Origin of the sequence: Muricoccus harenae, from assembly GCF_009848505.1 — a bacterium.
Taxonomy (GTDB): Bacteria; Pseudomonadota; Alphaproteobacteria; order Acetobacterales; family Acetobacteraceae; genus Roseomonas; species Roseomonas harenae.
In genome coordinates this window covers 55765-109893 of record NZ_WWDL01000017.1, presented here as the reverse complement: position 1 = coordinate 109893, position 54129 = coordinate 55765, and the positions used below count along the sequence as shown (strand labels likewise).

The 54129-nt window shown below is 69.8% G+C and carries 52 protein-coding genes and 4 tRNA genes (1 of these 56 only partly in view); 17 read left to right on the top strand and 39 right to left on the bottom strand.

Annotation, left to right across the window (positions count from 1 at the left end; all coding sequences use genetic code 11):
* The first annotated feature begins 189 nt into the window (after positions 1-189).
* Together GSE44_RS13825 and GSE44_RS13820 are read left to right on the top strand one after the other, a co-directional pair.
* Positions 190-480 (top strand): DUF3253 domain-containing protein, encoded by a 291-nt coding sequence (locus GSE44_RS13825; RefSeq protein WP_159349415.1) that lies wholly within the window; start codon positions 190-192, stop codon positions 478-480.
* Between the two features lie 78 nt (positions 481-558).
* Positions 559-2289 carry an ABC transporter ATP-binding protein/permease gene (locus GSE44_RS13820; protein ID WP_159349414.1) on the top strand — a complete coding sequence of 577 codons (1731 nt, stop codon included), beginning with the start codon at positions 559-561 and terminating at the stop codon, positions 2287-2289.
* 40 nt (positions 2290-2329) lie between these two features.
* Here the strand turns inward: GSE44_RS13820 and bfr are convergent, their stop codons facing one another.
* From bfr to GSE44_RS13785, 7 genes are all read right to left on the bottom strand, one after another.
* Positions 2330-2818 (bottom strand): bacterioferritin, encoded by a 489-nt coding sequence (gene bfr, locus GSE44_RS13815; protein WP_159349413.1) that lies wholly within the window; start codon positions 2816-2818, stop codon positions 2330-2332.
* Positions 2819-2902: 84 nt separating this feature from the next.
* Positions 2903-3106: a (2Fe-2S)-binding protein gene (locus GSE44_RS13810; RefSeq protein WP_159349412.1), complete on the bottom strand. Its 204-nt coding sequence runs from the start codon at positions 3104-3106 to the stop codon at positions 2903-2905.
* Positions 3107-3232: 126 nt separating this feature from the next.
* Positions 3233-3679, bottom strand: coding sequence for a carboxymuconolactone decarboxylase family protein (locus tag GSE44_RS13805; protein WP_159349411.1), 447 nt, complete (start codon positions 3677-3679; stop codon positions 3233-3235).
* Between the two features lie 166 nt (positions 3680-3845).
* Positions 3846-5696 carry a DNA helicase RecQ gene (recQ, locus tag GSE44_RS13800; RefSeq protein ID WP_159349410.1) on the bottom strand — a complete coding sequence of 617 codons (1851 nt, stop codon included), beginning with the start codon at positions 5694-5696 and terminating at the stop codon, positions 3846-3848.
* Between the two features lie 115 nt (positions 5697-5811).
* Positions 5812-7464 carry a thiol reductant ABC exporter subunit CydC gene (gene cydC, locus GSE44_RS13795; RefSeq protein ID WP_159349409.1) on the bottom strand — a complete coding sequence of 551 codons (1653 nt, stop codon included), beginning with the start codon at positions 7462-7464 and terminating at the stop codon, positions 5812-5814.
* Positions 7461-9131, bottom strand: a complete 1671-nt coding sequence (gene cydD, locus GSE44_RS13790) for a thiol reductant ABC exporter subunit CydD (RefSeq protein WP_159349408.1) — start codon at positions 9129-9131, stop codon at positions 7461-7463. The genes cydC and cydD overlap by 4 nt, the downstream gene beginning before the upstream one ends.
* Before the next feature lie 262 nt (positions 9132-9393).
* Positions 9394-10527: an S-(hydroxymethyl)glutathione dehydrogenase/class III alcohol dehydrogenase gene (locus GSE44_RS13785; RefSeq protein WP_159349407.1), complete on the bottom strand. Its 1134-nt coding sequence runs from the start codon at positions 10525-10527 to the stop codon at positions 9394-9396.
* 76 nt (positions 10528-10603) lie between these two features.
* Between GSE44_RS13785 and GSE44_RS13780 the strand changes: the two genes are divergently transcribed.
* Positions 10604-11044, top strand: a complete 441-nt coding sequence (locus GSE44_RS13780) for a PaaI family thioesterase (RefSeq protein ID WP_159349406.1) — start codon at positions 10604-10606, stop codon at positions 11042-11044.
* 226 nt (positions 11045-11270) lie between these two features.
* Positions 11271-11777 carry a YciE/YciF ferroxidase family protein gene (locus GSE44_RS13775; RefSeq protein WP_159349405.1) on the top strand — a complete coding sequence of 169 codons (507 nt, stop codon included), beginning with the start codon at positions 11271-11273 and terminating at the stop codon, positions 11775-11777.
* 62 nt (positions 11778-11839) lie between these two features.
* Here GSE44_RS13775 and GSE44_RS13770 read toward each other — a convergent pair.
* From GSE44_RS13770 to GSE44_RS13710, 13 genes are all read right to left on the bottom strand, one after another.
* Positions 11840-11916, bottom strand: a tRNA-Arg gene (locus GSE44_RS13770).
* Between the two features lie 21 nt (positions 11917-11937).
* Positions 11938-12249, bottom strand: a complete 312-nt coding sequence (locus tag GSE44_RS13765) for an NADH dehydrogenase ubiquinone Fe-S protein 4 (protein WP_159349404.1) — start codon at positions 12247-12249, stop codon at positions 11938-11940.
* 31 nt (positions 12250-12280) lie between these two features.
* Positions 12281-12354 (bottom strand) — tRNA-Pro (locus GSE44_RS13760).
* Between the two features lie 55 nt (positions 12355-12409).
* Positions 12410-13684, bottom strand: coding sequence for a serine--tRNA ligase (gene serS / locus GSE44_RS13755; protein ID WP_159349403.1), 1275 nt, complete (start codon positions 13682-13684; stop codon positions 12410-12412).
* A 10-nt stretch (positions 13685-13694) separates the two neighbouring features.
* Positions 13695-14444 (bottom strand): twin-arginine translocase subunit TatC, encoded by a 750-nt coding sequence (gene tatC, locus GSE44_RS13750; protein WP_408015110.1) that lies wholly within the window; start codon positions 14442-14444, stop codon positions 13695-13697.
* A gap of 58 nt (positions 14445-14502) precedes the next feature.
* A complete protein-coding gene (gene tatB / locus GSE44_RS13745; protein ID WP_159349401.1) occupies positions 14503-15102 on the bottom strand; it encodes a Sec-independent protein translocase protein TatB in 600 nt (199 codons plus the stop codon).
* A 169-nt stretch (positions 15103-15271) separates the two neighbouring features.
* Entirely contained in the window at positions 15272-16084 is an 813-nt protein-coding gene (scpB, locus tag GSE44_RS13740; RefSeq protein WP_159349400.1) for an SMC-Scp complex subunit ScpB, read from the bottom strand.
* Positions 16068-16829 carry a segregation and condensation protein A gene (locus GSE44_RS13735; RefSeq protein WP_159349399.1) on the bottom strand — a complete coding sequence of 254 codons (762 nt, stop codon included), beginning with the start codon at positions 16827-16829 and terminating at the stop codon, positions 16068-16070. The genes scpB and GSE44_RS13735 overlap by 17 nt, the downstream gene beginning before the upstream one ends.
* On the bottom strand, positions 16826-17515 hold the full coding sequence (locus tag GSE44_RS13730) for a site-2 protease family protein (protein WP_159349398.1): 690 nt from the start codon (positions 17513-17515) through the stop codon (positions 16826-16828). The genes GSE44_RS13735 and GSE44_RS13730 overlap by 4 nt, the downstream gene beginning before the upstream one ends.
* A gap of 6 nt (positions 17516-17521) precedes the next feature.
* Positions 17522-18532: a beta-N-acetylhexosaminidase gene (nagZ, locus tag GSE44_RS13725; protein ID WP_159349397.1), complete on the bottom strand. Its 1011-nt coding sequence runs from the start codon at positions 18530-18532 to the stop codon at positions 17522-17524.
* Positions 18529-19359, bottom strand: a complete 831-nt coding sequence (locus GSE44_RS13720; RefSeq protein ID WP_159349396.1) for an SPOR domain-containing protein — start codon at positions 19357-19359, stop codon at positions 18529-18531. The genes nagZ and GSE44_RS13720 overlap by 4 nt, the downstream gene beginning before the upstream one ends.
* Complete coding sequence (gene argS / locus GSE44_RS13715; protein WP_159349395.1) at positions 19356-21125, bottom strand: arginine--tRNA ligase; 1770 nt, start codon at positions 21123-21125, stop codon at positions 19356-19358. The genes GSE44_RS13720 and argS overlap by 4 nt, the downstream gene beginning before the upstream one ends.
* A gap of 7 nt (positions 21126-21132) precedes the next feature.
* Positions 21133-22311: a deoxyguanosinetriphosphate triphosphohydrolase gene (locus tag GSE44_RS13710; RefSeq protein WP_408015108.1), complete on the bottom strand. Its 1179-nt coding sequence runs from the start codon at positions 22309-22311 to the stop codon at positions 21133-21135.
* Between the two features lie 163 nt (positions 22312-22474).
* Here GSE44_RS13710 and GSE44_RS13705 point away from each other — a divergent pair, with 163 nt between their 5' ends.
* Both GSE44_RS13705 and GSE44_RS13700 read left to right on the top strand, forming a co-directional pair.
* Positions 22475-22819, top strand: a complete 345-nt coding sequence (locus GSE44_RS13705) for a HesB/IscA family protein (protein WP_159349394.1) — start codon at positions 22475-22477, stop codon at positions 22817-22819.
* An 8-nt stretch (positions 22820-22827) separates the two neighbouring features.
* Positions 22828-23598, top strand: a complete 771-nt coding sequence (locus GSE44_RS13700; RefSeq protein WP_159349393.1) for an exodeoxyribonuclease III — start codon at positions 22828-22830, stop codon at positions 23596-23598.
* Positions 23599-23604: 6 nt separating this feature from the next.
* Here GSE44_RS13700 and GSE44_RS13695 read toward each other — a convergent pair whose 3' ends face one another.
* The 4 genes from GSE44_RS13695 to ilvD all read right to left on the bottom strand — a co-directional run bounded on the left by GSE44_RS13695 (position 23605) and on the right by ilvD (position 27862).
* Positions 23605-24315 (bottom strand): 2OG-Fe dioxygenase family protein, encoded by a 711-nt coding sequence (locus tag GSE44_RS13695; protein WP_159349392.1) that lies wholly within the window; start codon positions 24313-24315, stop codon positions 23605-23607.
* Complete coding sequence (locus GSE44_RS13690) at positions 24312-25043, bottom strand: pyridoxine 5'-phosphate synthase (protein WP_159349391.1); 732 nt, start codon at positions 25041-25043, stop codon at positions 24312-24314. The genes GSE44_RS13695 and GSE44_RS13690 overlap by 4 nt, the downstream gene beginning before the upstream one ends.
* Positions 25040-26068 (bottom strand): 4-hydroxythreonine-4-phosphate dehydrogenase PdxA, encoded by a 1029-nt coding sequence (gene pdxA / locus GSE44_RS13685; protein WP_159349390.1) that lies wholly within the window; start codon positions 26066-26068, stop codon positions 25040-25042. The genes GSE44_RS13690 and pdxA overlap by 4 nt, the downstream gene beginning before the upstream one ends.
* A gap of 69 nt (positions 26069-26137) precedes the next feature.
* On the bottom strand, positions 26138-27862 hold the full coding sequence (gene ilvD, locus GSE44_RS13680; RefSeq protein WP_159349389.1) for a dihydroxy-acid dehydratase: 1725 nt from the start codon (positions 27860-27862) through the stop codon (positions 26138-26140).
* A 98-nt stretch (positions 27863-27960) separates the two neighbouring features.
* Here ilvD and GSE44_RS13675 point away from each other — a divergent pair, with 98 nt between their 5' ends.
* A complete protein-coding gene (locus tag GSE44_RS13675) occupies positions 27961-28746 on the top strand; it encodes a histidine phosphatase family protein (RefSeq protein WP_159349388.1) in 786 nt (261 codons plus the stop codon).
* Between the two features lie 24 nt (positions 28747-28770).
* On the opposite strand, the gene GSE44_RS13670 is transcribed toward GSE44_RS13675, so the two are convergent.
* The 7 genes from GSE44_RS13670 to GSE44_RS13640 form a co-directional block, all read right to left on the bottom strand.
* On the bottom strand, positions 28771-29328 hold the full coding sequence (locus GSE44_RS13670; RefSeq protein ID WP_159349387.1) for a 3'-5' exonuclease: 558 nt from the start codon (positions 29326-29328) through the stop codon (positions 28771-28773).
* Positions 29329-29332: 4 nt separating this feature from the next.
* Positions 29333-29695 (bottom strand): hypothetical protein, encoded by a 363-nt coding sequence (locus GSE44_RS13665; RefSeq protein WP_328799078.1) that lies wholly within the window; start codon positions 29693-29695, stop codon positions 29333-29335.
* A 104-nt stretch (positions 29696-29799) separates the two neighbouring features.
* Positions 29800-29985: a hypothetical protein gene (locus GSE44_RS13660; RefSeq protein ID WP_159349386.1), complete on the bottom strand. Its 186-nt coding sequence runs from the start codon at positions 29983-29985 to the stop codon at positions 29800-29802.
* A complete protein-coding gene (locus GSE44_RS13655; RefSeq protein ID WP_159349385.1) occupies positions 29982-32678 on the bottom strand; it encodes a valine--tRNA ligase in 2697 nt (898 codons plus the stop codon). The genes GSE44_RS13660 and GSE44_RS13655 overlap by 4 nt, the downstream gene beginning before the upstream one ends.
* Before the next feature lie 85 nt (positions 32679-32763).
* A complete protein-coding gene (locus tag GSE44_RS13650; RefSeq protein WP_159349384.1) occupies positions 32764-33408 on the bottom strand; it encodes a DUF2497 domain-containing protein in 645 nt (214 codons plus the stop codon).
* A gap of 64 nt (positions 33409-33472) precedes the next feature.
* The gene (locus GSE44_RS13645; protein WP_159349383.1) at positions 33473-34897 is read right to left on the bottom strand and encodes a TolC family outer membrane protein; all 1425 of its coding nucleotides are present in this window, start codon (positions 34895-34897) and stop codon (positions 33473-33475) included.
* A 175-nt stretch (positions 34898-35072) separates the two neighbouring features.
* Positions 35073-35735, bottom strand: a complete 663-nt coding sequence (locus tag GSE44_RS13640) for a protein-L-isoaspartate O-methyltransferase family protein (RefSeq protein ID WP_159349382.1) — start codon at positions 35733-35735, stop codon at positions 35073-35075.
* A gap of 120 nt (positions 35736-35855) precedes the next feature.
* Here GSE44_RS13640 and GSE44_RS13635 point away from each other — a divergent pair.
* Positions 35856-35929, top strand: a tRNA-Cys gene (locus GSE44_RS13635).
* A gap of 85 nt (positions 35930-36014) precedes the next feature.
* Positions 36015-36090, top strand: a tRNA-Asn gene (locus GSE44_RS13630).
* 58 nt (positions 36091-36148) lie between these two features.
* On the opposite strand, the gene phnF is transcribed toward GSE44_RS13630, so the two are convergent.
* Positions 36149-36898, bottom strand: a complete 750-nt coding sequence (phnF, locus tag GSE44_RS13625; protein ID WP_159349381.1) for a phosphonate metabolism transcriptional regulator PhnF — start codon at positions 36896-36898, stop codon at positions 36149-36151.
* Between the two features lie 135 nt (positions 36899-37033).
* On the opposite strand from phnF, the gene GSE44_RS13620 reads away from it, so the two are divergent.
* The 5 genes from GSE44_RS13620 to GSE44_RS13600 all read left to right on the top strand — a co-directional run bounded on the left by GSE44_RS13620 (position 37034) and on the right by GSE44_RS13600 (position 42080).
* On the top strand, positions 37034-38173 hold the full coding sequence (locus tag GSE44_RS13620) for an alpha-D-ribose 1-methylphosphonate 5-triphosphate diphosphatase (protein WP_159349380.1): 1140 nt from the start codon (positions 37034-37036) through the stop codon (positions 38171-38173).
* Positions 38170-38862: a DUF1045 domain-containing protein gene (locus GSE44_RS13615; protein WP_159349379.1), complete on the top strand. Its 693-nt coding sequence runs from the start codon at positions 38170-38172 to the stop codon at positions 38860-38862. The genes GSE44_RS13620 and GSE44_RS13615 overlap by 4 nt, the downstream gene beginning before the upstream one ends.
* A 128-nt stretch (positions 38863-38990) precedes the next feature.
* Positions 38991-40151: an acyl-CoA dehydrogenase family protein gene (locus GSE44_RS13610; protein ID WP_159349378.1), complete on the top strand. Its 1161-nt coding sequence runs from the start codon at positions 38991-38993 to the stop codon at positions 40149-40151.
* 13 nt (positions 40152-40164) lie between these two features.
* Positions 40165-41295, top strand: coding sequence for a CaiB/BaiF CoA transferase family protein (locus tag GSE44_RS13605; RefSeq protein WP_159349377.1), 1131 nt, complete (start codon positions 40165-40167; stop codon positions 41293-41295).
* On the top strand, positions 41292-42080 hold the full coding sequence (locus GSE44_RS13600) for an HpcH/HpaI aldolase/citrate lyase family protein (RefSeq protein WP_159349376.1): 789 nt from the start codon (positions 41292-41294) through the stop codon (positions 42078-42080). The genes GSE44_RS13605 and GSE44_RS13600 overlap by 4 nt, the downstream gene beginning before the upstream one ends.
* Positions 42081-42101: 21 nt before the next feature.
* On the opposite strand, the gene GSE44_RS13595 is transcribed toward GSE44_RS13600, so the two are convergent.
* From GSE44_RS13595 to GSE44_RS13585, 3 genes are read right to left on the bottom strand one after another with little or no spacing between them, the layout of a single operon-like run.
* Positions 42102-43796 carry a thiamine pyrophosphate-dependent enzyme gene (locus GSE44_RS13595; RefSeq protein ID WP_159349375.1) on the bottom strand — a complete coding sequence of 565 codons (1695 nt, stop codon included), beginning with the start codon at positions 43794-43796 and terminating at the stop codon, positions 42102-42104.
* 58 nt (positions 43797-43854) lie between these two features.
* Positions 43855-46992: an efflux RND transporter permease subunit gene (locus GSE44_RS13590; RefSeq protein WP_159349374.1), complete on the bottom strand. Its 3138-nt coding sequence runs from the start codon at positions 46990-46992 to the stop codon at positions 43855-43857.
* 12 nt (positions 46993-47004) lie between these two features.
* The gene (locus GSE44_RS13585) at positions 47005-48111 is read right to left on the bottom strand and encodes an efflux RND transporter periplasmic adaptor subunit (protein WP_159349373.1); all 1107 of its coding nucleotides are present in this window, start codon (positions 48109-48111) and stop codon (positions 47005-47007) included.
* Between the two features lie 200 nt (positions 48112-48311).
* Between GSE44_RS13585 and GSE44_RS13580 the strand changes: the two genes are divergently transcribed.
* The 3 genes from GSE44_RS13580 (at position 48312) to GSE44_RS13570 (ending at position 49237) form a co-directional block, all read left to right on the top strand.
* Complete coding sequence (locus GSE44_RS13580) at positions 48312-48566, top strand: Lrp/AsnC ligand binding domain-containing protein (protein ID WP_159349372.1); 255 nt, start codon at positions 48312-48314, stop codon at positions 48564-48566.
* 135 nt (positions 48567-48701) lie between these two features.
* Positions 48702-48968, top strand: a complete 267-nt coding sequence (locus GSE44_RS13575) for a hypothetical protein (protein ID WP_159349371.1) — start codon at positions 48702-48704, stop codon at positions 48966-48968.
* On the top strand, positions 48965-49237 hold the full coding sequence (locus tag GSE44_RS13570; RefSeq protein WP_159349370.1) for a hypothetical protein: 273 nt from the start codon (positions 48965-48967) through the stop codon (positions 49235-49237). Before GSE44_RS13575 ends, GSE44_RS13570 begins: the two co-directional genes overlap by 4 nt.
* 42 nt (positions 49238-49279) lie before the next feature.
* On the opposite strand, the gene GSE44_RS13565 is transcribed toward GSE44_RS13570, so the two are convergent.
* From GSE44_RS13565 to ggt, 4 genes are all read right to left on the bottom strand, one after another.
* Complete coding sequence (locus GSE44_RS13565) at positions 49280-50176, bottom strand: alpha/beta hydrolase family protein (protein WP_159349369.1); 897 nt, start codon at positions 50174-50176, stop codon at positions 49280-49282.
* 119 nt (positions 50177-50295) lie between these two features.
* A complete protein-coding gene (locus tag GSE44_RS13560) occupies positions 50296-51918 on the bottom strand; it encodes an ABC transporter substrate-binding protein (protein WP_159349368.1) in 1623 nt (540 codons plus the stop codon).
* 10 nt (positions 51919-51928) lie between these two features.
* Positions 51929-53428 carry an amidase gene (locus GSE44_RS13555; protein ID WP_159349367.1) on the bottom strand — a complete coding sequence of 500 codons (1500 nt, stop codon included), beginning with the start codon at positions 53426-53428 and terminating at the stop codon, positions 51929-51931.
* Between the two features lie 79 nt (positions 53429-53507).
* Positions 53508-54129: the 3' end of a gamma-glutamyltransferase gene (ggt, locus tag GSE44_RS13550; protein WP_159349366.1), read on the bottom strand. 989 nt of this gene lie beyond the right edge of the window; 622 of the gene's 1611 nt are visible here — the last part of the coding sequence; its start codon lies off the right edge, out of view; its stop codon occupies positions 53508-53510.

Here is a 54129-nt window from a genome sequence, read left to right as displayed (position 1 = left end):
GTCCGCTGGTCCCGACCGCCGATGGCGTGCGTGAGCCGCAGAACCGCCGCGTCGAGATCGTGCTGCGCTAAGCAGCACGACCCTCTCGCGGGGAAAGTTGGGGGCGGGACCGCAAGGTCCCGCCCCTTTTCGTCTTGTGGTCCGAAAGGAAAGGTTTCCCCCGGGCCGCAACTGTCCTACCCCGCCTCCATGACCGCCCGCCCCGACCGCCCGACCATCCAGGCCGAGATCCTCCGCCAGCTCGCCACCCGTGATGCCGGCAAGAGCATCTGCCCCAGCGAGGTGGCCCGCGCCCTGCTGCCGGAGAACTGGCAGCCCTTGATGGGCCCTGTCCGGCAGGCCGCCGTCGCCCTTGCCAGGGAGGGTCAGGTGGAGGTGCTGCGCAAGGGCAAGCCCGCAGATCTGGACGACCTGCGTGGCGTCATCCGACTGCGCGCTCCGCTCACCGGCGCAGCCGCAGACCAGGGACCGACGGAGTAGGCCGACCTCCATGGATTGACCGGCGCGGCCGGGAGGCGACACTCACCTGCCTGAACCAGTGCCGGACCAGCCTTCACCATGCGCTTCTCGACTGCCGCCATCCGCGAAGCATGGGCGCTGTCCCGCCCTTTCTGGACAGGTGAGACGCGCTGGGCTGCGCGCGGGCTGTTGGCGGTCGTGGTGATCCTGAACCTCGCCCTCGTGGCGATGAACGTGATCCTCACTTACTGGCAGCGGGGCTTCTACAACGCGCTCGAGGCGAAGGACTGGAACGGCTTCATCAACCTGCTCCTGCTCGGCGGGCCGACCGATGACTTCGCCTTCATGCCCGGCTTCACCCTCGTCGCGGCGCTCTACATCGTGGTTGCCGTCTATGCGCTTTACCTGAAGCAGGCGCTGCAGATCCGCTGGCGCAGTTGGCTGACCGATTCCCTCACTCGCCGCTGGCTCGGCAACCGCGCCTACTACCGCCTCGCCGTCCAGGACCGGAACACCGACAACCCTGACCAGCGCATCTCCGAGGACGCGCGCGCCTTCGTCGACGGCACCCTCAACCTGGGACTTGGCTTGCTGCGTGCGGTGGTCACGCTGCTCTCCTTCATCCTCGTCCTCTGGAGCCTCTCCGGCGAGGTGACGGTCTTCGGCGTGGCGATCCCCGGCTATCTTGTCTGGGTGGCCCTGGCCTATTCGGCGCTCGGCACATGGCTGACGCATCGGATCGGCCGCAAGCTGATCGGCCTGAACTTCCTGCAGGAGAAGGTGGAGGCGGACTTCCGCTATTCGCTAGTGCGCGTGCGCGACAATGTCGAGGGCATCGCGCTCCATCGCGGGGAGCCGGAGGAAAAAGCCGCGCTGGACACGCGGTTCCGGGCGCTGATCGGCAACTGGTGGGCCATCATGCGCGCAACGAAGCAGCTCACCTTCTTCACCGCGGGCTTCTCGCAGGTTGCGACGATCTTTCCCTTCGTCGTGGTGGCGCCGAACTACTTCGCCGGACGGATTCCGCTGGGCGGCCTGATCCAGACCTCATCGGCTTTCGGATCGGTCCAGGAATCCTTCTCCTGGTTCGTGAACAACTATTCCGAACTCGCCTCCTGGCGCGCGACGGTGCAGCGGCTGACCGGCTTCGACACGGCGGTTGCCAACGCTGAAACGCGAGTGGGCGATGGGCCGGGCGTGGTCAGTGAGAAGCGGGACGGTCTGGAGGTGCAAGGGCTCGACCTCACCCTCCCCGATGGACGGCAGTTGCTGGATGATGCGGCGCTGTCGGTAGGACCGGGCGAAGCGGTTCTGGTCACGGGTGCCTCGGGCAGCGGAAAGTCCACGCTGTTCCGGGCGCTGGCCGGCATCTGGCCCTTTGGCTCCGGCCGCGTTTCGGTGCCGGTGGACAAGCAGGCGCTCTTCTTACCGCAGCGGCCCTATTTGCCGCTTGGGACGCTGCGCCGCAGCCTCGCCTATCCCAGCGCCGAGGGCGTCTTCGATGATGCGGCGCTGCAGGCGGCGCTCTCCGATGTGGGCCTCGCCCATCTCGTGCCGCGGATGGACGAGGCCGATGCCTGGGAGCGCGTGCTCTCCGGCGGCGAGCAGCAGCGGCTGGCCATCGCCCGCGCCTTGTTGCACCGCCCGGCCTGGCTCTTTCTCGATGAGGCGACCGCGAGCCTCGATCCTGCCTCGGAAGGGCAGCTCTACAGCCTGCTGCGCGAAAGGCTTCCCGGCACCTCGATCATCTCCATCGCGCACAGGCCGGCCGTGGCGGCCTTCCATGACCGCACGCTCCGGCTGGCCGACAAGCGGCTGAGCCCCGCCTGACCCGAGACGGTTTCCAGGAGGCGGTGCCTCCCGGGGCCGGCTAGTGCTCCTGGTCCGGTGCCGGATCGGAGTTGAGCAGCGTGTAGCGCTCCTCCCCGATCTTCTCGATCAGGGTGAACTGCGCATGCAGGAAGTCCTCGTGCTTCTCTTCATCCGCGAGGATCTTCAGGAGGAGGTCACGCGAGACGTAGTCACGCACCGTCTCGCAATGGGCAATGCCGTCCTTAAGGTCCTGGATGGCCTTTTGCTCAATGCGCGAGTCGCATTCCAGCACCTCCTTCACGGTTTGCCCGATCAGGATCTGATTCAGCCGCTGCACATTGGGCAGCCCGTCGAGGAAGAGGATGCGCTTGATCAGCCAGTCAGCGTGGCGCATCTCCTCGATCGATTCCTCGTATTCATGCTTGCCCAGCCGGGTCACGCCCCAGTGGTTGAGGGTGCGGGCATGCAGGAAATACTGGTTGATCGCGGTCAGCTCATTGGTGAGCTGAATGTTCAGATATTCAATGACCTTCGGATCGCCAGCCATGGCTCGGGCCCCTCTGTGCTTCAGGGATCGAGATGGAACCTTGCAGCCTGGGGGTCAAGTCTCTGTTTTTTATGGACTTTGCGACTAATTCGCGATTGACGCCGTCTGCGGCGCGCTCGCCTGGCGCGACGGCCGGCTGCGCAGCATGCACAAGATGCTCGCGGTGCAGGACCCGCATTGGGCGCGGCAGTTGCAGGCGGAATAGACGTCGTGGGTGCGATCAGCGCCGGAGGCTATGGCGGACTGGATCTGAGTGTCGGTCAGGCCGTTGCAGATACAAACATACATGCAGTGCTGAACTCCCCTGTGCCGCCTCACGGCCCCAGGGGGTTCTAGCAGTTGCGAAGGATGATGCAAGTCATTCGCACCCGAATCGTCACGGCGTGTGCATCGGCCCCGCCCGCCGTAATGCGGTCAGCGCGCCGCCGCGCGCTCCACGAAGAGTGGGGCCAGGGTCTGAGCAGCTGAAATCGCACGCGGGAACCCGGCATGCACGGACGTCAGATAGACGATCTGCTTCAGTTCCTCCTCCGTCACGCCAACATTTAGCGCGTATTCCGCGTGGATCCTCAGGAATGGCTGGTGACCGAGGGCCGCGAAGGCGGAGACCGCCGCCAGTTGGCGCGTGCGATGGTCCAGCGTCGTCTGAGCCCAGACCTCGCCCAGCGCATAGCCGGCGATGCCATCCGCCAGCGTCGGGAAGTCCCGGCGCAAGGCCTCCAGAGTTGGCTGCGGCCGCCCATTGTTGAGTTCGAGGATGAGGGCCTCGCCGCGAGCCTGCCGCTCGTCGGCCGCCGCGGGCGGAGGGGCGGAGGTGAGGCAACGGGCGAGCAGTGCGGCGGTATAGGCGGGGTAGGTCATCGGCCATCCTCTCTGGCGGTTCTCGCGACCGGGCTTCCCGGTGCGGGGCAGCCCGGCCAGCGGCCTGCCATGAGGCTAGGCCCGCGCCATCGGCGGCTGGTAGAATGATGCTCCTCGGTTGTTGCCCGGTCCTCCCGGGGGCGCGCGAATCCGCCCAGGTGCCTGTTCAGGCGTGCGAATGGCTCTCCGCGCCGCGCAGAACCCGCAAAACCTCCTCGCCGTAGCGCTCCAGCTTGGAGGCGCCGACGCCATGCACCGAGGCGAGCTGGTCAAGGTTCCGCGGCTTCTCGGCGGCGATATCGGCCAGGGTCCGATCGGGAAAGATGACATAGGCCGGCACGGCCTGCCGGGTGGCCTCCTCCTTCCGCCAGGTGCGGAGTGCCTCGAACACCCCGGCCTCCACCGGCTGGTCGGTGAAGCCCACGGCCGCGACCGAGGCGGCCCGGCCTGCCCGCGGCCGGCGGGTAGCGCGGGCGGCCTCGCGCAGCGCCGCCTCCTGGAGCATCACCGGCTGCTCGCCGCGCAGGATCGGGCGGGCGGTTTCAGTGGCCTGGTAGATCGGCAGGTTGGTGTCGCTGGCCATCTCCAGCGCCCCACGGGCGAGCAGGTGGCGGGCTATGTTGCGCCAAGCACCCTCCGCCACGTCCCGGCCGATGCCGAAGACGGTCAGCTTGTCATGGCCGAAGGAGGCGACCTTCTCGGTTGCCTTGCCCCGCAGCACGTCCACCACATGGCCGAGGCCAAAGCGGCCGCCGGTGCGGTGGACGGCGGAGAGGAGCTTGCGCGCCGCCTCGGTGGCATCCACCAGCCGCGGGGGGCGGAGGCACGCATCGCAATTGCCGCAATCCTGCTCAAGGTCGTCCCCGAAGCAGCGCAGCAGCAGGCGGCGGCGGCAGGTGGCGCTCTCCACAATGGCCACGAGACGATCCAGCCGTTCATGGTCAAGCCGCTTCTGCACGTCGGCGGCCGGGCTCTCGGCGATGCGGCGGCGGGCGACGGCAATGTCCTCGGCGCCATACAGCAACAATGCGCGGGCGGGGGCGCCGTCGCGGCCGGCGCGGCCGATTTCCTGGTACCAGGACTCCGGGCCGCCCGGCAGGGCGAGATGGGCCACCCAGCGCACATCGGGGCGGTCAATTCCCATGCCGAAGGCGATCGTCGCGGCCATCACCACCGGATCTCCCGAGGAGAAGCGGCGCTCCGCTGCGCGGCGATCGGCCGGGTCCATGCCCGCGTGGTAATGCAGCGCGTCGTAGCCGTCCCTCTTCAGCCGGGCGGCGGTGCGCTCGGTCTCGGCACGGCTTGGGCAGTAGATGATGCCGGCGCCACGCCCGTCATCGGCCTCGTCCATGAAAACGGCGATCTGGGCGATGGCATTGTCACGCGGGGCGACCTCGACGCGGATGTTCGGGCGGTCGAAGCTGCCGCGGAAGACGGGGGCGTCCGTCAGCGACAGGCGCTCACGGATATCATCCACGGTGCGGGCATCAGCGGTGGCCGTCAGCGCCACGCGCGGCACCTCGGGGAAGCGCTCCGCCAGCATGGTCAGCATGCGGTATTCGGGGCGGAAGTTGTGGCCCCAGGCCGAGATGCAATGCGCCTCGTCCACCGCGAATAACGCCAGGTCGCGGCGCGCGAGGCGTTCCGCCGTACCCTCCAGCGCCAGCCGCTCGGGCGAGACATAGAGGAGCTTCAGCTTGCCGTTCGCGAGGTCGCGCGAGACGCGGCTGCGCTCCTCCTCGTCCAGCCCGGAATGAAGGGCGGCGGCGGCCACGCCCTGCTGGCGCAGCGCGGCGACCTGATCCTCCATCAGCGCGATCAGGGGCGAGATGACGACGCCGAGGCCTGGGCGGCACAGCGCCGGCACCTGGTAGCAGAGCGACTTGCCGCCGCCCGTCGGCATGAGGACAAGGCCTGAGCCGCCGGCCGTCACATGCTCGACGATCTCAGCCTGGCGGCCGCGGAAATCGGGGAAGCCGAAGACATCGTGCAGAACGGCGCGGGGGTCGGCGTTCATGGGCGGCTGCCCGGCGCGGGGAGCACGGTGTTTCGCGGCTGGACTGGCATGGTACCGGCTTCAGATGGGGCGGCGCGCACCGGCAGGACAGGGCACGCAGGCGGAATGACGCGAATCAGGACATAGCCGGCAGCGCCCGCCCGCCCGCAAGGCGGAGGATTCGCGTGGGCCGCTCCACGCCGATCAGGCGGTGGGTGATGAGGACGGCGCTGCGCCCGCCCAATGCGGTGTCCAGTGTCTCGAGGAAGGCGCGCTCAGTCGCGGCGTCGAGCCCCGCCGTCGGCTCATCAAGGATGATGATGCTGGCGGGGGAAAGCAGCGCGCGCGCGAGCGCGATCCGCCGTGCCTGGCCGCCGGAGAAGCGTGCCCCGGCCTCGCCGCAGCGCGTTTCCAGCCCATCCGGAAGGGCGCGGATGAGGTCGGCGATCCGGGCGCGCTCCAGCGCCTCCCACAGCGCCGCCTCGGGCGCCTCCGGCGCGGCGATGCGGAGGTTGGCGGCGATACTGTCGTCGAAGAGCGTGGCGTCCTGGGTGAGGCAGGCGACGCGCGCGCGGACGGCATCGGCCGAAAGCGTGGCGTAATCGGCGCCGCCGAGGGTGATCCGCCCCTCCTGCGGTGCGGCGAGCTTCAGCAGCAGCGCCGCAAGGGTGGACTTGCCGATGCCGGAGGGGCCGAGCAGCGCGATCCGCGCGCCCTCCGGCAGGTCCAGCGACAGATCCTCGAAGACGGGCCCACGCTCCTCGTTCCAGGCGAAGCGGATGCCGCGCATGGAGAGCGCATGGCCCGCTGGAACGGCGGAGGCGGGCGGGTCCGGCACCGGGATGGGCTGGTCGGCGGCTTCCAGCAGGCGCCGCGCGCCGGCAGCGGCCAAGGCGAGCGCGGCGCCGGCACGCGGCAGCGCGCCGAGCGCATCCATCGCCGCCAGGACGAGGAAGAGCGCGACGACCACGGCGCCGGCCTCGGCGGTTCCCCCGGCAATCCCCCAGGCCAGGGCACCGAGCAGCGCCGCCTGGGTCAGCACCGTCCCGGAGGCAGCGCCGAGCGAGCCGGCGCGCGTCAGGCGCCGCCGTTCCCGGTCCATCCGCCAGGCTGCTTCCTCCACCCTGGCCACCGCACGCGGCTCGGCATTGGCGGCCAGGATGTCCTCCATGGCGATCAGCGGCTCCACCGCCTCTGCCCGAAGCGCGCCAGTGGCATCGGCTGCGCGGGCCGCCGCGCGGGCTGCGAAGGGCGCGACGATCACCGGCAGGAACAGCGCGAGAGCCAAAGGCAGCACGACGAGCGTGGCCAGCCCCGGCGAGAGGGCGCCGAGGATCACCGAGACGGCCAGCACCACCGACGCCGCGGCGGTCATTGGCACCAGGGCGCGGAGGTAGAATCCGTCCAGCGCCTCCACATCCGTCACCAGCCGGCCGAGCAGGTCACCGGAGCGGGTCAGGCCAGGCCCGGCGGAAAGGCGCTCCGAGAGGCGCCGGAAGAACCATGTGCGGGTGTCCGCCAGGGCGCGGAAGGTTGCCTCATGCGTCGCCATCCGCTCGCCCCAGCGCAGCAGCGGCCGGAGGATGATCAGCGGGCGCAGCAGGATGAGGGAGGCGGCGCCAGCCAGCGTACCCGTCGCCAGTCCCTGGGCCACCCCCTGCCCTGCCAAGGCCATCAGCGCGAGGCCGGCCAGGGCCGAGGCGGCGGCCACCAGCGCGCCGAAGGCCAGCCATCCGCCGCCCTGGCGCCATAGGCCGAGAATCCGGAGCAGGTCGCGCACCGGGGTCATGTGTTCACCGCCCGGCGCTGCGGCACCACGCGGCCGTCGCGCAGCTCCAGCACCTTGGGAAAGCGGGCGCGCAGGGCGGCCGAATGGCTGGCGATGATGGCAGTGCGGCCAGTGCAGAGGCGGCGCAGGCTGTCCAGCACAAGCGCTTCGGTCGCAGGGTCGAGATGGGCGGTGGGCTCGTCCAGCAGCACGATCGGAGCGTCGCGCAGGAAGGCGCGGGCCAGGGCGACGCGAAGGCGCTGCCCGCCTGAGAGGCCATGCCCCCCCTCGCCCACCATGGTGCCGAGGCCTTCCGGGAGATCCTGGGCGAAGGCAGTGACCTGGGCGGCACGGGCGGCGGCCTCAACCGCGTCGTCATCGGCCTCGGGGCGGGCCAACCGGATGTTCTCCCGGATCGAGGCGCGAAGCAGCACGGGACGCTGCGGCAGGTAAGCGATCATCCGGCGCAACTCGGCAGGGGCAAGGCCGAGGGCGTCGCGCCCGTTCAGTGCGATGCGCCCGGCATCGGGGCGCGAGAAGCCCATCAGCAACTTCAGAATCGTGGACTTGCCGGAACCGCTGGGTCCGGACAGGACCAGCGCCTCGCCCGGCAGGACCCGGAAGGAAACATCGTCGATCGCCAGGGGCCGCGCCGGGTCGGGCCGGTGGGACAGGTGGTCCACGACCAGCGTGACGCTGGGCGGCACCTCCTCCAGCCGCAGCCCGCCAGGCGGCTCGGCCGCCAGGATGGGCGCGAGGGCGGCGGCCGCGCCCTGGGCCGACATCCGCTCGTGATAGGCCACCGAGAAAGCGCGGAAGGGTGCGAAGAAGGCAGGCACAAGCAGCAGGCAGAACAGCGCCGAAACAGGCGCCGGATGGCCGGCCGCCGCCAGGTTCCCGTGGCGCCAGGCAAGGCAGCCCAGCACCGCCGCCGCGATCAGCTCCAGCGCACCGGTGGACAGGAAAGCGAGGCGCAGCACGCGCATGGTCCGCCGGCGAAGCTCCTGTGCCGCGGCGTCCAGCGCGCGCGCCTCGTCCTCCTGCCGGCGGAACAGAACCAGCGTGGGCAGGCCGCGCATCCGGTTCAGGAAGCGGCCCGAGAGCTGCTGCAGGGCATCGAACTGGCGCCGGCTGGCCATGGCCGCGCCGACGCCCGAGGCCGCCATGCCGACGGGCACCAGCAGCCCGGCGGCAAAGAGGATGACGCCGCTGAGCGGGTCCGCCGCGGCCGCCGCGAAGGCGATGGCCAGGGGCGCCATTACGGCCAGCGCCGCCGCCGGCACCCAGCGCGCGAAATAGCCTTCCATCGCCTCCACCCGGTCCACCACGAGGGCGGCGCCCTCCCCAGCCGGGCGGCTGGAGGGCGTCTCGCCCAGCAGCCGGGTGAAGATGCGCCGGCGCAGCGTCGATCGCGCGGTCTCCCCGGCGCGGGCGGCGGCGGTCTCCTGTGCGACGGTCAGCGCCACCTGCAGCACGGCCAGCGCGGCGGCAGCGCTAAGGCTGCTCCAGCCCGCCGTCCCGAAACCGAGCAGCGCGGCAAGCAGGGTCGCCACCAGCCAAGCCTGCGCGATGCCGCTGGCGGTCGCGGCAAGGCCGAGCAGGATGGGTGGCATCAGAACCGAACGCCCTTCCCGCGCGGCGGCGGAGAGGAGGGCGCGGGCGGGGTCTCGGCCGGCACGTTGGGGCATGGCCGGGCAGTTCTAGGCCAAACCGCTCCGCGTAGGAATGCACCAGAGGACGCGGCGATGAACGGGAACGACAAGTGCGCGACGGGGTGGCGCAGGTGATGGGGATCGCCCTGCATCACCGGCTAGCCTTATCGCATTCGGGCGCTGCGACGGGCGCTCGCCCTTATTACGGCACGGCGCGAGGCGGCGTGGACCACCACGGCCGGCGGCGTGTTCGACCACGCCGCCGGCCTGCCGCCGGGAAGCATCCCCGGCGGGTGGTTCAGAAGGTCACGACGGAACGGATCGACTTGCCCTCATGCATCAGGTCGAAGGCGTGGTTGATCTGGTCGATCGGCATCGTGTGAGTGATCAAGCTGTCGATGTCGATCTTCCCGTCCATGTACCAGTCGACGATCTTCGGCACATCGGTGCGCCCGCGCGCACCGCCGAAGGCCGAGCCCTTCCAGACACGGCCGGTGACGAGCTGGAACGGACGCGTGCTGATCTCGGCGCCGCTAGGAGCCACGCCGATGATGATGCTCTCGCCCCAGCCGCGATGGCAGCATTCCAGCGCCTGGCGCATGGTATGGACATTGCCGACGCATTCGAAGGAGTAGTCGGCGCCGCCATCGGTCAGGTCCTGGATGGCCTGCACCACCTTGTCGCGGCCGACCTCGTCCGGATTGACGAAATGCGTCATGCCGAACTTCTTCGCCATCTCGACCTTACTCGGGTTGAGATCGACGCCGATAATCCTGTCCGCACCCACCATGCGTGCGGCCTGGATGACGTTGAGCCCGATGCCGCCAAGGCCGAACACCACGACATTGGAGCCGGGCCGCACCTTCGCCGTGTAGATCACGGCGCCGATGCCGGTCGTCACGCCGCAGCCGATGTAGCAGATCTTGTCGAAGGGCGCGTCCTCGCGGACCTTCGCAACCGCGATCTCGGGCAGCACAGTGAAGTTCGAGAAGGTGCTGCAGCCCATATAGTGCCAGACGGGCTCGCTGGGCCCCTTCTTTGGCAAAGCTTCGCAGGAGAAACGGCTGGTGCCATCGGGCATCAGCCCCTGGCCCTGGGTCGAGCGGATCGCCGTGCAGAGATTGCTGCGCTGGGAGAGGCAGGTTTTGCACTGACGGCATTCGGGCGTGTAGAGCGGGATCACATGGTCGCCGGGCTTCACGGCGGTCACGCCCGCGCCGACCTCGCGCACGATGCCGGCGCCCTCATGGCCGAGGATGCAGGGAAACTTGCCTTCGGAGTCCAGGCCCGAGAGGGTGTAGGCGTCGGTATGGCAGACACCGGTGGCCATGATCTCCACCAGCACCTCGCCTGGCTTCGGGCCTTCCAGATCCACGGTTTCGATGGTCAGGGGCTTGTTCGCCTCCCAGGCGACGGCGGCACGGGTCTTCATGGCGAGGCGGCTCCCTTTCCCTCTGGCGCAGGGGTTCTATCCAACGGTGCGGTCAGGGGCCAGGGGAGGCATTCGCGTGACGACGGAGGAACTGACGGCCCGGGTGCGGGAGGGCGTGCCGCTGGCCGGGGCCCTGGGGGTCGAGGTGCTGGCAGCCGGGCCGGATTCGGCGCTGCTCCGCCTGCCGCCCTCCCCGCTTTCGCTGCGGCTGGGCGGAACGGCCTCGGGTCCCGCGCTGATGACGCTCGCCGACGTGGCGATCTGGGTGCCTCTGCTGGTTGCTACCGGCGGCGCGGACGGGACGCGCACCGCCCAACTCCAGATGAGCTTCCTCCGCCCGGCGGGAAGTGACGGCGTGCTGGCTGAGGTACGGATCGTGCGGCAGGGCCGGGCCAGCCTCTATGCCGAGGTCTGGATGCGTGGCGAGGGGCAGGAGAAGTCCTGCGCCCATGCGACCTCGCTCTGGCTGCGCGCGTCACCGGGTAGCGCGCCGCCCGGCGGCAACAAGCCTCTGTGATCAAGCGGTTGGCCAGGGCGATCTGGGCAGAAGTGCAACAGTGACTTGCGTGTTGCCGATGAAGCGGTTTCTCAGCACCTCTGATCACAAACACCTGCATCGGCCGCGCTCTGGCCGCGTTCCCTCCTCCAACCGGGCGCGCTTCCGCCGTCCGTTCCACCCGTCGGCCTGGGGGCGCGCCCATCGAGAGCCTTCCGCCCGACGATTCATTCCGAGGAGTCCGTGCATGCCGGCCATCAAGAGTCTCGACGACCTGTTCCTGAACACGCTGAAGGACGTCTACTTCGCCGAGCGCCGCATCCTGCAGGCCCTGCCGAAGATGGCGAAGGCGGCGCAGAGCGAAGCCCTGGCCGAGGGCTTCATGCTCCATCGGGACCAGACCAAGGAGCAGATCGAGCGGCTGAAGCAGGTGTTCGAGACCCTCGGCAAGCGCCCTTCCGGCGTGACCTGCGAGGCGATCCAGGGGCTGATCGCGGAAGGCGAGGAACTGCTCGAAGACGCGAAGGAGCCGAGCGCGGTGCGCGATGCCGGGCTGATCGCCTGTGCCCAGGCCATCGAGCATTACGAGATGGCGCGGTACGGGGCGCTGGTGGCCTGGGCGAAGGCCAGCGGCAAGACCGACGTCGCGGCGCTGCTGCAGCAGACGCTGGACGAGGAAAAGAGGACTGACGCCCTGCTGAACACCATGGCCAACAAGCGGATCAACCCGATGGCGGTGAAGGAAGCGGCCTGATGCCGCGGGTCCGGGCGTAGAGTGGCGCCCGGGCCCACTCCGCCCGCGCGGCAGCGTAAGCTTGGCGCACCCTGAGGGACTTGAACCCCCAACCAACCGGGTAGAAGCCGGTTGCTCTATCCAGTTGAGCTAAGGGTGCTGAGCCAAAGTGAGCGACGCCTCAATGCGTCCAGTTGAAGAGACGGTCGGTGCGGAAGTTATCGGCATAGGCCTTGGGCCGCAGCGCCGGGCGCTGGCGGCGGGGTTCGACCTCATAGGGCACACCCTCGGCCTTCGCATAGGCTTCGGCTTCCTCCAGCGTATCGAAGCGCAGCTTCACCTGGCGGTTGGTGTCGCCCGAGCCCCACCACCCCGTCAGCGGATCCACGCGCTTCGGCTCGCTCTGCGCCCATTCAAAGACCCACTCATCCGTCCGGGCCTTGCCTGACTGCATGGCGTTCTTCGGCGTCGAGTAGATGCGGGCGATGCTCATGCAGGGCACTCCAGTCTTCCGTCTCGTCAAATCGGGGCGGCGGGATTCGAACCCACGGCCTCCTGTACCCAAAACAGGCGCGCTACCAGGCTGCGCCACACCCCGCGAGACGGCGCAACCTATGGGCGCGCGGCGCCGGGCGCAATGGCCCGCGCGGAGGTCAATGCGCGGGAATGATCTCGGCCCCGCCCATGAAGGGCCGCAGCACCGGCGGGATGGCGATCGAACCATCCGCCTGCTGATGCGTCTCCATCACCGCGATCAGGGCCCGGCCGACCGCAACGCCCGAGCCGTTCAGCGTATGGAGGAAGACGTTGCCCTTCCCCTCCTTCGGCTTGAAGCGGGCATTCATCCGGCGCGCCTGGAAGTCACGGCAGTTGGAGCAGGAGGAGATTTCCCGCCACGCCCCCTGCCCCGGCAGCCAGACCTCCAGATCATAGGTCTTTGCGGCGCCGAAGCCGGTGTCTCCGGCGCAGAGCACGATCCGCCGCCAGGTGAGGCCCAGTTCCGTCAGCACCCGCTCGGCGCAGCGGGTCATCCGCTCATGCTCCTCGGCGGATTGCTCCGGGGTGGTGATGGAGACCATTTCCACCTTGGTGAACTGGTGCTGGCGGATCATGCCGCGCGTGTCCCGCCCGGCCGAGCCGGCCTCGGAGCGGAAGCAGGGCGAGAGAGCCGTGAGGCGAATCGGCAGCGCCGTCTCCGGCACGATCTCGTCGCGCACCGTGTTGGTCAGCGGCACCTCGGCGGTCGGGATCAGCCAGCGATCGTCGGTAGTGCGGAACAGGTCCTCGGCGAATTTCGGCAGCTGCCCTGTGCCGTACATGGTGGCGTCATTGACCAGCAGCGGCACCACCGTCTCGGTATAGCCATGCTCGTCCACATGCAGGTTGAGCATCCACTGGCCGATGGCGCGCTCAAGCCGGGCCAGTGGGCCGCGCAGCACCGTGAAGCGGCTGCCGGCCAGCTTCACCGCCGTGGCGAAGTCCATTCCGCCGAGCGCCTCGCCGAGTTCGAAATGCTGCTTTGGGGGAAAGGCGAGGTTCGGAACATCGCCATGCTGCTGCAGGACCACGTTCGCCGACTCGTCGGCACCCTCGGGCACATCGGCGTCCAACAGGTTCGGCAGGGCTTCCAGGATGCGTGTCTGGGCCGCCTCGGCCTCCCGGGCCTCGCCGTCCAGGCTTTCCATCCGGGCGCGCAGCTCGGTTGCCTCGGCCTCCAGCGCGGAGGTGTCCGCGCCGCTCCGCTTCCCCTGGCCGATCTCGCGGGCCAGGGCATTGCGGCGCGCCTGGGCCTCCTGCGCCGTGGTCTGCGCCGCACGGCGAGCGGCATCGAGGGTCAGCAGCTCGGCGGAGACAGGCGGCAGGCCGCGGCGGGCAAGTGCTGCGTCGAACGCGGCCGGATCGGCGCGGACGGCCCGGATATCATGCATGGGAAGCGCCTCAGGTCGTGGGGGGCTTGGGCTTCGGTGTCATCCAGACGGCGGCCAGGATGGACAGCTCGTAGAGGATGATCAGCGGCACGGCGAGGCCGACCTGGCTGATGATGTCGGGCGGCGTCAGTATCGCCGCCGCCACGAACATTCCCACGATCGCGTAGCGCCGGCCGCGCCGCAGCTGGTCCACGCTGACGATGCCAACGCGGGCCATCAGCGTCAGCGCCACGGGGAGCTGGAAGGCCACGCCGAAGGCAAGGATCATGTGCATGACCAGCGATAGGTATTCGGACACCTTTGCCTCGAGCTGCACGGGCAGCCCGCCACCGCCGGTGGGTGTCTCGAAGGAGATGAAGAACTTCCAGGCCAGCGGGAAGATGAAATAATAGGCCAGCGCCGCACCCCCCACGAAAAGCACCGGCGAGGCGACGAGGAAGGGCGTGATGACCTTCTTCTCAGACTTGTAGAGCCCGGGCGCGATGAACAGCCAGAGCTGCGTCGCCCACATCGGGAAGGAGAAGAAGATCGCGCCGAAGAAGGCCACCTTCAGATAGGTGAAGAAGGCTTCGTAGAGGGCGGTGAAGATCATTCGCCGCTCGCCGCCGCCCTGCTCCATCAGGATCTCGGCCAGGGGCCGGGCCAGGAAGCCGTAGATGGCTGTGGAGAAGTAGTAGCAGAGGGCGAAGGCTATGCCGAAGGCCCCGATCGACCACAGCAGCCGCGTGCGCAGCTCAAGCAAGTGGTCGATCAACGGCATGGGCTTGTCGTCGATCGTGTCGTCCGGTTCACGGGGCACTGGTTCGGGCGCTTCTTCGTCAGACGGTGTGGGTAGCGGAGCGCGGCGGCGCATCCGCTGCGGGGGGCGCCACGGCGGGCGGGACCGGCTCCGCGGCGGCACCCGGCGGCGGCGCGGCATCCGCGAAGACCGTTGGCGCGGGCGCAGGGGCCGCCGGAGCGGTCGGTACCGGCCCGGGGGGCGTCGCATCCGGCGTATCGGCGGCCGCGCTCGCGGCAGTCACATCCGGCGCCGGGGTGGTCGCATCCGCTGGCGGCGCGCCCTCGGGCAAGGTGGCCTCGGTGCCGGCGGCGGGCGCCACATCGGAGGTCGGCGGCGGCGGGGCGCGGAAGGGGTCGTCGCGGAAGGTGCGGTTGATCGAGCCGTCCTCATCCACCGCCTTTTCAATAGTGCCCTTCAGGTCGAAGTTGCGGATGTCGCGGATCTGGTCGCGCACATCCTCCAGCTTCGCCTCGCGCACCACCTCATCCAGGTGGCCCTGGAATTCGCCGGCCATGCGGCGCAGCTTCTGGATGCCGCGGGCGACGCCGCGCACGGCGTCGGGAAGGTCCTTTGGACCGATTACCACCACCGCCACCACGGCGATCAGCGCGATCTCGGACCAGGCGAGGTCAAACATGTCTCTCCGATCACCCGTGCCGGGCGGCCAGCGCCCTGGATTGGCGCCTGCCGGTCCCTTCCGGGGTCGTCTCCGTTAGCAGAACTCGCCCGCACGACAAATGGGGCTGCGTCGAAGATGGGCTCGCGGGCGCCGCGATGGAAGCCGCGTTACCGCCCGGTTGCGTGCATCATCTACCCGGCTGGGCCGGTTCCGGCAGAGGCAGGCCCGGCTCGGGCAGCAGCTCCTCGCGTTTCGGCAGGTCGCGCAGCGAGTTCAGGCCGAACTGCTCCAGGAACTTGGAGGTGGTGCCCCAGAGCGTCGGCCGGCCCGGCGCCTCCTTCTTGCCACGCGGGGCGACCAACCCGTTCTCCAGCAAGGTCTCCAGCGTGTTCTGGGAGAGGGCCGTGCCGCGGATCTCCTCAATCTCGGCGCGGGTGACGGGCTGGTGCCAGGCGATGATGGCCAGCGCCTCCATCGCCACGCGCGGAAGGCGGCGCGGCACCTCCACGACTCGGGTCAGGGCCGGGGCGAGGTCCTCGGCGGTGCGGAAGGCATAGCCGCCCGCCACGGACACAAGGGTGACCCCCTTGCCCTCATAGGCCGCCGCCAGGGCGGCAAGCGTCGCGGCCGCGTTCATCCCCGGCGGCAGCAGCGGCGCGAGCCGGGCCGCGGTCACTGGCGTGCCGGACGCAAAAACCAGCGCCTCGGCGATCCGCAGCGCCTCCGGTGAAGGTGGCAGCTCGGGATGGCCGGGCGGGGCATCCTCGGGATGCGACCCCTCGCCGGGCGGGCGCTCGGAGGGATCGGCCTGGCCCGGCAGGTCGCCGGGAAGGCCGGGCGGCGGGACCGGCTCCTTGCCGTCTTCCGATCCCTCCGCCGCTTCGGGCAGGGGTTCGGCGAGGGAGCCGGGCCCGGCCTGCCGGCCGGCTGGCTGCGGAGAGTCGTAGGCCTCGCCCGGGAACGGCGCCTCCGGGGAGTCGGGATCAGGCGGCGTCGGCATTGCGGGTCTCGGAACGGGGACGCAGGAGGATGGGGGCAAAGGGGGCGTCCTGGCGCAGCTCAGCCCCTCCGGTCTTGGCCAGTTCCAGTCCGGCAACCAAAGTGCTGGCCAGGGCGGCGCGGCGCTCGGTCGGGTCCATCTCGGCCTCCGGCAGGAAGGCGGACAGCTCGGCCCATCCCGGGGCGTGGCCAACCAGGGTCCGGAGCCGCGCCAGCGCATCCTGCACGGTCCAGATGCGGCGTGGCCGGGGGCGATAGGGCCGGCGGGCGGCGGCGCGGCGCAGCACATCGGTATAGGCGCGGAGCAGGCCCGGCAGGTCGGCGGCAAGCGCCGATCGGTCCTCCAGCACCAGGTTCTCCGGCGCCCCGCGCGCCATCACGTCCCGGCCCAGGAAGGGCCGGGCGCCGAGCCAGGCGGCGGCCTCGCGCATCCGCTCCAGCTCGCGCAGCCGGTCGGCCAGGGCCTCGGCAAGGGATTCGGCGTCCTGCTCGGCCTCAGGGTCGTCGGGCAGGAGGAGCCGGGACTTCAGCCAGGCAAGCCAGGCCGCCATCACAAGCCAGTCCGCCGCCAGTTCCAGCCGGACGCGGCGCGCGCCCTCAATGACGGCGAGGTACTGGTCCACGAGCGAGAGGATGGAGATCTTCGCGATATCCACCTTCTGCGCGCGGGCAAGGTCCAGCAGCAGGTCGAGCGGCCCCTCGAAGCCTTCCAGCGTTACCACCAGGGCTGGCTCGGCCGTGCTCATCCGGCATGACCCGTGACGGTGAGGATCAGCTGCGCAGCCGGGAAGACCACCGCGCGCACGAGCCAACGCAGCGGGTCCACCCCCGGCACGGCCATGGGCAGGAGGAAAAGCAGGGCCAGGACGATGAACAGCCCGGCCCGCTCGAGCCGCAGGAAGGGAATGCCCAGAGCGGGCGGCAGTAGCCCGCCGAGAATGCGCCCGCCATCCAGCGGCGGGATGGGCAGAAGGTTGAAGGCGGCAAGGATGAGGTTGCCGATCAGAGACAGGACGAGGAAGCCCTCAAGCCAATCCTGCAGGTTGTCGCCGCCAGGTCCCTGCAGCGGGTGCAGCAGCAATGCGGCCATAACGGCGAGCAGCACGTTGATCGCGGGCCCGGCGGCGGCCACCAGCACCATGCCGAAGCGCGGGTTGCGCAGCGCCATGACATTCACCGGCACTGGCTTCGCCCAGCCGAACATGATGTCCACCCGGCCAGAAACCAGCAGCTGCGACACCAGCAGCAATCCCGGCACCAGCAGCGTGCCCACGGGATCGACATGCCGAAGCGGGTTCAGCGACAGGCGGCCGAGCCTTGCGGCGGTGTCGTCCCCGAGAGCGCGGGCCGCATAGCCATGCGCGGCCTCGTGCAGGGTGATCGCGAGGATCGCGGCCAGGGCCGCCGCGGCGAAGTCCGGGAGCCAGTCCATCTTGCGTCAGGCGTCGGTCAGCGCATGCGGGGCCGCGGCGGGGCGGCCGGCCAGGGCCGCGAGAGCGGAAGGACGCGCGGCCAGCATCGCGGCGCGGGCCGCCTGCAGGCGTTCCGCCGCCCGTGCCGTTAGCGGCGGGCAGTCACGCAACAGGGCGGCAGTATCGGCTGCCACGCCGTTGCAGTGGAGGACGAGGTCGCAGCCTGCCGTAAGAGAGGCGGCGGCCAGGTTGCCCGGGAAGGCCGCGAGTGCGCCCATGGTCAGGTCGTCCGAGACCAGCACGCCGTCAAAGCCGATCTCGCCCCGGATCGTGCCGTCGACCAGGCGGGGGGAAAGGGTCGCGGGAAGCTCGGGGTCCAGCGCGGCATAGGTGATATGGGCGGTCATCGCCCAGAGATGCCGCCCGGCATCGCGGGCGCAGACGGCCCTGAAGGGGGCGATGTCGACGGCCAGCGTCGCGGCATTGGCCTCGACGCGCGGTAAGGATTCGTGGCTGTCGGCCGTCGCGCGGCCATGGCCGGGGATATGCTTGATCACCGGGATACAGCCGGCGGCCATCAGCCCATCGATCCAGGCTTCGCCGAGTCGGGCGATTTCCGATGGATCTGCCGAGAAGGCGCGGTCGCCGATCACGTCATGCGCGCCGGGCAGGCGCAGGTCGAGCACCGGGGCGCAGACCACGTCCAGCCCCATGGCGGCGCATTCGGCACCCAACAGGGCGGCGTTGGCGGCGGCACGGGCGGCGGGCGCCCCCTCGAAGGTGTTCGCAGGCGGGAAGGCGGGCCAATGCGGCGGGCGCAGGCGGGCGACGCGGCCGCCCTCCTGGTCAACCAGGATGGGCGCTTCCTCGCCCAGTTCCTCGCGGATCGCGGCGGTCAGGGCGCGGAGCTGGGCGGGATCCTGCACGTTGCGACGGAAGAGGATCACGCCGGCGGGCGGCGTCGCGCGCAGGATCGCCGCCTCCTCTGCCGTGATCGAAAGACCGGCGAGCCCCGTGACAGCGGCGCGGATGGTCATCCGCCGATCACGGCGCAGGGCGCGCCCTTGGACTTGGCGGAGTCGCATAGCCCGCGCGCCGCGGCCGCATCGGGCAGCCCGCTGGTACGAATGCGCCAGAGCGGCGGCTGGTCGCCCCGGTCCACGCGGGTGATCTGCGGCTGACGGCCCGCAAGCTCCGGGATGCGGCCCTGCAGCCGGGTCCATTCGCCACGCGCCGCCTCCTCCGAGGTCACGGCGCCAAGTTGCACCACGAACCGCCCGGTGCGCGCTGGCACAGCTGGGCTTGGCGCATTCGCCGGCATGGGCGGCGGCGAGATAGCCGGAACCTGCGGCTGCTCCTGTTGCGCCTGATGTTGCTCAGCCGGCGCGGGACTGCGCCCCGGTTGCTGCTGTCCAAGGCTCGGATTGACGAGGGGCGGCCGCACCGGGCCGCTATCGGCCTGGGCGGCAGGAGCTGCCGCTGGCGGTGTGGGTGCGGCGGCCTGCTGCGCCCGGGCGGCGGCCTGGCGCAGGGCGGCCAGATCGGGGCGTTCAGGCTCCGGCGTCAACCGCGCTTGCGGCGGCGTGGAACCAGCCTGGCTGCGCCGCTGGCTTTCGAAGATCCGCTCGTCCTGATTGGCCACGCGCAGCCCGCCGGGATCGTCCGGCTTCACCCGGATCGGGCGCGCATCGGCCTCGATAGTCGGCACGCTGCTGTTCATGGCGCGCGTGACGCTCCAGACGATGCCGCCGCCGACCGCCGCCACGCCGACCACCGCCCCCGCGATGGCCAGCATGCGCCAGGGCAACTGGAAGCCCGCCCGCTGCGGGCGGACGCGATAGCTCGGTACCGTAAAATCGCTCACCGCATCTCCTCGACGGGTGTCACCCCCATCACCGCGAGTCCTGAGCGGATGACCATGGCCGTGGCCGCCACAAGGGCAAGCCTCGCGCGCGTGGCCTCCGGTTCCCCATCCCGGATGAAACGCAAGGTCGCGTCCTCGCGCCCCCGGTTCCACAGTAGATGAAAGTCGGCGGCCAAGTCATGGAGAAAGAACGCGATCCGGTGCGGCTCCCGCGCGAGGGCCGCACCTTCCACCGTGCGCGGCCAAGCGGAGAGGCGGCGGATGAGCGTCATCTCGGCCGGATCGGTCAGTGCCTCCAGCGGCGCCGCCGCCAGATCGGCCGGCGCGGGGTCCTGCACCTGGCGCAGCACACTCCGGCAGCGGGCATGCGCGTACTGGACATAGAAGACCGGATTGTCGCGCGACTGCTGGACCACGGCGTCGAGGTCGAACTCCATCTGCGCGTCGGATTTGCGCGTCAGCATGGTGAAGCGCACGGCGTCGCGCCCCACCTCGTCGATCAGGTCGCGGAGGGTGACATAGGTGCCGGCGCGCTTGGACATGCGCACAGGCTGGCCGCCCTTCACCACCTTCACGATCTGCGTCAGCACTACATCCAGCGGCACCGGCCGGTCGACGGAGATCGCGGCGACGGCGGCTTTCATGCGCGGCACGTAGCCGCCATGATCCGCCCCCCAGACCTGCACCAGCTCATCGAAGCCGCGCGCGATCTTGTCGGCATGGTTGCCGATGTCATTAGCGAAATAGGTGTTGCTGCCGTCGCTCTTGCGCAGCGGGCGATCCACGTCGTCGCCGAATTCGGTGGAGCGGAACAGCGTCTGCTCGCGCGGCTCCCAGTCATCCGGAAGCTTGCCCTTGGGTGGCTCCAGCACGCCTTCATAGACGAGGCCGCGCGCGGCGAGATCGGCAATGGCGCGATCGGCGGCGCCGCTCTTCACCAACTCGGCCTCGCTGATGAAGACATCGTGCCGCACGCCGAGCGCCGCGAGATCTTCGCGGATCTCGGCCATCATCGCATCCACCGTGAAGTCGCGAACGGTGTCGAGCCAGAGGGATGGATCGGCCGGCCTCGCGCCCGGCGCGAGCGCGTCGCCGTACTTCTCCTTCAGCGCATGGCCAACCGGCAGAAGATATTCGCCGCGATACTGCAGGCCACCCGGAACGCCCTCGGAAAACTGTTCCTCCGTCAGCGGAGTGCCGAGCGCCTCAAGGTAGCGCCAATAGGCTGCCCAGCCGAGCGCCTGCACCTGCGCGCCGGCGTCGTTGATGTAGTACTCCTTCGTGACGCTCCAGCCGGCCTTGGTAAGAAGGTTTGCCAGCGCATCGCCCACCACGGCGCCGCGGCAATGGCCGACATGCATCGGACCGGTCGGATTCGCGGAGACGTACTCCACATCCACCTTGCGGCCGCCGCCCGTGGTGCCATTGCCGAAGGACTCGCCGGCCCGAAGGATCACCGGCACCTGCGCGCGCAGCAGCGACTCCTCCAGGCGCAAATTCACGAAACCCGGCCCCGCCGGAGCGGCACTCGCGATACCGTCCCGCGCGGCCAGACGCTCCGCCAGTGCCTGCGCCACCTTCTGCGGCGGCTGGCGCGCGGGCTTGGACACCACCAGCGCCGCGTTCGTCGCCATGTCGCCATGGGACGCATCGCGCGGCGGCTCTATCAGCACCCTTGCCAGCAGCTCCTCGGGCAGGTCGGGCAGAAGCTCGCGGAGCTCGGTCACGACCGCGTCGCGGATCGTGCGGAAGATGTCATCATTCATGTCGTGCTCAGCCGGGAATGTTGGGGTCCGTCAGGCGACGGTGCTCTTCAAGGGCGAACTTGTCGGTCATGCCGGCCAGCCAGTCGCAGACGGCGCGCGCCGCCGAGGCCGAGCCCGGCTCCCCGGCCCGCGCCGACCAGGCGGGCGGCAGCATGTCGGGCTGGCCGTGCAGCAGGGCGAACATCACCTGCAGCACACGCTTGGACTTCAGCGAGGTGCGGTTGACGCGCCAGTGGCGATACATGCGGCCGAACAGGAAGTCGCGCGTCTCCTGGTTCAGCGCGCGCATGCGGTCGGAGAAGAAGACCACCGGCTGCGTCGCCTTGCGGATATCCGATACGTCCTTCGGCTTCAGCAGCGCGATGCGGCGGCGCGTCTCCTCCACCACATCGGTGATCATCAGGTTGATCACGCGGCGGATGATCTCGCTGCCGATCCGGTCGGCGGGGACATCGGCCGGGAGGACGGCCATGGCCTGGTCGCGCGCCATGGCGACGAGCGGCAGGTTGCAGGCCTCCTCCAGCGTGAAGAGACCGGCGCGAAGGCCGTCATCGAGGTCATGGTTGTTGTAGGCGATGTCGTCCGCGATGGCGGCAGCCTGAGCCTCGGCGCTGGCATGGCAATGCAGTTCGAGGTCGTGCCGGGCGGAATACTCGGCAATATAGGGCGGCGGGCGGCGCAGCGGGCCATTGTGCTTGGCCAGCCCCTCGAGCGTCTCCCAAGTCAGGTTGAGGCCGTCGAAGCCCGCGTAACGGTGCTCCAGCAGGGTCACCGCCTTCAGCGACTGGGCATTGTGGTCATAGCCGCCCCAGGCCCGCATCACCCCGTTCAGCGCCTCCTCGCCGGCATGGCCGAAGGGGGGGTGGCCGAGGTCATGGGCCAGTGCCAGGGCTTCGGCGAGATCCTCGTCCAGATGCAGCTGCCGGGCGAGGGAGCGGGCGATCTGCGCCACCTCGATCGAATGGGTCAGCCGGGTCCGGAAGGCGTCGCCCTCATGATAGACGAAGACCTGAGTCTTGTACTGAAGCCGGCGGAAGGCGGTGCAATGGATGATCCGGTCCCGATCCCGCTGATAGGGCGAGCGACCGCCGCCCGAGTCCTCAGGGTACAGCCGCCCGCGAGAACGGCCGGGCTGTACCGCCCAGGGGGCCAGCTCATGCGGCGGGCGTGCCATGCCCCCCGCCATGGGGGGCAGGCCATCCGTCGCGGCGGGGGTGGTCGAGGGGTCATCCATGGCGTGGCCGGGCCGTAGCACCCGGCCTGCGGCAGCGGCAAGGCTGGCGCGCGTTGGAGAATGCGACGCCACACCCTATCTTCCCTGGCGACACGCCCTTCGCACGAGGTTCCCCATGCCGGATGGCAGCTCCCTTCCCGCTCCCTTCTCGGTCACCCCCGCCGCCCTTGCGCAGGTGGCGGAGATCGCGGTGGCGCAGGGCCGCCCGGATGCCGGGCTGCGCCTCGGCGTCGAGGCCGGCGGCTGTTCCGGCTTCCAGTACAAGTTCGACCTGGTCGATGCGCCGGAGCCGGATGACCTGGTGGTCGAAGGCCGGGTCTTCATTGATCCGGTCTCGCTGGACCTGCTGCGGGGGGCAGAACTGCACTGGGCGGATGAGTTGATCGGCGCTCATTTCGTCGTGCGGAACCCAGTGGCGGTTTCCGGCTGCGGCTGCGGCGTTTCCTTCTCGGTCGGCTGATCGCTCCCTTGCGCCTCTGCACCTTCAACGTGAATTCGGGCCGCAAGCGGATGCCGCATCTGCGGCGCCTGCTGGAGCGGCATTCGCCCGACCTCGTCTTCCTTCAGGAACTGAAGTGCAAGACCGAGGAATTTCCGGGCATGGAGGTGGCCGACCTCGGCTACCGCGCCCATGCCGTGGGCCAGCATGGCGGGCGCAATGGCGTCGCGGTGATCGCCCGCATTCCCTTCGAGGTGGTGGACGAGGCCCTGCCCGGCGGGGACGAGGATACCCATGCCCGCTTCATCGAGGTGAAGGCCGAGGGCATGAACATCGCCGGCATCTACCTGCCCAACGGCAATTCCGGCGGCGCGGATGGCTATGCCTACAAGCTTGCCTGGATGGAGCGCCTGCGGATGCGGGTGGCGGAGCGGCTGGATTCCTTCACCCCTTACGCCGTGCTGGGCGACTTCAACGTCTGCCCGACCGATGAGGACCTCGCGCCGGGCGCCCTGCCCCCGACCGATGCGCTGGTGCGGCCGGAAACGCGGGCTGCTTTCCGTGCCATCACGCATCTCGGCATGACCGACGCGCTGCGCGCATTGCATCCCAAGGACGCGCCCTGGACCTACTGGGACTATGGCGCTTCCTTCGAAGCCAACCGGGGCCTGCGGATCGACCACGCGTTGCTGAGCGCGGAGCTGGCGGAGCGGCTGACTGGCGCCTCGGTGGATCTGGTGGCGCGGTCCGAGGAAAGCCCCTCGGACCACGCGCCTGTGCTCTTCGACCTGGCGGCTTAGGCCCGCTCAGCGGCGGGCGAAGGTGAGGACCAGCACGTCCCGGTGACCGGGGCGCGCCGGGTCCAGCGGGTGGATCGGGGTGACGCCATGCATCACCCGGCGGTCGTCCAGCAGCACCGCGTCGCAGGGGGATGAGAGGGTGAAGCTTGCCTCCTGGCGCCCGTCGATCTGGATGCCGGTGACGCCGCCCTCGACATTCTCCCGCCCGACCATCATCACCATCACATAGTCCACCCCGTCCGCATGCATCCCCTCGGGGGTGGGCCGTCCGGCCTCGTCCGGCCGGGCCTCGATACGGAACTGGTGCACCTCGACATGCCAGGCGGCGCCCGGCGCCAGTTCCTCGAAGACGCCGCGGGCGCCGGCGAGCAGGGCGGTCAGGGCTGGCCCCTCGCCCGTCTCCGGCGCGACGGGCTCGAACCAGCGCTCGATGCCGCCGTTCAGCTGGTTATAGGCCCGCGCCTGGAAATGCGGCTGGTGCGGTCCGCGGACGAGCGGCCCGCCCGGAGCTGCGGCATAGACGGCATGGCGGCGAAGGCGGTAGCGACCGCCATCTGCCATGAAGCCGTCCGGGCGGAGGTCGTCCCAGCTTGCCGCGAAGCGCGCCCATTCGGCGCCTGAGAGGGCAGCGCCCGCCGGATCGAAGGCCGTGCGGGTCTCTGCGCCCGAGAGTGGGGCATAGCCGGTGGCGGCAATTGGGCAGGCGAGCGGGCTCATCGGCGGGCCTCCTCCATGACGCGTCGCATCTGGGCCACGGCGGCGGGAAGGCCCTCGAACAGCGCCTGCCCCATAAGGAAGTGGCCGATGTTCAGCTCCACCACCTCCGGCACGGCGGCCAACAAGGGGGCAGTGTCGTAGTCAAGGCCATGGCCCGCATGGCATTCCATCCCGAGGGACGCGACCTGCCGCGCCGCCGCCACCAGCCGCGCCAGCTCCCGGTTCCGTGCCACGCCGGGGGCTGCCTCGCAGAAGGTGCCGGTATGCAGTTCCACCGCCCGGGCCCCGAGGCGTGCGGCGGCCTCCAGCTGGCGCAGGTCCGGATCGAGGAAGAGGGAGACTCGGATCCCGGCGCCATTCAGCGCGGCGACGACCGGCGCCAGGGCCTCCGCCTGCCCGGCCGCGTCCAGCCCGCCCTCGGTGGTCAACTCGGCCCGCCGCTCCGGGACGAGGCAGCAGGCATGGGGGCGCAGGGCGGTCGCGATCGCCTGCATCTCGGCGGTCGCCGCCATTTCCAGGTTGATGGGCGCGGTCAGCGCCTCCCGCATGGCGTGGCAATCGGCGTCGCGGATGTGCCGGCGGTCCTCCCGCAGGTGGATCGTGATGCTGTCGGCACCATTCGCCAGGGCCAGGCGGGCGGCCGCCAGGGGATCCGGATGCGAGCCGCCACGGGCGTTGCGCAGGGTGGCGACGTGATCGACGTTTACGCCGAGGCGGATCGGGGTCATTCGGCGGCGGCCTTCGGATGGCGCCTCGCGGCCATGTCGGCTGCGAGGCGGAGGGCGGCAATCAGGCTGCCCGGGTCGGCGATGCCCTGGCCCGCAATGCCGAAGGCGGTACCATGGTCGGGCGAGGTCCGCACGATGGGTAGCCCCAGGGTGACGTTCACGCCGCCATCCATGTCCAGCGTCTTGATCGGGATCAGCGCCTGATCGTGGTAGAGGCAGAGGGCCGCATCATAGGTCTGGCGGGCGCGGGCGGTGAACATGGTGTCAGGGGGCAACGGGCCGAAGGCCTCCACCCCCTCGGCGCGCAGCGCTTCGATGGCCGGGACGACGAGGCGGGGCTCCTCGTCGCCCATCGCGCCGTCCTCCCCCGCATGGGGGTTGAGCCCGGCGACGGCGATGCGCGGCGCCGCGATGCCGAAGCCCTCGCGCAGCCCGCGGGCCAGAGCCAGCCCGGTGCGGATGATTTCGGCGGTCGTCAGTGTATCGAGCGCCCGGCGCAGCGAGACGTGGATGGTGACCGGCACCACCCGCAGCATGGGCGAGGCCAGCAGCATCACCGGCGGCTCCGCTGTGCCGGTCAGGGCGCCCAGGAACTCGGTATGGCCGGGGAAGGCGAAGCCAGTGCGGTAGAGCGTCGCCTTGCTGATCGGATTGGTGACCACCGCGCTGGCCCGGCCCGACTGCGCCAATGCCACCGCCCTTTCGATGGAGCCGAGCACGGCGGGAGCATTGGCGGGATCCGGCCGGCCCGGAATGCAGGGCGCAGGCAGGCGGATGGTCATCACCGGCAGGCAATTCGGGAAGACGGCGGCCGCCTCCTCGGGCCCGGCCACCTGGGCGATGGGAACCTCCCAGCCCAGCCGCGTGGCCAGCGCGGTCAGCCGCGAGGGATCGTCCAGCGCCACAAAGGCGGGCCCGTCCCGCCGCAGCCGCGCCCAGGCCGCCAGGGTCAGCTCCCCGCCGATGCCGGCGGGGTCTCCCATGGTCAGCGCAAGGGGCGGCCCGGGGGGCGGCGCGGTGCTCATGCCGGCGAGACTGGCACACCGCCGATCCGCGCCACATCCCATGCGCGGATCATGGCTGCCCCGTCCCCGTCAGATGTCGGCGTAGACGTGGGTCTCGGCGGCGCCACCCGGATGGGTCACGGCGCCAAGATGGGCCGGGCCGACCAGCTGCGCATACTTCCACAGCGCGCCGGCATTGTAGTCCGTGCCCCGCGGCCTCCAGGCCGCCTTCCGCTTCGCCATCTCTTCATCGGGGAGGTCTACATCGATCGTGCCCTTCTCCGCGTCGATGATGATGCGGTCGCCGTTCTGCAGCAGGGCGATGGGGCCGCCCACCGCAGCTTCCGGCCCCACATGGCCGATGCAGAACCCGCGGGTGGCGCCGGAGAAGCGGCCGTCCGTGATGAGCGCGACCTCCCCGCCCATGCCCTGGCCATACAGCGCGGCCGTGGTGGAGAGCATCTCGCGCATGCCGGGACCGCCCTTCGGGCCCTCGTAGCGGATAATGATGACGTCGCCCGGCTTGTAGGCGCGCTGGTCGACGGCGGCGAAGGCATCCTCCTCGCAGTCGAAGCACAGCGCCGTGCCCTCGAAGCGAAGCTCCTTCATGCCGGCGATCTTCACGATGGCTCCGTCCGGGGCGAGATTGCCCTTCAGCCCGACCACGCCGCCCGTCTCGGAGAGTGGGTTGGAGACCGGGCGGATCACGTCCTGGTCCTTGGGGAAGATCACCTCCCGGTGGTTCTCCGCCAGGGACTTGCCGGTCACGGTCATGCAGTCGCCATGCAGCAACCCTGCGTCGAGCAGCGCCTTCACGATGACCGGAATGCCGCCGATCTTATAGACATCGAAGGCCACGTAGCGGCCGCCCGGCTTCAGGTCGCCGATATAGGGCGCCTTGCGCATGATCTCGGCCACGTCCTGCAGCGTGAAGCTGATCCCCGCTTCATGCGCCATCGCGGGCAGGTGCAGCCCGGCATTGGTGGAGCCGCCCGTGGCGCCCACGATCAGCGCCGCGTTATAGAGCGACTCCTTGGTGACGATGTCGCGCGGGCGAATGTTCTTCCGCAGCAGCTCCATCACGGCCTTGCCGGATTCCACAGCCCACTTGTCGCGGTCCTCATAGGGCGCCGGGGCGCCGGCGGAGCCGGGGAGAGCAAGGCCGATCGCCTCAGACACGGTGGCCATGGTGTTGGCCGTGAACTGGCCGCCGCAGGCGCCGGCGCTCGGGCAGGCCACGCATTCCAGCGCGTGCAGGTCCTCGTCGGACATGTTGCCGGCGGCATGCATGCCCACGGCCTCGAACACGTCCACCACCGTCACGTCGCGGCCCTTATAGGTGCCGGGCAGGATGGAGCCGCCATACATGAACACGCTGGGCACGTTCAGGCGCAGCATGGCCATCATCATGCCGGGCAGCGACTTGTCGCAGCCGGCCAGCCCGACCATCGCGTCATAGCAATGGCCGCGCATGGTCAGCTCGACCGTATCCGCGATGGCGTCACGGCTGGCGAGAGAGGACTTCATGCCCTGGTGACCCATGGCAATGCCGTCGGTCACCGTAATGGTGGTGAATTCGCGCGGTGTGCCATGCGCCTGCTTCACGCCAGTCTTCACGCTCTGCGCCTGGCGGCTGAGCGCGATGTTGCAGGGCGCGGCCTCGTTCCAGCAGGTCGCCACGCCGATCAGCGGCTGGGCGATCTCCTCCTCGGTAAGGCCCATCGCATAGTAGTAGCTGCGGTGCGGGGCGCGCTCGGGGCCAACCGTCACGTGGCGGCTGGGAAGGCGGGACTTGTCCCAGGTGTTGTCCGGCATTGGCATTGTCCTCTCGGCCGGCGTGTATCGCGCAACAAACCGGCTGCGGCAACGGCGCTGGCGCGACGCAGGCGCGCGGGCCTCGGCCGGGCCTCGGAATGGGCATCGCCCCGGTGCGCTGGGCCTTGCCGCCGCTGGCTTCGGCGGCCCAACACAAGCATGTCAACGCGGCCCATTATGCCACCGGGGTAATATCCGGCACCGCCGCCCTGGGGCGGCGCATCCCTCGGAAGGACGCACGGATGCGCGCCAAATGCAGCCTGCTGGCCCTTCTGGTCGGCCTTCTCGGCAGTGGTGCGCTGGCCCAGGGCCCGACCCATTTTCTCGCCGGCGCGGAACTCGCCTCAGCGCTGCGGGGCGGTGGCCTCGTGCTTTATGTCAGGCACCCCGCGACGGAGAGCCACCAGGCGGATGCCGAGGAGATCGACTTCTCAAATTGCGGCACCCAGCGGAACCTGAGCGATGCCGGTCGGCGGACCGCCCGCGACATCGGGGCGGCTCTGCGCGACATGGGCGTAACCGTCGGGCGCATCGTGACGAGCGAGTACTGCCGCGCCCGAGAGGCAGCCCTGCTCATGGGGCTGTCCGGCGCGGAGGCAGACGGAGCGCTCAATGATGGCGGGCGGATGCTCGCGAAAGGACCGGCCTCGCCCCAGGCGGAGGCGCTCAGGACCATGCTGCGGACGGCGCCGGAGCCCGGGCGCGTAACGCTGATCGTGGCGCATCGGCCGAATATTGCGGATGCGGCCGGCCAGGCCTTCGCCGACATCACTGAGGCCGAAATCATCGCCTTCCAGCCCATTGCGGCAGCGCCGGGATTCCAGGCCATCGGCCGCATCCGCCCCACTGACTGGCCCGCGCTGCTGCAGGCCGGGCGGGGCTAGGGGCCAGCCCTCGCGCAAATCCTGCTATGCCGTTCGGGCGGCATCCGCCGCCCGGCGGCGCACCTCCTGCCAGATGCGCCACTCGCGCCGCGCATCGTCCAGCGCCCGGTGAGCGGGCGGACCCGCTCCCTCCTCCGCGCGGCGGGCCGCCTCCAGAACCTGCCCGGCCAGGCCTGTCCGGGCCTCGACCGGCACACCCAGGCGCTCGAGCTCTTCCAGGGCGGCGATGCGCTGCACGTCCTCCGTATCCCCGAGCCGCAGCGCATGCCGGGGCAGGCCGGCCGCACGGAGCAGGCGGCTGAGCCATTGCCCATCCCAGGAGGGCGCCGAGGCATAGAGGTCGTGCCCGGCCAGCACCTCGACCATGCGGCGGGCCACCGCCTCATGCGGCTCCCCCTCCCGTTCCAAACGGTCCCGGCTGAGGCCGTGGATCCGCTCGGCGGCCTCGTCCCACTCCTCCCATTCCGGGGCGGGGCGGATCAGATGGCCCTCCCCGCTCCCGTCTTCCGCGACCCAGCCGACCTCGATGGGAAAGCCGCGCTTGCCCAGGCTGCTGGCCTCGAAATCCAGGAAGACGATCACGCGATCAGCTCAGCACGCCCCCCGCCTCTTCCCGCGCAAGGTGCCCGTGCACCCGCGTGTCGTGCATCGACAGGGCCGAGAGAAGCGAGAGGATGCAGAAGCCGGAGACGTACCAGAAGAAGGTCGTCTCCATCCCCTGCGACTTGAACCACAGCGCCACGTATTCCGCCGTGCCGCCGAAGAGGCTGTTGGCGATGGCATAGCCCAGCCCCACGCCGAGCGCGCGGATCTCCGCCGGAAGGAACTCCGCCTTCACCACGCCGGAGATGGATGTGTAGAAGCCCGATGAGCCGCCCACGATGGCCCAGATGCGCCGACGGGTGTCCGCCCCCTCGGCATGGCGGGTGGGTGCGACCTGATCGGGCATGGGCAATCTCTGCGGGTCCGTGGCCTGGACAAGACGCGCCTCCGTGCACATCAAGACAGAAGCCGCGGACCCCGTCCGGGTTGCGTTCCACGCAACCCTCCGGCTTATCGGTAGACGATGTAGCGGATGATGTAGATCCCGCAGAGCAGCGTGCTGAGGACCACCCCGATCCTCACCGCCTGCTGGTCCGTGATCGGCGGCTCCCGGTTCAGCTTCGGAAGCCGCGACCGGCACCACAGGATGGGCACGGTCGCAAGCACGGTCAGGGCGAAGAAGTCGAAGAACCTCATGCCGCGATGCGGGCGATGGCCGCCGCCAGCCGCGCCGCCTCGGCCTCGGCGGCGGAAAGGCGCTCGCGTGTCTCCGTCACCACCTCCTCCTTGGCGCGGGTGGTGAAGTCGGGATTGGCCAGCTTGGTCGCGATCTTGCGCGCCTCGGCCTCGACCTTGGCATGCTCCTTCGCCAGGCGGGTGCGCTCGGCGGCGAGGTCCACCACCCCGGCGAGTGGCAGCATCACCGTCGCCTCGCCCACCACCGCCTGGGCCACGCCCTCGGGCGCCGGGCCTTCGAGCGGGGTCACCTCCGTGGCACGGGCCAGGCGCCGGATCGGGTCAATCCAGCGGGCGGCGCGGGCCAGCGACTCCGCGCTCGCGCCCTGCACCAGGAGCGGCACGGTGATGGAGGGGGGCACGTTCACCTCCGCGCGCACGGCGCGGACCTCGGAGATGAAGCCCACCAGCCAATTCAACTCCGCCCGGGCCTCTTCGGCCCCCATGACAGCGACGGGCTCCGGCCAAGGGGTGCGGATCAGGCTGCCCTCCGGCCCGTAGCCGAAGTGGTCCCACAGCTCCTCGGTCACATAGGGCATGACCGGATGGGCAAGGCGCAGAATAAGGCCGAGCACATGTTGGGCCGCCCCCTTCGCCTCGTCCTTTTCCGCTCCGTCGGGTCCCATCAGCGCAGGCTTCGCCAACTCCAGGAACCAGTCGCAGAAGCTGCCCCAGGTGAAGCGGTAGAGGACGGCCGCATAGTCATCGAGGCGGTAGGCCTCCAACGCAGAGGTCGCCTCGGCGACGGCCGCATTGCCGGCATCGATGATCCAGCGCGCGAGCGGGGTGGCGGCGGCCATCGGGCTGAAGGAGGCGTCCGGCGCGATGCCGTTCATCTCGCAGAAGCGGGCGGCGTTCCACAGCTTGGTGACGAAGGCGCGGTTGCTTTCCACCTTCTGCCGGCCAAGCCGCACGTCGCGCCCGGGGCCCGCGAAGGAGGCCAGGGTGAAGCGCAGGGCGTCGGCGCCATAGGCATCCGCCAGCTCCAGCGGATCCATGACATTGCCCTTGGACTTGGACATCTTCTGCCCGCGCTCGTCGCGCACGAGGCCGTGGATGTTCACCACCTTGAAGGGCACGTCGCCCATGAAGTGGATCCCCAGCATCATCATCCGGGCGACCCAGAAGAAGATGATGTCGAAGCCCGTCACCAGCACGTCGCCGGGATAGTAGCGCTCAAGCTCCGGCGTCTGGCGCGGCCAGCCCAGGGTCGAGAAGGGCCAGAGCCCGGAGCTGAACCAGGTGTCCAGCACGTCCGGATCGCGGGTGAGCGGCAGGTCCTGACCGTAATGTGCGCGGGCGGCGGCCTCGGCCTCGCCTTCAGTGCGCTCCACGAAGACCTGCCCGTCCGGCCCGTACCAGGCGGGAATCTGGTGGCCCCACCAGAGCTGACGGGAGACGCACCAGGGCTGGATGTCGCGCATCCAGGCGAAGAAAGTGTTCTCCCACTGCTTCGGCACGAACTGTGTGCGGCCCTGCTCCACCGCCTCGATGGCCGGCTTCGCGAGCGTCGCGGCATCGGCATACCACTGCCAGGTCAGGCGCGGCTCGATAGGCACTCCGGAGCGGTCGCCATGCGGCACGGCATGGGTGTGCGGCTCGATCTGCTCGATCAGCTCCAGCCTTTCGAGCTCGGCCAGCACGGCCTTGCGGGCCTCGAAGCGGTCCAGCCCGGCAAGGGAGGACAGCACCTCGGGCTCGGCAACGCCGGGGATGGCGCGGATTTCCGCCTCGATCTCGGCGAGGATGACGCGCCCCTCCGGGTCCAGCACAGTCGGCGAGGGCAGGTCGTGGCGGCGGGCAACCTCGAAGTCGTTGAAGTCATGGGCGGGGGTGATCTTCACCGCGCCCGAGCCTTTCTCCGGGTCCGAATACTCATCGGCCACCACGGGGATTCGGCGCCCGACTATCGGCAGGGTCACGAACTTGCCGATAAGGTCCTGGAAGCGCTCATCGCCGGGATTCACCGCCACGGCGGTGTCCCCCAGCATCGTCTCAGGACGGGTCGTCGCCACAACCAGGAAGCGGCCGGGCTGGCCCTCCACCGGGTAGCGCAGGTGCCAGAGATTGCCCTTCACCTCGCGGCTCTCGACCTCGAGGTCCGAAATAGCGGTTTGGAACTTCACGTCCCAGTTCACCAGCCGCCGATCGCGGTACATCAGGCCCTGGCGGTGCAGGGTCACGAAGACCTCCCGCACTGCCTCGGACAGGCCCTCGTCCATGGTGAAGCGCTCACGCGACCAGTCGAGGCTTGCGCCCATGCGGCGCAGCTGGCGGGTGATGGTGCCGCCGCTCTCGGCCTTCCATTGCCAGACGCGGTCGAGGAATGCCTCGCGGCCCATCTCGCGCCGGTCCTTGCCCTCGGAGGCGAGCAGGCGTTCCACCACCATCTGGGTGGCGATGCCGGCATGGTCCGTTCCGGGCTGCCACAGCGCGTCCCGGCCCTGCATCCGGCGGAAGCGGATCAGCGTGTCCTGGATGGTGACGTCCAGGGCGTGGCCGACATGCAGGCTGCCCGTGACATTGGGCGGCGGAATCATGATGGTGAAGGGCTTGGCGGCCGAGGCCGGGTTCGCCGTGAAGGCGCCGGCGCCTTCCCAGCCTTCGTACAGGCGCGGCTCAAAGCCGGCGGGCGAGAGCGTCTTGTCGAGCATGGGCGGAGGCTTGGCGGGGGGGGCGCCGCCCGTCAAGTGGAGATGCCCCTGCCCTGCCCTGATCCCGGCGCAGGCCCCGCGCCGGTTATCCCAGGGAGCGGCTGACCACCCGTTCGATCTCGGCCCGCACAAGCCGCTCCATGAGCGCCGGCAAATGTGTATCCAGCCACTCCTTCAGGAGGGGCCGGATCTCCTCCCGCACCACATCCTCGATCGACGGGCCAGCGCGATGGACCGGCGCGGCCCGTTCCGCGGCAACCGTACGGGCCAACTGGCCGAGCAAGGCCGCGGCCGCGGCGGCCGTTGCAGGCGCCACCAATCCCTCATCCACTACCGGCGCCGCAGCGGGCGCAGGTGCCGGAACTGCGGGCTCGGGCGCCGAGGCCGGGAGCTCCGGGGGCGTAGCGGGAGCTTCGGTCCTCACGGAAGCAGGCGCGGGCGGCAGCTCCACCTGGGCCGGATGGGCGGGAGCGGCAGGTGCCTGCGCCCTCGACGGCACCTCGGCCATGGCGTCCACCCGAGGCACCGGAGGGGTGGGAGCCGGCGGCTCCGGCGCGACGACGAGCATCGCCTCCGTCAACTCCAGGGGCTCGGGCTCCGGGAGCGGAGCCGGGCGGGCCTGCGGCTTCGCGGCCGCCGGCTCCGCCTCCTCCTCGTTCAGGATCTTTCTGATGGAGGCGAGGATGTCCTCCATCGACGGGTCCTGACCCGGGGTGGCGGCGCCGGACATGCGGTGCTCCTTCAATCAGCCCGGCAGTCCACCGGGCGCGGTTTCGCAATCAGTCCCGGACGGCCTAGGGCGCGGCATAGTCGCCAAGGCCGGCCCAGCGGTCACGCACGGCGCGGTAATAGGCTTCCTGGTCGTAAAGGGCGACCGGCAGGGCAAGGTCCCGCGCGGTCAGCCGGCCCACGGCCTGGGCGACGGAATGGCTGGCCGTGACCACATTGGCCAGGGCGCGCACGAGCGAGACGCGGGCGTTCAGCAACTCCTGCTCCGCATTCAGCACGTCGAGCGTGGTGCGGCTGCCGACCACGGCCTCGCGCTGCACGCCATCCAGCGCGATTTCGGCGGCGCGGATCTGGGAGCGGACACTGTCGACCGTGGCGCGGGCGCTCACCAGCGTTTCCCAGGCCTGGGAAGCCTGCTGGGAAGCGGTCCGGCGCTGGTCGTCCACCACCTGACGCAGCCGGTTCGCGTCCTGCCGGGCTTGCCGGACGGCGGCATATTCGGCGCCACCCTGATAGAGCGGAACGGTCAGGGTGGCGGTGAGGCTCTCGCCCGTGATGCGGGTGCCAGCCGACTGCTGGTTATCGTTGCGGAAGGCCTGGGCCTGCAGGCTGGCCTGGGGCAGCAGGGCGGAAAGCTGCACGTCGATGAAGTCGCGGCCGGCAGCCTCGTCGAACAATGCCGCGACCACGGCCGGGTTGTTCAGTGCCGCCACCTGCATGGCGTCCTGCCCGCTGCGCACCGCGGGGCGAAGTGGCTGCGGGGCGGTCATGCGGGTTGGCGCGAGGCCGACGACGCGCTGGAAGGTGGAGCGTGCGATCTGCAGCTGGCCTTCCGAATCGGCGCGGGCCGCGCGGGAGCCGGCAAGGCGCGACTCGGCCTGGGCGACATCGGTGCGGGTGATCTCGCCAACCCGGAAGCGCTCATTCGTCGCATCCAGCTGGCGCTGCAGCACCTGCACGTTGTTGACGTTGAGGCGCACTTCCTCCTGGAAGCGGATGACATTCACATAGGCCGAGACGGTGTCCTGCAGCACTTGCTGCTCTGCTGCGAGCAGGCGCGCGCGCTGGGCGAGGACCTGGTTTTCCGCCCGCCGGGTCGCGGCAACGGTGCGCCCGCCGCGATAGAGCGGCTGGGTAACGGTGGCGGCGACGCTGCCGACGGGGCGGTCCTGATCGGTCGTGACGCCGATCCGGCGCCCGTTCGCCAGGGTGGTGCGGGACCGGATGCTGCCATCCGTATAGCCGGCGCTGCCGGAGAGGCTGACCGTTGGGCGCCAACCGGCCAGGGCCTGCGGCACGTTCTCATCCACCACGCGCAACTGGGCGCGTGCAGTCGCGAGGGTGGGGTTGTTGGCGTAGGTCTGCGCCAACGCCTCCTGCAGCGTCTGCGCCGCTGCCGGCGCGATTCCGGCGGCCAGAGCGACGCCCGCCACGGCCGTGGCGAGGAGGCTGTATCGGAGGCGCGCGAGAGAGGCGGGCGTGCGGGTCATCGGCTGCGATCCTCGAACCGCCGGCAGCGCCGCGGGGCGCAATGCCGGCCACGTGATTCCTATTGCCACCGATCTTAGCCCGGTCCCCCATCGCGGGGCCAGGATACCGGCGAAAGCCTTTCGGAAGCGTTGCCCCGGTGCATCCCGGGGCGAAGCTTCCGTCCGACGGGGTCCTTCAGACGAACCGAAAGGCCGGCTTCGGCGTGAAGGCCGGCAGCAGCGTTCCGCGCACGTCGAAGGCGTCAACCACGCTGAGATGCCCGCCGACCCGCCGACCGATGATGGCGGAACCCGCCTCCCCCGGCTCGCGGCGGATGGCGACCAGCCGGCCGCCCTCGGCCAGTTGCTCGACCAGGGCGGGCGGCACGGCAGGAACCGCCCCCTCGATCACGATCAACTCGTAGGGCGCGCCCTCCGGGAAGCCCGTGGCGGGGTTGCCGACCTGCTGCCGCACGGAGCCGGCGGGCAGGCCGGAGCTTGCCAGGGCGGGCCCGGCCAGCTCGAGCAGCGCCTTGTCGTCCTCCACCGCCACCACCTGGCAGCCCATATGCGCCAGCAGCGCGGCGCCATAGCCCGTGCCGGAGGCCAGGACGAGCACCCGCTCCGCCGCGCCAGGCGCCGCGAGCTGCAGCAGCCGCGCAATCACCATCGGCTGGAGCAGCACGCGCCCGCCGCCAAGAGCCAGGTCCTCGTCGCTCAAGGCGCGCACCCGGAGGGCCGCCGGCACGAAGAACTCGCGCGGCACCTCCTGCATCGCCAGAAGGATCCGCGGATCCGTCACCCGGTTGGGCTTCACCTGCCCGTCCACCATGCGCCTGCGCGCCTCGGCGTAGTCCATGCCGCCCGCTGCCCCATTCACTGAACCGGGCGGTATATAGGCTCAGCACGCCCGGCTTGGAAACACGGGCTGGGCGGGTTGACCCGCCGCGCCGGGGAGGCGATATCCGCCCGGCGTGCCGGCCCGATGGCAGAATGGTGATGCAACGGACTGCAAATCCGTGAATGTGGGTTCGATTCCCGCTCGGGCCTCCATCGCGTTTCTTTCCAAATCACCCCTTGCGGGATTGGGAAGGCCGCGGTATCCGGCGCGCCCCGCTACGGTTTGGCGGGACGCTGATCCCCGATAGCTCAGCTGGTAGAGCACGCGACTGTTAATCGCTAGGTCGTTGGTTCGAGTCCAACTCGGGGAGCCACTTCATGGAGGGGGATGCGCCGCAAGGCGTATCCCCCTTTCCATTCTCAGCGCTTTTCTCAGCCCTCCCCCTCCACCAGCACCTGCACCCGCCCGGCGGCGTAGCAGGCCAGGGTGAAGTCCACCGGCCGGCCCTCGGGGTCACAGTTCAGTGCCTCGCTCACCAGCACGGGGCGCCCGCGTGCCTGCTGCAGCCGGTGCGCCTCCTCGGCATTAGGCAGGCGGGCCGTGATCCGGGTGCGGGCCCGGCAGTAGTCCCGCACGCCACAGGCCGCCAGCGCCGCGGTGATGGAGGCGTTCGTCCGCAGCGCTGCCTCGGCCGCCGCGAATCGCGGCAACGGAAAGTGATGCACCCCGATCACCACCGGGCGCCCATCCGCCAGCCCCAGCCGCTCCGCCCGCAGCACCGGCCTGTTGCGGCGGATATCCAGCGCCTCGGCAACCACGGCCTCGGCTGGCACCGGCCCCAGGCGCAGGATCACGCCCGCCGGCTCCCGCCCCTGGGCGCGCATGGTCTCGGAGAAGCGGGTACGGCCGTGCAGCGGGTAATCCAGCACCTCTGAGGCAACGAAGCTGCCGCGCCCCTGTTCCGTCCGGATCAGGCCGCGCAGTTCCAGTTCGTCCAGTGCCCGACGGATGGTGTGGCGGTTCACGCCGAATCGGGTGGAGAGGCTGCCCTCGCTCGGCAGGCGCTCCTCCGGCGCGTGGGCGCCCTGGACAATCGCCGACTCCAGCGCGCCCGCGATCTGGCGCCAGAGGGCCACGCCGCACTCCCGATCGAGGACGATGCGGTCGAGGACCATGGTCATGGGGCCACCTCCATGATCCAAAGGTTAGCGAGGCGTCGCGGAACCTGTCTAGACATCTATCCCGATGCGTTAAGTCTCGGTGACGGATGCCGCGGGAGGCTTGCCCTGGCGCATGGCTCGGGCAGAAGGGGGTGCATGAGCGAAGAGACGATCCTGACCAATGCCCGCCTCGTCTTCCCGGACAGGGTCGAGACAGGCACCTTGGTGGTGCGGGACGGGCTGATCGCCGAGGTCTCCACCGGCTGCAGCGCCGCCCCTGGCGCAATCGACCTGCAGGAGGACCACCTGATTCCCGGCGTGGTCGACGTCCATACCGATAACCTCGAGCGGCAGGTGATGCCGCGGAGCATGGCGCGCTGGCCCTCTGTCTCGGCCTTCCTGTCGCATGACTCGCAGGTGGCCGCGGCGGGGGTGACGACGGTTCTGGATGCGCTCTGCCTCGGCGACCTCGGCTTCGATGAGAGTCGGCTCCGTACGGCGCGGGACGGGGTGCGGGATCTCGGCGCGCTGACCGAGGCCGGGGTTCTGAAGACCGACCACCTGCTGCACCTGCGCTGCGAACTGCCGGCAAAGGACATGCTGCCGATGCTGGAGGAGTACCACAACCACCCGCTGCTACGGATGGTCAGCCTGATGGACCACACGCCGGGCGTGGGCCAGTACATCGACCCTGCCCGCTACCGGGCCATGCGCGTGAAGGGCGGCGGGGTGCCGGAGGCGGTGGAGCGCCGGATGGCTGAACTGACCGCGCAGCGCGAGGTCGTCGGCATTCCCAACCGCCGGGCGCTCCTGGCCCTCTTCGAGGGGCGCGACGTGCCCCTGGCCACCCATGACGACTGGGATGCCGAAATTGTGGCCCGCAACGCGGCGGACGGCATCCTGATCAGCGAGTTCCCGGTGAACATCGAGGCGGCCCGGGCCGCCAGGGCGCATGGCATGGCGGTGATCGCCGGCGCGCCCAATCTCGTCCGGGGAGGTAGCCATTCCGGCAATGTCTCGGTGGCCGAGCTGGCGCGGGAAGGGCTGGTGGACATCATCGCCTCGGATTACGTGCCACCCGCCATGATCGAGGCTGCCTGGAAGCTCGCCGCGGTCGCCGGCATGGACTTGCCCAGCGCCGTGGCAACGATCACCGACAACCCGGCCCGCTCGCTCGGCCTGCTGGACCGCGGGAGGATCGCGCCGGGCCTGCGGGCCGATCTCGTGCATGTGCAGGAATTTGGCGACATGCCGGTGGTTCGGCAGGTGTGGCGTGGCGGGGCACGCATCGCGTGACGGGCGCCCTTTCCCCTGCCCGCGCGGCGCTCTACTGGGCGCCGACGTTGGAGGACCCGCTCCACCGCCTGGGCAGCCAATGGCTCGGGCGCGATGCGGAGACCGGCGCCTCGCTCGCCCAACCCGATATTGCCGGCGAGGATCTGCCCGCCCTGACAGCCGATCCACGCGGCTACGGGCTGCATGCAACGCTCAAGCCCCCCTTCCGCCTGGCGGGCAGCTATGCGGCGCTGCGGGCCGATGCGGCGGAACTGGCCGCGGCCACCGCGCCCTTCGACCTGCCGCCACTGGAGATCGCTTCGCTGGACGGCTTCCTCGCCCTGCGCGAAGCCGTCCCCTGTGCCGCCTTGCAGGCCCTGGCCGATGCCTGCGTGGCGACACTGGATGTGCATCGCCTGCCGCCGGATACGGCGGAGATCGCGCGCCGCCGGCCGGAGCGCCTCTCCCCGGCCGGGCGGTTTAACCTGAACCGCTGGGGCTATCCGCATGTCTTCGGGACCTGGTTCTTCCATGTGACGCTGACCCGGCGCCTGACGCCGGAGCAGGATGCGCGGGTCCGCCCGGCGGCGACGTCCTTCCTCGGCGGGGCCGCCGCCCGGCCCCGGCGCGTGACGGAGCTTTGCCTCTTCACCCAGGCCGGCCCCGGCGCGCCCTTCCTCGTGGCCGAGCGCCTGCCCCTCGGCGGCTAGACCCCGCCCCCTTTCCTCCCGGCGACGCCGGCGGCAAGAGTGGGGCGGGCACGCGCCACTGCGAGGCCCGGCATGACAGGCCTGGCCCGCCGAGATCAGGCGGCGAGGGCATGCGGGAGGGAAGCGGCATGCAGACCATGAATGACGAACACCAGGAACTGCGCGACGCCGTCCGCGCCCTCTGCGCCGAGTTCCCCGCCGAATACCATCGCAAGATTGATGCGGAACGCGGCTATCCCGAAGCCTTCGTCGACGCGCTGACCAAGGCCGGCTGGCTCGCGGCGCTGATCCCGGAGGAATATGGCGGCTCGGGCCTCGGCCTCACCGAGGCCTCCATCATCATGGAGGAGATCAACCGCTCCGGCGGCAATTCGGGCGCTTGCCACGGCCAGATGTACAACATGGGTACGCTGCTGCGGCACGGCTCGGCCGAGCAGAAGCAGCGCTACCTGCCCAAGATCGCGACCGGCGAGCTGCGCTTGCAATCCATGGGCGTGACCGAGCCGACCACGGGCACGGATACGACGAAGATCAAGACGACGGCGGTGCGCAAGGGCGACCGCTACGTCATCAACGGCCAGAAGGTCTGGATCTCCCGTATCCGACATTCCGAGCTGATGATCCTGCTGGCGCGTACGACGCCGCTGGCCGAGGTGAAGAAGAAGTCGGAGGGCATGTCGATCTTCCTGGTCGACCTGCGGGACGCGATCGGCAAGGGCATGACCGTCCGTCCGATCGAGAACATGGTGAACCACGAGACGAACGAGCTGTTCTTCGACAACCTCGAGATCCCGGCCGAGAACCTGATCGGCGAGGAAGGGCGCGGGTTCAAGTACATCCTCGACGGGCTGAATGCCGAGCGCACACTGATCGCTGCCGAATGCATCGGCGACGGCTACTGGTTCATCGACAAGGTCGTTCCTTATGTGAAGGAGCGCGTCGTCTTCGGCCGCCCCATTGGGCAGAACCAAGGCGTGCAGTTCCCGATCGCGGAGTCCTACATCGAAATCGAGGCCGCCAACCTCATGCGCTTCGAGGCCTGTCGGCTGTTCGATGCGCACCAGCCCTGCGGCGCGCAGGCCAACATGGCGAAGTACCTGGCCGCCAAGGCTTCCTGGGAAGCGGCAAATGCCTGCCTGCAGTTCCACGGCGGCTTCGGATTCGCGCATGAGTACGATGTGGAGCGCAAGTTCCGCGAGACGCGGCTCTATCAGGTGGCGCCGATCAGCACGAACCTGATCCTGAGTTATGTCGCCGAGCACATCCTCGGCCTGCCGCGCAGCTTCTGACGGAGGGCGGACCATGGCCGGATCGAAGCCGCTGGCGGGGCTGCTCGTCGTCTCGATGGAACAGGCGGTCGCCGCCCCCTATTGCGCCGGGCGGCTTGCCGATGCCGGCGCGCGCGTCATCAAGATCGAGCGCGCGGAAGGCGATTTTGCGCGGGGCTACGACACCGCGGCCAGGGGATTGTCGAGCTATTTCGTCTGGCTCAACCGCGGCAAGGAAAGCGTCGTCCTCGACATCAAGCAGGCCGAGGACCTGGCGCTTCTCCATCGCATGGTCGCGAAGGCGGATGTGTTCATCCAGAACCTCGCGCCCGGCGCCGCGGGGCGCGCGGGCTTTGGCAGCGCCGATTTGCGCGCCCGGCATCCACGCCTGATCACCGTGGACATCTCCGGCTATGGCGAGAGCGGCGAATACGCCTCGATGAAGGCCTATGACCTGCTGGTGCAGGCCGAAAGCGGGCTCTGCGGCGTCACTGGCCGACCGGAAGGGCCGGGACGCGTCGGCGTCTCGGTCTGCGACATCGCCTGCGGCATGAACGCGCATTCCGCCGTGCTTGAGGCGCTGCTCGAGCGCGGCATCACCGGGCGCGGCAAGGGTATCGCCGTCTCCCTCTTCGACGGCATGGCGGATTGGATGAACGTGCCGCTGCTCTACTACGAGGGCACCGGCAAGGTGCCGGCCCGCGTCGGCCTTGCCCATCCCTCCATCTGCCCCTATGGCGCCTTCGGCACGGCGGATGGCTCGCAGGTCCTGATTTCGATCCAGAACGAGCGCGAATGGGCGGATTTCTGCGCACGCTTCCTGGGAGAGCCGGATCTTCCGAAGCAGGAGGGCTTCCGCAGCAATGTCGAGCGCGTGGCGAACCGCCCGAAGGTGGATGCCCATGTCGCCGCCCATTTCGCGGCGCTGACCCGCGAGGAATGCGCCACCAGACTGAAGGCGGCGAAGACCGCCTTCGGGTTCGTCAACGACCTCGACGCCTTTTCGCACCACCCCGCCCTGCGGCGCGTGACGCTGGAGACGCCCGGCGGGCCAGTGTCCGCGGCGGCGCCAGCCGCGGTGTTTAGTGACGGGGCGCGGGAACTTGGCCCGGTGCCGGCCCTCGGCGCCCATACCGACAGCATCCGAGCGGAGTTCGCGACATGAGCAGCACGGCCGTCACTCCCCTGTTCGTCCCCGGCAACCGGCCCGAGCGCTTCGCCAAGGCTGCCGCCTCGGGCGCCGATGCGGTGATTATCGACCTCGAGGACGCGGTGGCCCCCGAGGAGAAGGAAGCCGCGCGGCGCGCGGCGGCCGCGGTGGCGCTGGAGGGAATCGAGGTCCTCGTGCGGATCAACGCCGCCGGCACGCCCTGGCACGCCGAGGACCTCGCCGCACTTGCCTCCGCCCGGATCGCAGGGATCATCCTGCCCAAGGCGGAAGACCCGGCCACTCTCGCCGCCATCCGGGCCGCACTCGGGGATGGCCGTGCCGTGATCGCCCTGGTGGAGTCGGCACGCGGGCTCGCCGCGGCGCGGGAACTGGCTCGCGGTGCTGCGCGCCTGGCCTTTGGCTCCATCGATTTCGCCGCCGACCTCGGCTGCGCCCACACGCGGAGCGCGCTGCTAATGGCGCGGCTCGAGCTGGTCCTCGCGTCCCGCCTGGCCGGCATTGCCGCGCCGATCGACGGGGTGACTGCCACCATCAGTGACGACACGCTGACCGAGGCGGACGCGCGGCACGCGGCCGAGTTAGGCTTCGGCGGTAAGCTCTGCATCCATCCGCGGCAGGTCGCGCCGGCGCTGCGCGGCTTTGCTCCGGATGCGGAGGAAGTGGAATGGGCCCGCAAGGTCATCGCGGCGGGCGGCGAAGGCGCTGTCGCGGTTGGTGGCATGATGATCGATGCGCCCGTGCGAATCCGGGCGGAGCGCATCCTGTCGCGGGCGGGCTGAGCAGCCCGCCCGCGCGGGGCTTCAGTGCTTGGACTTTTCGGCTGCGGCGCGGATCTGCGTCACCGTCTGCCGGTTCGTGATCTGCTCCGGGCTCATCCGCACCTCGATGACCGCCGGCTTGCCGCTGGCGCGTGCGCGGCGGAAGGCCGGAACCAGCTCGTCCGTCGCCGTCACCACCTCACCATGACCGCCGAACGCCTCGATGAACTTGGCGAAGTCGGGGTTGGTCAGCTGCGTGCCGGAGACGCGACCGGGATAGTGGCGCTCCTGATACATGCGGATGGTGCCATACTGGCCGTTGTTCACCACAATCACGACGGGCGCGACGCCTGAGTGGAAGGCCGTGGCGATCTCCTGGCCGGTCATCAGGAAGCCGCCATCGCCGACGAAGCTCAGCACAAGGCGGTCGCGGAAGGTAATCGCGGCCCCAATGCCGGAGGGCACGGAATAGCCCATGGCGCCATTCGTCGGGCCGAGGAAGTCCTGGCCTTCGCGAACCGACATGAAGCGCTGCGGCCAGGTGGCGAAATTGCCGGCATCCACGGTGAAGATGGTGTCAGACGGGAGCTCCGCTTCCAGCGCCTGCAGGGCCTTCGCGAAGTTCAGTGGTCCCTCGTAATCCGGCGCGGCAACGCTCGCCTCGCGGCCCGCGCGCAGCTTGCGGGTCCAGTCGCCCCAGGGACGTGGCTTGCCGGGGGCGGCGTCGCGCAGCGCCAGGGCGAAGGCGTTGAGATCGGTTGTGATGCCGAGCAGCGGGCGGAATACGCGGCCGATCTCGGCAGGATCCGGATGGACCTGCACGATCGGGCTCGTCTGCCCGGCCGGGAACAGGGTGTAGCCCTGGCTGGTCGCCTCGCCGAGGCGGCTGCCGATGGCAATGACGAGGTCCGACTCCTTCACCCGCGCGACGAGACCCGGATCGGTCCCAACCCCGAGATCGCCGGCGAAGTTCGGAGATGAGCCATCGAACAGGCCCAGGCGCCGGAAGCCGACCGCGACCGGCAGGTCATGCGCGAGGCAGAAGTCGCGAATCGCGGCCTTGCCCTCCGCCGACCAGGCCGTGCCGCCAAGAACCACCACCGGGCGCTGGGCGCCGTCCAGCAACTCCAGCAGGCGCGGGATGGCACCGGGGGCTGGATGAGCCGGCAGGGTCGGGGCAGCGCCGATATCCGGCACCTCAACCACCGACTTCTGCATCTCCTCGCTGATCGCCACCACGACCGGGCCGGGCCGGCCACTACGCGCCACGTCGAAGGCGCGGGCCATCAGCTCGGGGATTCGGGCGGCATCGTCGATCTGGGTCACCCACTTGGCCAGGGGCGAGAACATCCGGCGGTAGTCCACCTCCTGGAAGGTGTCGCGGTCCGTCTCGGAGAACGGGATCTGGCCGACGATCAGCACCAGCGGGGTGCTGTCCTGCATGGCCACATGCACGCCGATGCTCGCATGGCAGGCACCGGGGCCGCGGGTGACAATGGCGACGCCCGGCTTTCCAGTGAGCTTGCCATGTGCCTCCGCCATATGGACGGCGCCGGCCTCGAAGCGGCAAGTGACCAACTCGACCCGGTCCCGCACCTCATAGAGGCCGTCCAGCAGGTCGAGGAAGGACTCGCCGGGCACGGAGAAGGCGTGGGTAACGCCCTGCGCGACCAGCGCATCGGCCAGCAGCTGGCCCCCCGTGCGCGCCCCCGGTTTCCGGGTGATGCTGCCATCCATTGCTTATGTCTCCGCCCCGTCGAAAGGGGGCGAAGACTAGGCCGGATGGGCGGCCGCGTCACTCCGCCGGAGCGGGATGATGCGGCGCAGGATGATGCGGGGCTGCGCCACGCGCCTCCAACTCCCGCAGCTTGGCCGCGATGGAGCCGACCGGCCGGGTATAGGGCGCCAGCAACAGGTAGAGGGCCGGCACCGCGTAGAGGGTCACGAAGGTGGACAGGCTGACGCCGCCGACGATCACGATGCCAAGCGCCTGCCGGCTTTCGGCCCCGGCGCCACTGGCGATGGCCAGCGGCACCGAGCCCAGAACGATGGCGATGGAGGTCATCAGGATAGGCCGCAGCCGTACCACCGAGGCTTCCAGCACCGCGTCATGCACATTGCGGCCCTGGTCGCGCAACTGGTTGGCAAATTCCACGACGAGGATGCCGTTCTTCGCCATCAGCCCGATCAGCATCACCATGCCGATCTGGCTGAAGATATTCAGCGACTGCCCCGTGAGGTGCAGCGCCAGCAGCCCGCCCGTCACCGCCAGCGGGGTGGAGAGCAGGATGATGAAGGGGTGGATGAAGCTCTCGAACTGCGCGGCAAGGACCAGGAAGACGACGAGCAGCGCCATGGCGAAGGTGATCGCGAGGCTGCCCGACGATTCGCGGAACTCCAGGCTTTGCCCGCGATAGGATATGCGGGCATCCGGCGGCAGCACCTCCCGCGCCAGCGCATCCAAATAGTCCAGCGCCTCGCCCAGCGAGTAGCCCGGGGCGGGCGTCGCGCTGATGGTCATGGCGCGAACCCGGTCCTCGCGGAACAGGGATTGCGGCCGGGCGCGCTCGCTCAGCACCACTAGGTTGGATAGCGGCACCAATCCGCCGCTCATGGTGCGGACGAAGATGTTCTGCAGGTCATAGGGCGTGCCGCGGTCGCCATCCCGTGCCTGGAGGAGGATTTTGTACTCCTCGCCGGCCTCGACATAGGTGCCGACCTCGCGCGAACCGAGCATGGTCTCGATGGTCCGGCCCACCGCCTGGATGGAGACGCCGAGATCGGCCGCCTTGCGGCGGTCCACCTGGACTCGGAGCTCCGGCTTGGTCTCCTTGAAGTTGCTGTCCAGGTTCAACAGGTTCCGGTTGGCCGAGGCGCGCTCGAGGAAGAGGTCACGCCACTGCAGCAGCGAATCGTAGTCCGGCCCGCCGATGACGAATTGCACCGGCGGCTGGATACCGCGCTGGCCGAGGCTGGGCGGGTTCAGTGGGAAGATGCGCGCGCCAGGGATGGCGCTCAGGCGTGGCATCAGCTCCTGGACGATCGCCTGCTGCTTGCGGGTCCGGGACTCCCAGCCGTTCAGCCGGACGAACATCGTGGCCTGATTGCCCTGGGGTGGACGCTGGAAGCCGCCGACGGTGGCGAAAACCACCAACGCCTCGCCGTTGCGTAGATACTCGTCCGTGATCCGCTCCACCCGCTGCACCTGCTCGATCGTGTAGGGGAATGAGGCGCCCTCAGGTCCCGTGACGGGGATAAGGATGCTGGCGCGGTCCTCCACTGGGGTGAATTCCTTGGGCAGCGCCTGGAACAGCGCGACGGCCAGGAGGCAGAGCAGCGCCACCCCGGCCAGCACCAGGTAAGGTACCCGCATCGTGTGGCGGAGCGACCAGCGCAGGGCGCCGTTCATGCCGAGGAAGAAGGGCTCGGTCCAGCGGATCAGCCGGGTGTCACCCTGATGCTCCTTGAGAAGCTTCGAGCACATCATCGGCGTGAGGGTGAGCGCGACCAGCCCGGAGAACAGCACCGATGCGGCGAGGGCAAAGCCGAATTCACTGAACAACCGGCCGGTGTTGCCCCCCATGAAGGAGAGCGGCAGGAACACCGCCACCAGCACCAGCGTCGTCGCGATCACCGCGAAGGCGATCTCCCGCGACCCGCGGATAGAGGCGAGCAGCACCGGTTCGCCCTCTTCCACGCGGCGGTGGATGTTTTCCAGCACCACGATGGCGTCGTCCACCACCAGCCCGATCGCCAGCACCAGCCCGAGCAGGGTCAGCACGTTCAGCGAGAAGCCCATCGCCGACATGGCGATGAAGGATGCGATGATCGAAACGGGAATGGCGACTGCCGGGATGATCGTGGCCCGGAAGGAGCGCAGGAAAACGAAGATGACGATCACCACCAGGACCAGGGCGGTGACCAGGGCGTGCTCCACCTCATAGATCGACTGGGCGATGAAGATGCTCTCGTCATAGCCGATCTGGGTGTTGATGCCTTCGGGCAGCGTCGCCTTGATCCGCTCCACCTCGGCCTTAACCCCGGCGGCGACCGACAGAGTGTTGGCGGTGGATTGGCGCTGGATGCCGAGGCCCACGCCCGCAACACCATTAATCCGGTATTCGCCGCGCGTCGTCTCGGGCGCGACCTCGACCCGGGCCACGTCACCCAGCAGCACCTGGGCGGTGCCGCCACGGGTCAGCACGACCTCCCGAAACTGCTCGGGCCGGGACATGCGGGTATCGGTGCGGACCGTCAGCTCGCGCTGGCTGCTCTCGATGCGGCCACCCGGCAGTTCGAGGTTCTCGCGCACGATCGCGTCCTCGATGTCCTGCACGGTCAGGCCGCGGGCGGCCAGCGCCTGGCGGTCCAGCCAGATGCGCATGGCGTATTTGCGCTCGCCCTGGATGAGCACGTCGGCCACGCCATCCACGATCGCCAGCCGGTCCTTGAAGCGCCGGGAGGCGATCTCGGTCAGCTCCATGCCGTTATAGAGGTTCGAGGTGAGCGCGATCCAGAGAATGGGGCGACTGTCGCCGTCGACCTTCGCGACGATGGGCGTCTCGGCCTGGTCCGGCAGGCGGGAGAGCGCACGGGCCACGCGGTCGCGCACGTCATTGGCAGCGGCATCGACGTCGCGGGTCAGGCGGAATTCGAGCGTGACGACGCTGCGCTCATCGCGCGAGAAGGAGGTGAGGGTCTTGATCCCCTCGATGCCCGCCACTGCCGACTCGATCAGCTCCGTGATCTGCGTGTCCACCACGCCAGCGGACGCACCGGTATAGGTGGTGGTGATGGAGACGATCGGCGGATCGATCGCGGGGTACTCCCGCACCGGCAGCTTGAAGAGGGCCACCATGCCGAGCACCACCAGCAGCAGGCTGATGACGGTGGCGAAGACCGGCCGTTTGATGGAGACGTCGCTGAGGACCACGGCCCCCTCCCCTCAGCTCGTCGGCCGGGTCAGCGTTTCCGTAATCCGCACCGGCAGATTGTTCCGCAGCCGCTGGATGCCGCGCACCACCACCAGGTCGGACGCCGCCACGCCGCGCACCACCTCCACCTCTCCGGAGAGGCGCTGCCCAAGCGTGACCTCGACGCGCTGCGCGCGGTCGTCCCGCACCACGAAGACGAAGGCGCGCTCACCCACCGGGTCGAGCGCCTCCTCCGGGATCATCAGCGCGTCGTCGCGCGTCTGGAGGTTCAGCTCGATGTTCAGGAACAGGCCGGGACGCAGCGCCTCGTCGGGGTTGTCGAACTCGCTGATCAGCCGGACCGAACGGGTGGCCGGATCGATGCGTGTGTCGGCGACGGTGACCGTGCCCTGAAAGCGGCGGTCCCCATAGGCGGCACTGCGGGCGGAGACGATGCTGCCGGGTTGAACGCGGGCGACATAAACTTCTGGCACTGAGAACTCGACGCGAACGCGCGAGATGTCGTCGAGCGTCGTCACCAGCGTACCCGGCTGCACCAGGGCGCCGAGGCTCACCGAGCGCAGGCCGACCCGCCCCGCGAAAGGGGCCGTGACGCGCGTGTCGTCGAGCCGGGCCTGGACTTGCCGGACCCGCCCCTCGGCGCCTCGGGCGGCGGCCTGGAGCGTATCCACCCGCTGTTCCGCGACGACGCCAGAGGACAGGCGCTGGGCGCGCTGAAGCTGGCTGCGGGCGTCGTCCAGCAAGGCACGCGCCTGATCCATCTCGGCGCGCAGCGCGGCGTCGTCGAGCACGATCAGCGTCTCCCCCGCTGGCACGCGCTGGCCTTCCTGAAAGCGGATGGCACTGACGATGCCCGGAGTCTTTGCGGTGATCGTCACCGCCTCACGGGCGCGTACCGTGCCGACGCTCTCGGCGCGCTCGATCACCGTGCCTGTGCGGACTGGTGAAACCGCCACGTTCACCGGGCCAGCCGGCGCGACGGCGGCGGCGGCGTTGCGCTTCTCCAGGCCGAGCAGAGCCATCGGGCGGGGCAGGCCAGCCTCGCCCCCATAGATCTGCCAGGCCGCTCCTGCACTTGCCAGAAGCGCCAAGACGACGAGCTGCGTACGCTTGCGCATCAATCCGTCCAAAAGAACGCTCGCATTCTCGCGATTGAAGCCGCATTCCGCAATCGGAATCGAAAGATGTTGCGGCGCCTTCATCTAACGCATGGCGCACAGAAACGATCAGCGGGGCCGGATTGGAACGATCGGTCATCCGGGCTTGGAAGCCCGGGCCGGCGGCGCCATCCTCCGAGCCTTATTGGAGCAGGCTGCGCATGAAAGCGATCTTCGTCATGATCAAGTGTGAGATGGGGGCGGCCTACCGGGTGGCCCGGGAGATGGCCGACAGCATTCCTGAGCTGTCCGAAATGCACTCCACCAGCGGGCAGTACGACCTCCTGGGCAAGTTCTACCTCGAACCGGACCAGGACATCGGACTTTTCGTCGTCGAGCGCGTGCAAGGCGTACATGGGGTCAAGGACACCTACACGCTTCAGACCTTCAACGCCTTTTCTGGCGCGCGGGCCTGAGCCCGGACCTGAGCCCAGACCCGTGGCGGTCTCCCCGCCATGAAATGACCTTCATGTCGCCGCGGCCTGCCCCGGACCTGCCGCGCGGGCGCCACGGAAGGCGCCCATCTCTGGTGGCATCGGAGGTCCCACCCCATGAAGGTCCGCTTGCTTCCCGCCCTTGCCCTCGGCGCCGCCCTCGCGACCGCCGGCTGCCAGAACCCTGACGGCTCCACGGACTGGGGCAGCACCCTGGCCCTCGGCGCCGGCCTCGGCCTGGCTGCCGGTGTTGTAGCCGCAGCCGCAAGCGATCAGGGCGACTACCGGCAACCCCGGCGGCGGGGCCACGGTTCCTACGGTGGCTACGATCGGGGCGGTTATGGCCGGCCCTACGCCCAGGGTTACGGGAGAAGCTGGCGATGAAAACGCGTCTCGCGGTGCTCGCGGTCACCGGGCTCGCGCTCGGCGGCTGCTACGGTCCCTATGGAGAGCCGAATGTGGCAGGCAGCGCCCTGGTGGGCGCCGGTGTCGGCGCGGCGGCCGGTGCGGCCATCGCCTCCGGCCCGGCCTATTACGCGCCGCCGCCGCCGGTCTATTACGCGCCGCCACCGGTCTACTACGCGCCTCAGCCACGCTACGGGTATGGCTACGGCTACGGTCATTATCCCCGCGGCCATTACCGCCGCTGGTAACCACTCGGGCCGGGGCAGTTCACCCCCCGGCCCCACTGCGCGTCACAGCGCGCCCGCGGTCACCTGGCCCCACTCAGCCAGAACCGCCTCCGGCGGCAGGCGGCCTTCGAACCAGAGGCTGGCCGCCACGCGGGACATGGCGGCGCCATCATGCCCGATATGCGGCACCGTAACCCGCTTCCAGTTGAAGGGCAGGCCGCGGCGCACGGCCTCAGCCTTCCCGGCCTCGAAATAGGTCAGGGCGCGGGCGAAGCGGTGCGGGCCCTGGGCGATCGCCTCGGGTTGCGAGGGCAGGCTCGGCCCGCTCGTCGCGACATCGGCCTCGCCGGACAGGATGGTCATCGGGAAGGCGAGGAGGCGCGCCAGATCGGCCTCCCCCGCGCCGATGCCACCCAGCCCCTCCGGGAATGGCCGATCAAGATCCGGGAGGGAAAACCAGCCCGGATTTCCGACCATGGCCGCCTCGAAGACGTCCGACGGCTCCGTCGAAAGCAGGCGGTGCAGGAATTGGCCGCCAGCGGAATGCCCGAAGATCAGCGCCTTCTGCCGCGTCATCAGCCCGGCGTCGCGCAGTGCCGCCACCACCCGCGCCGGGATCCGGTAGCCCCTCCATTCCGGTTGGCGCAGCGTGCCGTCCCCGGCCAGGACGAACCCGTTGTTGTAGGTTTCCGGGGTGGGAAACAGGTTCGCCGGGAAGGTGGGCGCCACGATGAGCAGCTTGTGCCGCTCGGCAGCCTCGATCCAGAAGTCGCGATACTCGTCGCCGTTGCGCCCCATTCCATGCATGACGAGCACCGCCTGCCCATCCGTCCGCCAGCCCTCCGGGTGATAGGCGTGGAGGGTCACGGGCCGGGTCGGGTCGCCCGCCGGATCAGCGAAGACGATGGAAGCGCGGCCAGGCCGTGAGAGGACTTCGGCAAGTTGGGGGGCGAAGGACATGTCTGGATCCGGTCTGATGGCATCCGGCGGGACATGCCGCCGGCGAGGAGGGCGCTCTGCCGCCTGTGCGGCGAGCGGCAGGAAAGCGCCGGCGGCCACCAGCCGCCGGCGCGAAGGCGTCATTCGGCTGTGACCTCGGCGGCCATGGTGGTCTGGTCGACCCGGCCGGGATAGCGGAAGCCGCGGCGGCTGGCCCAGGTCGCGCTCTCGAAGTGGATTGGCGCGACGGGCATGCGCTCGATCGCCATGCGCCCGGCCGCCTGCAACAGCGTGGCGCGGGCGGCGGGGTCCATGGTGCTGGCCGCCTCCTGCACCGTCCGGTCGAAATCGGGGTCCGACCAGCCGCCGTAATTGCTGCTGCCGAAACCGCGGGCCGGGTCGGTGCTGGCAAGCCAGAGTTGGAGGAAGAGCAGCGTCTCGGCGGCATCCGCCGACCAGCCGCCCATGGCCACGGAGAATTCCCGCCTTGCCCGCCGTGTGAAGAAGGTGGCGCTCGGCACTGTCTCCAACTCCACCTTCACCCCGATGCGCTGCCAGTACTGGGCAATGGCCTGAGCAAGCCTGGCGTCATTGACGTAGCGGTTGTTGGTCGCGTGGAAGGTGAGGCTGAAGCCCTGGGGAAAGCCGGCTTCGGCCAACAGAGCGCGGGCACGGGCAGGGTCGTAGGGCAGCACGGGCAGGCCGGGGATGGTTCCGGCCATGCCGTCCGGCAGGAACTGCGCCGCCGGAACCGCCACCTCATCCATGACGCGGCTGGTCAGGGCTTTCCGGTCGATGGCGAGGGACAGGGCCTGCCTCACCCGCGCGTCGCGCAAGGGGTTGGGACCGGTGCCGCCCTGCACGAAGGGACTTGGGCTGCGGGCCGCGTCGAACTGCAGGAAGATCAGTCGCGTGGTGGGCGATGCCGCCACATGAAGCCCGGCGTTCTGCCGCAGGCGCGCGAGGTCGGCTGTGTTTGGCGCCTCGATCAGGTCGTGATCCCCCGCCAGCAGCCCGGCGAGGCGCGGGCCGGCGGCGGTGACGGGGGTGAGCCGGACGGTCGCCCAATGCGGCTTCTCGCCCCAATAGCCATCGAAACGTGCCAGCTCGACCGGGCCGCCGCGCGTGTAGGACAACAGCCGGTAGGGACCTGTCCCGATGGCGGCGCTGCTGTCGTTGAACTGCTGCGCCGTGGGCCAGGCGCCTTGCAGGCCGCATTGCTGGTTGGCCTGGAAGTCCAGCGTCCCGGCCGGCACCAGGCGGCGCGGGATGATGGCGAGGTTGGTCAGGTCGCTCGGCAGCAACGGCGCCGGGCTGCGGGTGACGATCCGCACCGTCATCGCATCCGGGGCCTCCACCCGCTCGAAGCCGCGCACATAGCGGGAGAAGGACTGGGTGACCTCGCCCTCGTTGTTGCGGATGCGGCAGAAGCTGGCGACCACGTCCTCGGCGGTGAACGCGCTTCCGTCATGGAAGGCCACCCCCGGGCGCAGGTGAAAGAGCCAGCTCGTGTCGCTCTCCCGCTCCCAGCGCGTCGCGAGACCGGGGACGACGGAGAGGTCCGGCGCCGTCTCGGTCAGGCCGTTGAAGAGGTGGCCACGAAGCGTGGTGTTGGGTGTCAGCCCGTATTGATGCGGGTCGGCGGAGGTGGTTTCCCCCGCCATGGCGATCCGCAGGTTCTGCGCCACCGCCGGCGCGGCCGCCATGGAAGTGGCCCAAGCGGCGGAGGCGGCGATCAGCGCGGAGACAAGGTGGCGGCGCATGTTGCGTTCCTCAGTCGAAGCCCAGGAAGCCCGGCATGCCGGAGATGGGGGGCGCCTTCGCCAGCGCCGCGATATCCGGCACCGGCCGGGCCAGCTCGGCATCGCCGGCCACGGCAGCCTCGATCGCAGCCGCCGCACGCAGCACCAGCTGGTCCCCGCCACGCGGGCCTACGATCTGCAGGCCGAAGGGCATGCCCTTCGCGTCCCGGCCCAGCGGAATGGAGATCGCCGGATGGCCGGTCAGCGTCACGATGTAGGCCATGGCAAGCCAGTGGAAGTAGGTGCGCGTCTTCTCGCCGTCGATTTCGGCCGGGAACAGCTCGGACCAGGGGCGCGGCGAGATGGTGATGGCCGGGGTGATGATCAGGTCCGTGCCGGCGGCGAAGAAGGCCTGCCAGCGCTGGTAGAGTTGGGTCTGCAGCACCCCCGCCCGCGCCACGTCCGCGGCCGAATAGCTGAGGCCCTCCGCCACGTTGGCGCGGACATTGGGGCCGACCTGGTCTGGCGTGTCGGCCACCTTCTTCGCATGGGCGGCGATGAAGCCAAGGGCGCGCAGGATCTCGAAGGCCTCGTTGGCGCCGGTGCAATCGGGCGTCGCCTGTTCGATGCCTGCGAAAAGCGGCTCCATCGCCGTGATGCGAGCGCGGAAGGCCTCGCGCACGGTCTTCTCCACCAGTGCAAGGCCGAAATCCTCCGTCGCCGCCACGCGCAGCGCCGAGAGGTCAAGCGGTGCGAGTGGGGTCCACATCTCCGGCAGCCCGCGCACCGGCTGTCCGGGGAGGGTATAGGCCAAGGGGTCACGGGGATCGTCGCCCGCCATGGCCGCCAGCAGCAGCGCCGCGTCCGGGGTATTCCGGGCCATCGGGCCGAGGACAGGCAGGTTCTGCCAGCCGAGCGGCCGGCGCTCCGTCGAGACGAGGCCCGGGCTCGGGCGGAATCCGACGATGCCGTTGAAAGCCGCCGGGTTGCGCAGCGAGCCGCCGGTGTCCGAGCCCGAGCAGATCGCGAACATCCCCGCCGCCAGCGCCGCACCGGAGCCGCCGGAGGAGCCGGCCGCCGAGCGGGTGGGATCATGCGGGTTGCCGGTCGCGCCATAGACGGCGTTGCGCGTGTTGGCGCCGGCACCGAATTCCGGCGTGTTCGTCTTGGCGGTGATGATCGCCCCGGCCGCGCGGATGCGGCCCACGGAGCTGGTATCGGCCTTGGGCACGTTGTCTCGGAACAGCGGGCTGCCGAAGGTGGTGACGAGCCCCTCCGTCTCCTCCAGGTCCTTGATGCCGATGGGAAGGCCGTGCAGCAGGCCGAGCTTGTCGCCCCGCATCACCGCCGCCTCCGCCGCGCGCGCCGTGGCGCGGGCACGATCCTCGTCCATGGCGACGACGGCGTTGACGGCCGGGTTCACCGCCGCGATGCGTGCGAGGCAGGATTCCAGCAGCTCCACCGGGGAAAGCTTCCGGATCCCGATCAGCCTCCGGGCTTCGAGGGCGGTCAGGTCGCAAGGCTCGGTCATCGGCGGTCCCGGTCGGCGGTTGGTCTTCGGCGGTTGTTCTCAGGGGGGCCGCGGCCCGAAGGCCGCGGCCCCGGAGGGCCTAGTAGCCCATCGCGCAGCCGTCCTTGCGGGGGTCGGAACCGCCGATGAGGACGCCGCGCTCGCGGTCGATCAGGATGGCCTGGCCGCCACCATGCGGCTTCTTGATCAACTTCGGCTTATGGCCGAGGGCGGCCAGCTGGTCCCGAAGCTCAGGCGGCAGGCCGGTCTCGATTTCGACGTCGCGGTGGTTGGCGCCGACGCTCGGGAAGACGCGGGTCAGGTCCAGCGCCTCCTGCACGTCCATGCCGAACTGGAAGTGGTTCGCCAGGAACCAGCTCTGGCCCATCGGCTGGAAGTGCCCGCCCATGACGCCGTACGGCATGATCGCCTGGCCATCCTTCATCACCATGCCGGGGATGATGGTGTGCATCGGGCGCTTGCGTGGGGCGATGCAGTTCAGGTGGCCCTCCTCCAGCCGGAAGCCGAAGCCGCGGTTCTGCATCATCACGCCGGACTTCTCGGCCAGGATACCGGAGCCGAAGCCCTCGAAGAGGGAGTTGATGAAGGAGCAGGCATTCCCGTCACGGTCGACGACCGTGAGGTAGACCGTGTCCTTGTGCTTCTGCCAGTCGACATCGCCCGGCGGCGGCAGCTCCTCCATCGCCTCGTCGTCGCTGATC

Excerpts from the sequence above, each read along its gene's own strand:
- GSE44_RS13675 (WP_159349388.1), top strand. The coding sequence starts at position 27,961 with ATGGGCATCGCCCCGGTGCGCTGGGCCTTGCCGCCGCTGGCTTCGGCG.
- GSE44_RS13560 (WP_159349368.1), bottom strand. The coding sequence starts at position 51,918 with ATGCGCCGCCACCTTGTCTCCGCGCTGATCGCCGCCTCCGCCGCTTGG.
- GSE44_RS13595 (WP_159349375.1), bottom strand. The coding sequence starts at position 43,796 with ATGGATGGCAGCATCACCCGGAAACCGGGGGCGCGCACGGGGGGCCAG.
- GSE44_RS13645 (WP_159349383.1), bottom strand. The coding sequence starts at position 34,897 with ATGACCCGCACGCCCGCCTCTCTCGCGCGCCTCCGATACAGCCTCCTC.
- GSE44_RS13765 (WP_159349404.1), bottom strand. The coding sequence starts at position 12,249 with ATGAGCATCGCCCGCATCTACTCGACGCCGAAGAACGCCATGCAGTCA.
- GSE44_RS13600 (WP_159349376.1), top strand. The coding sequence starts at position 41,292 with ATGAGCAGCACGGCCGTCACTCCCCTGTTCGTCCCCGGCAACCGGCCC.
- GSE44_RS13805 (WP_159349411.1), bottom strand. The coding sequence starts at position 3,679 with ATGACCTACCCCGCCTATACCGCCGCACTGCTCGCCCGTTGCCTCACC.
- GSE44_RS13775 (WP_159349405.1), top strand. The coding sequence starts at position 11,271 with ATGCCGGCCATCAAGAGTCTCGACGACCTGTTCCTGAACACGCTGAAG.
- GSE44_RS13650 (WP_159349384.1), bottom strand. The coding sequence starts at position 33,408 with ATGTCCGGCGCCGCCACCCCGGGTCAGGACCCGTCGATGGAGGACATC.
- GSE44_RS13665 (WP_328799078.1), bottom strand. The coding sequence starts at position 29,695 with ATGCCCGATCAGGTCGCACCCACCCGCCATGCCGAGGGGGCGGACACC.
- argS (WP_159349395.1), bottom strand. The coding sequence starts at position 21,125 with ATGAATGATGACATCTTCCGCACGATCCGCGACGCGGTCGTGACCGAG.
- tatB (WP_159349401.1), bottom strand. The coding sequence starts at position 15,102 with ATGTTTGACCTCGCCTGGTCCGAGATCGCGCTGATCGCCGTGGTGGCG.
- nagZ (WP_159349397.1), bottom strand. The coding sequence starts at position 18,532 with ATGACCATCCGCGCCGCTGTCACGGGGCTCGCCGGTCTTTCGATCACG.
- GSE44_RS13825 (WP_159349415.1), top strand. The coding sequence starts at position 190 with ATGACCGCCCGCCCCGACCGCCCGACCATCCAGGCCGAGATCCTCCGC.
- GSE44_RS13580 (WP_159349372.1), top strand. The coding sequence starts at position 48,312 with ATGAAAGCGATCTTCGTCATGATCAAGTGTGAGATGGGGGCGGCCTAC.
- GSE44_RS13605 (WP_159349377.1), top strand. The coding sequence starts at position 40,165 with ATGGCCGGATCGAAGCCGCTGGCGGGGCTGCTCGTCGTCTCGATGGAA.
- GSE44_RS13690 (WP_159349391.1), bottom strand. The coding sequence starts at position 25,043 with ATGACCCCGATCCGCCTCGGCGTAAACGTCGATCACGTCGCCACCCTG.
- GSE44_RS13585 (WP_159349373.1), bottom strand. The coding sequence starts at position 48,111 with ATGCGCAAGCGTACGCAGCTCGTCGTCTTGGCGCTTCTGGCAAGTGCA.
- scpB (WP_159349400.1), bottom strand. The coding sequence starts at position 16,084 with ATGCCGACGCCGCCTGATCCCGACTCCCCGGAGGCGCCGTTCCCGGGC.
- GSE44_RS13735 (WP_159349399.1), bottom strand. The coding sequence starts at position 16,829 with ATGAGCACGGCCGAGCCAGCCCTGGTGGTAACGCTGGAAGGCTTCGAG.
- GSE44_RS13820 (WP_159349414.1), top strand. The coding sequence starts at position 559 with ATGCGCTTCTCGACTGCCGCCATCCGCGAAGCATGGGCGCTGTCCCGC.
- GSE44_RS13710 (WP_408015108.1), bottom strand. The coding sequence starts at position 22,311 with ATGGCGGGGGGCATGGCACGCCCGCCGCATGAGCTGGCCCCCTGGGCG.
- serS (WP_159349403.1), bottom strand. The coding sequence starts at position 13,684 with ATGCATGATATCCGGGCCGTCCGCGCCGATCCGGCCGCGTTCGACGCA.
- recQ (WP_159349410.1), bottom strand. The coding sequence starts at position 5,696 with ATGAACGCCGACCCCCGCGCCGTTCTGCACGATGTCTTCGGCTTCCCC.
- GSE44_RS13610 (WP_159349378.1), top strand. The coding sequence starts at position 38,991 with ATGCAGACCATGAATGACGAACACCAGGAACTGCGCGACGCCGTCCGC.
- cydD (WP_159349408.1), bottom strand. The coding sequence starts at position 9,131 with ATGCCCCAACGTGCCGGCCGAGACCCCGCCCGCGCCCTCCTCTCCGCC.
- pdxA (WP_159349390.1), bottom strand. The coding sequence starts at position 26,068 with ATGAGCACCGCGCCGCCCCCCGGGCCGCCCCTTGCGCTGACCATGGGA.
- GSE44_RS13565 (WP_159349369.1), bottom strand. The coding sequence starts at position 50,176 with ATGTCCTTCGCCCCCCAACTTGCCGAAGTCCTCTCACGGCCTGGCCGC.
- GSE44_RS13695 (WP_159349392.1), bottom strand. The coding sequence starts at position 24,315 with ATGAGCCCGCTCGCCTGCCCAATTGCCGCCACCGGCTATGCCCCACTC.
- GSE44_RS13730 (WP_159349398.1), bottom strand. The coding sequence starts at position 17,515 with ATGGACTGGCTCCCGGACTTCGCCGCGGCGGCCCTGGCCGCGATCCTC.
- GSE44_RS13575 (WP_159349371.1), top strand. The coding sequence starts at position 48,702 with ATGAAGGTCCGCTTGCTTCCCGCCCTTGCCCTCGGCGCCGCCCTCGCG.
- bfr (WP_159349413.1), bottom strand. The coding sequence starts at position 2,818 with ATGGCTGGCGATCCGAAGGTCATTGAATATCTGAACATTCAGCTCACC.
- GSE44_RS13660 (WP_159349386.1), bottom strand. The coding sequence starts at position 29,985 with ATGAGGTTCTTCGACTTCTTCGCCCTGACCGTGCTTGCGACCGTGCCC.
- GSE44_RS13810 (WP_159349412.1), bottom strand. The coding sequence starts at position 3,106 with ATGTATGTTTGTATCTGCAACGGCCTGACCGACACTCAGATCCAGTCC.
- cydC (WP_159349409.1), bottom strand. The coding sequence starts at position 7,464 with ATGACCCCGGTGCGCGACCTGCTCCGGATTCTCGGCCTATGGCGCCAG.
- tatC (WP_408015110.1), bottom strand. The coding sequence starts at position 14,444 with ATGCCGTTGATCGACCACTTGCTTGAGCTGCGCACGCGGCTGCTGTGG.
- GSE44_RS13785 (WP_159349407.1), bottom strand. The coding sequence starts at position 10,527 with ATGAAGACCCGTGCCGCCGTCGCCTGGGAGGCGAACAAGCCCCTGACC.
- GSE44_RS13620 (WP_159349380.1), top strand. The coding sequence starts at position 37,034 with ATGAGCGAAGAGACGATCCTGACCAATGCCCGCCTCGTCTTCCCGGAC.
- GSE44_RS13655 (WP_159349385.1), bottom strand. The coding sequence starts at position 32,678 with ATGCTCGACAAGACGCTCTCGCCCGCCGGCTTTGAGCCGCGCCTGTAC.
- phnF (WP_159349381.1), bottom strand. The coding sequence starts at position 36,898 with ATGACCATGGTCCTCGACCGCATCGTCCTCGATCGGGAGTGCGGCGTG.
- GSE44_RS13555 (WP_159349367.1), bottom strand. The coding sequence starts at position 53,428 with ATGACCGAGCCTTGCGACCTGACCGCCCTCGAAGCCCGGAGGCTGATC.
- GSE44_RS13570 (WP_159349370.1), top strand. The coding sequence starts at position 48,965 with ATGAAAACGCGTCTCGCGGTGCTCGCGGTCACCGGGCTCGCGCTCGGC.
- ilvD (WP_159349389.1), bottom strand. The coding sequence starts at position 27,862 with ATGCCGGACAACACCTGGGACAAGTCCCGCCTTCCCAGCCGCCACGTG.
- GSE44_RS13640 (WP_159349382.1), bottom strand. The coding sequence starts at position 35,735 with ATGGACTACGCCGAGGCGCGCAGGCGCATGGTGGACGGGCAGGTGAAG.
- GSE44_RS13705 (WP_159349394.1), top strand. The coding sequence starts at position 22,475 with ATGCCGGATGGCAGCTCCCTTCCCGCTCCCTTCTCGGTCACCCCCGCC.